The 57,671-nt window shown below is 52.1% G+C and carries 47 protein-coding genes, 1 pseudogene and 1 riboswitch (1 of these 49 cut by a window edge); of the genes and pseudogenes, 45 read left to right on the top strand and 3 right to left on the bottom strand.

The window, feature by feature from the left end; translation table 11 throughout:
• Positions 1-55 precede the first annotated feature (55 nt).
• The 5 genes from EKM84_RS01055 to recO are packed head-to-tail and all read left to right on the top strand — an operon-like array spanning position 56 to position 3,636.
• Positions 56-1,042 carry a PhoH family protein gene (locus tag EKM84_RS01055; protein ID WP_125762768.1) on the top strand — a complete coding sequence of 329 codons (987 nt, stop codon included), beginning with the start codon at positions 56-58 and terminating at the stop codon, positions 1,040-1,042.
• On the top strand, positions 1,042-1,530 hold the full coding sequence (gene ybeY / locus EKM84_RS01050; protein ID WP_125762766.1) for an rRNA maturation RNase YbeY: 489 nt from the start codon (positions 1,042-1,044) through the stop codon (positions 1,528-1,530). The genes EKM84_RS01055 and ybeY overlap by 1 nt, the downstream gene beginning before the upstream one ends.
• Positions 1,508-1,912, top strand: coding sequence for a diacylglycerol kinase family protein (locus tag EKM84_RS01045; RefSeq protein ID WP_125762764.1), 405 nt, complete (start codon positions 1,508-1,510; stop codon positions 1,910-1,912). Before ybeY ends, EKM84_RS01045 begins: the two co-directional genes overlap by 23 nt.
• Before the next feature lie 9 nt (positions 1,913-1,921).
• Entirely contained in the window at positions 1,922-2,827 is a 906-nt protein-coding gene (gene era, locus EKM84_RS01040; RefSeq protein ID WP_125762762.1) for a GTPase Era, read from the top strand.
• A 14-nt stretch (positions 2,828-2,841) separates the two neighbouring features.
• Positions 2,842-3,636: a DNA repair protein RecO gene (recO, locus tag EKM84_RS01035; RefSeq protein ID WP_191988052.1), complete on the top strand. Its 795-nt coding sequence runs from the start codon at positions 2,842-2,844 to the stop codon at positions 3,634-3,636.
• 182 nt (positions 3,637-3,818) lie between these two features.
• On the opposite strand, the gene EKM84_RS14100 is transcribed toward recO, so the two are convergent.
• On the bottom strand, positions 3,819-3,989 hold the full coding sequence (locus EKM84_RS14100) for a hypothetical protein (protein WP_164511266.1): 171 nt from the start codon (positions 3,987-3,989) through the stop codon (positions 3,819-3,821).
• A gap of 162 nt (positions 3,990-4,151) precedes the next feature.
• Positions 4,152-4,568 carry a cytidine deaminase family protein gene (locus EKM84_RS01025; RefSeq protein WP_125762760.1) on the bottom strand — a complete coding sequence of 139 codons (417 nt, stop codon included), beginning with the start codon at positions 4,566-4,568 and terminating at the stop codon, positions 4,152-4,154.
• Between the two features lie 230 nt (positions 4,569-4,798).
• Here EKM84_RS01025 and EKM84_RS01020 point away from each other — a divergent pair, with 230 nt between their 5' ends.
• The 39 genes and pseudogenes from EKM84_RS01020 (at position 4,799) to EKM84_RS00825 (ending at position 56,151) form a co-directional block, all read left to right on the top strand.
• The gene (locus EKM84_RS01020) at positions 4,799-5,584 is read left to right on the top strand and encodes a hypothetical protein (RefSeq protein ID WP_225418106.1); all 786 of its coding nucleotides are present in this window, start codon (positions 4,799-4,801) and stop codon (positions 5,582-5,584) included.
• Complete coding sequence (locus EKM84_RS01015; RefSeq protein ID WP_164511265.1) at positions 5,577-6,239, top strand: hypothetical protein; 663 nt, start codon at positions 5,577-5,579, stop codon at positions 6,237-6,239. Before EKM84_RS01020 ends, EKM84_RS01015 begins: the two co-directional genes overlap by 8 nt.
• 10 nt (positions 6,240-6,249) lie before the next feature.
• Positions 6,250-6,875, top strand: a pseudogene (locus EKM84_RS14475) (ATP-binding cassette domain-containing protein).
• Entirely contained in the window at positions 6,872-7,423 is a 552-nt protein-coding gene (locus tag EKM84_RS01000) for a hypothetical protein (RefSeq protein WP_164511264.1), read from the top strand. The pseudogene EKM84_RS14475 and the gene EKM84_RS01000 overlap by 4 nt, the downstream one beginning before the upstream one ends.
• Positions 7,424-7,768: 345 nt before the next feature.
• On the top strand, positions 7,769-8,194 hold the full coding sequence (locus EKM84_RS00995; protein ID WP_125762748.1) for a MarR family winged helix-turn-helix transcriptional regulator: 426 nt from the start codon (positions 7,769-7,771) through the stop codon (positions 8,192-8,194).
• A 6-nt stretch (positions 8,195-8,200) separates the two neighbouring features.
• Positions 8,201-9,358: an MFS transporter gene (locus EKM84_RS00990; protein WP_125762746.1), complete on the top strand. Its 1,158-nt coding sequence runs from the start codon at positions 8,201-8,203 to the stop codon at positions 9,356-9,358.
• Between the two features lie 104 nt (positions 9,359-9,462).
• Positions 9,463-10,428: an aldo/keto reductase family protein gene (locus EKM84_RS00985; protein WP_125762744.1), complete on the top strand. Its 966-nt coding sequence runs from the start codon at positions 9,463-9,465 to the stop codon at positions 10,426-10,428.
• A gap of 175 nt (positions 10,429-10,603) precedes the next feature.
• Positions 10,604-14,215, top strand: coding sequence for a hypothetical protein (locus EKM84_RS00980; RefSeq protein WP_125762742.1), 3,612 nt, complete (start codon positions 10,604-10,606; stop codon positions 14,213-14,215).
• Positions 14,205-16,316, top strand: a complete 2,112-nt coding sequence (locus EKM84_RS00975; protein ID WP_125762740.1) for a hypothetical protein — start codon at positions 14,205-14,207, stop codon at positions 16,314-16,316. Before EKM84_RS00980 ends, EKM84_RS00975 begins: the two co-directional genes overlap by 11 nt.
• A gap of 313 nt (positions 16,317-16,629) precedes the next feature.
• Positions 16,630-17,559, top strand: coding sequence for a glycine--tRNA ligase subunit alpha (glyQ, locus tag EKM84_RS00970; protein WP_125762738.1), 930 nt, complete (start codon positions 16,630-16,632; stop codon positions 17,557-17,559).
• Positions 17,559-19,634, top strand: coding sequence for a glycine--tRNA ligase subunit beta (glyS, locus tag EKM84_RS00965; protein ID WP_125762736.1), 2,076 nt, complete (start codon positions 17,559-17,561; stop codon positions 19,632-19,634). The genes glyQ and glyS overlap by 1 nt, the downstream gene beginning before the upstream one ends.
• A gap of 399 nt (positions 19,635-20,033) precedes the next feature.
• The gene (locus EKM84_RS00960; protein WP_125762734.1) at positions 20,034-20,627 is read left to right on the top strand and encodes an SdpI family protein; all 594 of its coding nucleotides are present in this window, start codon (positions 20,034-20,036) and stop codon (positions 20,625-20,627) included.
• Positions 20,628-20,839: 212 nt separating this feature from the next.
• Positions 20,840-22,687, top strand: coding sequence for a DNA primase (gene dnaG, locus EKM84_RS00955; protein ID WP_125762732.1), 1,848 nt, complete (start codon positions 20,840-20,842; stop codon positions 22,685-22,687).
• Positions 22,688-22,697: 10 nt separating this feature from the next.
• Positions 22,698-23,828 (top strand): RNA polymerase sigma factor RpoD, encoded by a 1,131-nt coding sequence (rpoD, locus tag EKM84_RS00950; RefSeq protein ID WP_373306110.1) that lies wholly within the window; start codon positions 22,698-22,700, stop codon positions 23,826-23,828.
• A 402-nt stretch (positions 23,829-24,230) separates the two neighbouring features.
• Entirely contained in the window at positions 24,231-24,752 is a 522-nt protein-coding gene (locus EKM84_RS00945; protein WP_125762730.1) for an RrF2 family transcriptional regulator, read from the top strand.
• A gap of 251 nt (positions 24,753-25,003) precedes the next feature.
• Positions 25,004-28,273, top strand: a complete 3,270-nt coding sequence (locus EKM84_RS00940) for an MMPL family transporter (RefSeq protein ID WP_225418114.1) — start codon at positions 25,004-25,006, stop codon at positions 28,271-28,273.
• 171 nt (positions 28,274-28,444) lie between these two features.
• Complete coding sequence (locus tag EKM84_RS00935) at positions 28,445-28,909, top strand: hypothetical protein (protein WP_125762726.1); 465 nt, start codon at positions 28,445-28,447, stop codon at positions 28,907-28,909.
• Between the two features lie 627 nt (positions 28,910-29,536).
• Complete coding sequence (locus tag EKM84_RS00930; protein WP_125762724.1) at positions 29,537-30,244, top strand: tRNA (adenine(22)-N(1))-methyltransferase; 708 nt, start codon at positions 29,537-29,539, stop codon at positions 30,242-30,244.
• Positions 30,231-31,037: a Nif3-like dinuclear metal center hexameric protein gene (locus EKM84_RS00925; protein ID WP_125762722.1), complete on the top strand. Its 807-nt coding sequence runs from the start codon at positions 30,231-30,233 to the stop codon at positions 31,035-31,037. Before EKM84_RS00930 ends, EKM84_RS00925 begins: the two co-directional genes overlap by 14 nt.
• Before the next feature lie 56 nt (positions 31,038-31,093).
• Positions 31,094-32,335 carry a peptidase T gene (gene pepT / locus EKM84_RS00920; RefSeq protein WP_125762720.1) on the top strand — a complete coding sequence of 414 codons (1,242 nt, stop codon included), beginning with the start codon at positions 31,094-31,096 and terminating at the stop codon, positions 32,333-32,335.
• A gap of 201 nt (positions 32,336-32,536) precedes the next feature.
• Positions 32,537-35,149 carry an ATP-dependent chaperone ClpB gene (clpB, locus tag EKM84_RS00915; RefSeq protein ID WP_125762718.1) on the top strand — a complete coding sequence of 871 codons (2,613 nt, stop codon included), beginning with the start codon at positions 32,537-32,539 and terminating at the stop codon, positions 35,147-35,149.
• Positions 35,150-35,295: 146 nt separating this feature from the next.
• On the top strand, positions 35,296-38,679 hold the full coding sequence (dnaE, locus tag EKM84_RS00910) for a DNA polymerase III subunit alpha (RefSeq protein WP_125762716.1): 3,384 nt from the start codon (positions 35,296-35,298) through the stop codon (positions 38,677-38,679).
• A gap of 93 nt (positions 38,680-38,772) precedes the next feature.
• A complete protein-coding gene (locus EKM84_RS00905) occupies positions 38,773-39,489 on the top strand; it encodes a transaldolase (protein WP_125762714.1) in 717 nt (238 codons plus the stop codon).
• A gap of 401 nt (positions 39,490-39,890) precedes the next feature.
• A complete protein-coding gene (gene pyk / locus EKM84_RS00900; RefSeq protein ID WP_125762713.1) occupies positions 39,891-41,648 on the top strand; it encodes a pyruvate kinase in 1,758 nt (585 codons plus the stop codon).
• 228 nt (positions 41,649-41,876) lie between these two features.
• Complete coding sequence (locus tag EKM84_RS00895; RefSeq protein WP_125762711.1) at positions 41,877-42,776, top strand: CvfB family protein; 900 nt, start codon at positions 41,877-41,879, stop codon at positions 42,774-42,776.
• A gap of 295 nt (positions 42,777-43,071) precedes the next feature.
• A complete protein-coding gene (gene xerD, locus EKM84_RS00890) occupies positions 43,072-43,968 on the top strand; it encodes a site-specific tyrosine recombinase XerD (RefSeq protein ID WP_125762709.1) in 897 nt (298 codons plus the stop codon).
• A gap of 37 nt (positions 43,969-44,005) precedes the next feature.
• A complete protein-coding gene (locus EKM84_RS00885; protein ID WP_125762707.1) occupies positions 44,006-44,401 on the top strand; it encodes an N-acetyltransferase in 396 nt (131 codons plus the stop codon).
• Positions 44,355-45,143 (top strand): segregation and condensation protein A, encoded by a 789-nt coding sequence (locus EKM84_RS00880; protein ID WP_125762705.1) that lies wholly within the window; start codon positions 44,355-44,357, stop codon positions 45,141-45,143. Before EKM84_RS00885 ends, EKM84_RS00880 begins: the two co-directional genes overlap by 47 nt.
• Positions 45,121-45,720 carry an SMC-Scp complex subunit ScpB gene (gene scpB, locus EKM84_RS00875; protein WP_125762702.1) on the top strand — a complete coding sequence of 200 codons (600 nt, stop codon included), beginning with the start codon at positions 45,121-45,123 and terminating at the stop codon, positions 45,718-45,720. Before EKM84_RS00880 ends, scpB begins: the two co-directional genes overlap by 23 nt.
• Before the next feature lies 1 nt (position 45,721).
• Positions 45,722-46,444: a pseudouridine synthase gene (locus EKM84_RS00870; RefSeq protein WP_125762701.1), complete on the top strand. Its 723-nt coding sequence runs from the start codon at positions 45,722-45,724 to the stop codon at positions 46,442-46,444.
• Positions 46,445-46,503: 59 nt separating this feature from the next.
• Positions 46,504-46,622: riboswitch (FMN riboswitch) on the top strand.
• A 111-nt stretch (positions 46,623-46,733) separates the two neighbouring features.
• Complete coding sequence (locus tag EKM84_RS00865; protein WP_125762699.1) at positions 46,734-47,327, top strand: ECF transporter S component; 594 nt, start codon at positions 46,734-46,736, stop codon at positions 47,325-47,327.
• Between the two features lie 103 nt (positions 47,328-47,430).
• Positions 47,431-48,471, top strand: a complete 1,041-nt coding sequence (locus EKM84_RS00860) for a helix-turn-helix domain-containing protein (protein WP_125762697.1) — start codon at positions 47,431-47,433, stop codon at positions 48,469-48,471.
• Complete coding sequence (locus EKM84_RS00855) at positions 48,468-49,889, top strand: RecQ family ATP-dependent DNA helicase (RefSeq protein WP_125762695.1); 1,422 nt, start codon at positions 48,468-48,470, stop codon at positions 49,887-49,889. Before EKM84_RS00860 ends, EKM84_RS00855 begins: the two co-directional genes overlap by 4 nt.
• Before the next feature lie 135 nt (positions 49,890-50,024).
• Complete coding sequence (locus EKM84_RS00850; protein WP_125762693.1) at positions 50,025-50,666, top strand: LysM peptidoglycan-binding domain-containing protein; 642 nt, start codon at positions 50,025-50,027, stop codon at positions 50,664-50,666.
• A 33-nt stretch (positions 50,667-50,699) separates the two neighbouring features.
• Positions 50,700-51,377: a (d)CMP kinase gene (gene cmk / locus EKM84_RS00845; protein WP_125762691.1), complete on the top strand. Its 678-nt coding sequence runs from the start codon at positions 50,700-50,702 to the stop codon at positions 51,375-51,377.
• Positions 51,378-51,458: 81 nt separating this feature from the next.
• The gene (rpsA, locus tag EKM84_RS00840) at positions 51,459-52,769 is read left to right on the top strand and encodes a 30S ribosomal protein S1 (protein ID WP_125762689.1); all 1,311 of its coding nucleotides are present in this window, start codon (positions 51,459-51,461) and stop codon (positions 52,767-52,769) included.
• 98 nt (positions 52,770-52,867) lie between these two features.
• Positions 52,868-54,175, top strand: coding sequence for a ribosome biogenesis GTPase Der (gene der / locus EKM84_RS00835; protein WP_125762687.1), 1,308 nt, complete (start codon positions 52,868-52,870; stop codon positions 54,173-54,175).
• Between the two features lie 238 nt (positions 54,176-54,413).
• Entirely contained in the window at positions 54,414-54,689 is a 276-nt protein-coding gene (locus EKM84_RS00830) for an HU family DNA-binding protein (protein ID WP_011667553.1), read from the top strand.
• Positions 54,690-54,891: 202 nt separating this feature from the next.
• The gene (locus EKM84_RS00825) at positions 54,892-56,151 is read left to right on the top strand and encodes a tetratricopeptide repeat protein (RefSeq protein WP_125762685.1); all 1,260 of its coding nucleotides are present in this window, start codon (positions 54,892-54,894) and stop codon (positions 56,149-56,151) included.
• A 126-nt stretch (positions 56,152-56,277) separates the two neighbouring features.
• Here EKM84_RS00825 and EKM84_RS00820 read toward each other — a convergent pair whose 3' ends face one another.
• Positions 56,278-57,168 carry a YitT family protein gene (locus EKM84_RS00820; protein WP_125762682.1) on the bottom strand — a complete coding sequence of 297 codons (891 nt, stop codon included), beginning with the start codon at positions 57,166-57,168 and terminating at the stop codon, positions 56,278-56,280.
• 354 nt (positions 57,169-57,522) lie between these two features.
• On the opposite strand from EKM84_RS00820, the gene EKM84_RS00815 reads away from it, so the two are divergent.
• A protein-coding gene (locus EKM84_RS00815) for a CCA tRNA nucleotidyltransferase (protein WP_125762680.1) crosses the window boundary here: on the top strand, positions 57,523-57,671 show its 5' end (the start). It continues 1,045 nt past the right edge of the window; 149 of the gene's 1,194 nt are visible here — the first part of the coding sequence; its start codon is at positions 57,523-57,525; its stop codon lies off the right edge, out of view.

Raw genomic sequence — 57,671 nt, 5'->3', positions numbered from 1 at the left:
GGAGACCAGGCACAACGCGAAAGACTTAAAATCTAAAGACAAAGGAGCCACCGTATTGACTGAGAACGCAACGATTGAAAAAGAGTATATCTTGGAACGCCCTGAGGACGAAGTCGGCCTGTTGGGGACCCAAGATCAGTTTGTCACCATCCTGGAAGAGGGGCAAAATGTCGTCATCAAGCCCTTCGGCAATTCAATCAAAGTCTCTGGTGCGGCTGAGGCCGTCAACCAAACGCTGGCTATTCTGCGCAACATGAGTGACCTGTTGGCTAAGGGCATTAAGTTAAATAGTGCCGACGTCATCAGTGCCATGAAGATGGCAAATAAGGGGACCTTGACTTATTTCAAGGATTTTTACACTGAAAAATTAATTAACGATGCCAAGGGTCGCGCGGTGCGGGTCAAGAACTTTGGCCAACGCCAGTACATCGACTCCATCAAGCATAATGATATTACCTTCGGCATTGGGCCTGCCGGAACCGGGAAGACTTACCTGGCCGTGGTCATGGCTGTGGCGGCGTTAAAGCATGGGGATGTGGAAAAACTGATCATCACTCGGCCGGCCGTTGAAGCCGGTGAAAGCCTGGGGTTCCTGCCCGGGGATTTGAAGGAAAAGGTTGATCCCTACCTGCGGCCAATCTACGATGCCTTGTACGCCATTCTGGGTGCCGAACACACGACACGCTTGATGGACCGAGGCGTCATTGAAATTGCGCCACTGGCCTACATGCGTGGGCGGACGTTGGAGTCAGCCTTCGTCATTTTGGATGAAGCCCAAAACACGACCAACATGCAGATGAAGATGTTCCTGACGCGGCTGGGCTTCGGATCAAAGATGATCGTCAACGGGGATATCTCCCAGATTGACCTGCCCAATAATGCCAAGTCCGGATTAGTTCAGGCCCAACACATCTTGCAAAACGTGTCCCATATCAATTTTGTGACCTTTAATTCGGATGACGTTGTCCGTCACCCCGTGGTTGCGCGCATCATTAACGCTTACGAAGCCAACGATACTAAACCAAATGGAGCTAAAAAATAATGGATCTAGAGATTTACGATAAAACCCAAGATGGCGTGCCCGCAAAGCACGTCGACATGATCAAAGACGTTCTGGAATATGCCGGGAAGTACCTGAAACTGGCAGAAAATACGGAAATGTCCGTCACTTTAATGAACAACGAAGATATTCACCGCATTAACAAGCAGTACCGTGGGGTTGACCGGGCCACCGACGTCATCAGTTTTGCGATTGAAGACGGCGAGGACGCGGACGATGATTTTCCCTTGGTCATGGATGACGAAATGGCCGCCGAGATTCCCGAAAACATTGGGGATATCTTTGTGTCCATGGATAAGGTTGAAGAACAAGCGGAGTACCTGGGCCATTCCTACGAACGGGAACTTGGTTTTCTCGTGGTCCACGGCTTCCTGCATTTGAACGGCTACGACCACATGGAGCCCGAAGATGAGAAAGTCATGTTCAAGCTCCAGGCCGACATTTTAGATGCCTATGGCCTCAAGCGGTAAGCCTACCCGGCAAACGGGGAAGAATCGCGCCTTTAGCCAGTCGTTAGGCCACGCGTGGGATGGCCTGCGAGCGCTCTTTCACTATGAGCGTAACTTTCGCAAGCACTTGGTCGTGGGGAGCCTGGCGGTAATTGCCGGGCTGATTTTGCGGCTGAGTCTAAACGAGTGGTTGTGGCTCGTCTTGGCCATCTTCTTGGTATTGATTGCGGAAACGCTCAATACCATCGTGGAGGCCGTCGTTGACCTGGTTGTGGGGGAAACCTACCATGACTTGGCGAAACGGGCGAAGGACGTGGCAGCGGGTGGGGTCTTGATGGCCGCCATCTTTGCCGTCATCGTCGGCGCGTTAGTGATGTTGCCAGCGTTATTGCGTTGGTTCTAGGAGGAAATTATGGATAATCCAGATTACAAATCAGGTTTCGTCGCCATTGTTGGGCGGCCAAACGTGGGTAAGTCAACGTTTTTGAACCGCGTGATCGGCCAGAAAATTGCCATCATGTCAAACACGGCCCAAACGACGCGGAACAAGATTCAAGGTATTTACACGACGGATGAGGCGCAAATCGTCTTCATCGATACGCCCGGGGTTCACAAGCCTAAGAGTAAGCTGGGCGACTACATGGTGCAGTCGGCCATGTCCGCGTTAAACGAAGTCGATGCCGTTTTGTTCATGGTCAACGCCGCTGAAAAGCGGGGGGCCGGCGACAACTTTATCATCGATCGCTTAAAGAACGTCAAGGCGCCCGTTTACCTGTTGATCAACAAGATCGACCAAGTTAAGCCGGACGACCTGTTGCCCGTGATGGAACAGTACCAAACGGCGCTGGATTGGAAGGCCGTTTACCCCATCTCAGCTCTCGAAGGAAACAACGTTGATGAACTGTTGACGGGATTAGTCGACCACATGCCAAATGGGCCGCAATACTACCCGGCTGACCAAGTGACCGATCACCCAGAACGGTTCGTCGTTAGCGAATTGATTCGGGAAAAGATTTTCATGTTGACGCGTGAAGAAGTGCCGCACTCAGTTGCCGTGGAAATCGAAAGCATGAAGCAAAAAGACGAGGACCACGTGCACATCGAAGCCACGATTATCGTGGAACGGCCAACCCAAAAGGGAATCATGATCGGTAAGGGCGGTAGCATGCTCAAGAAGATTGGGACCATGGCGCGCCAAGACATCGAACACCTGCTGGGGAGCAAGGTTTACCTCCAGTTGTGGGTCAAGGTGCAACCTAACTGGCGTGACAAGGCGACCCTGTTGAAGAGCTACGGGTACCGCAAGGACGATTTATAAACTAGAAAGTGGGGATGGCTGTGGCACGAAACGTGACTGATTTTCACGGCATCCTCCTTTTTCGCCGGGACTATGCCGAACGGGATTTCCTGATTAAGTTTTTAACGGCGGAGTTTGGCAAGAAAATGTTTCTGGTGCGTGGCGCCAAGAAGAAGGGCTTCAAGATGGTGGCGGACATCCTGCCGTTCACGGTCGGTAGCTATGTCGGTGATATCGCCGACGACGGGCTGTCGTACATTCGCACGGCCAGGGAGACCAACCAGTATCAAAATATTAGTGGGGACATTTTCAAAAATGCCTACGCCACCTATATCATGAGTCTGGTCGATCAGGCCTTTCCGGACAGCCAACCGCTACCGGACTGGTACCACCGCGTTCAGCGCGCACTGACCCTGATCGACGATGGGGTGAACCCGTCAATCGTCACCAACATCATGGAAATTCAATTGATGCCGGCCTTTGGGGTCGCGCCGCAGTTGCAGGGGTGTGCCATTTGTGGGCGCACGGACCTGCCATTTGACTACTCGGAAAGCTACGGGGGCCTGTTGTGTCAGCAGCATTGGCAAATGGACCCGCGGCGCCTGCACCTGGCTCAGCGCACGATTTACTATTTGCGCCAGTTCTCCGTGATTGACTTGGACCGGGTCCATTCGATCAACGTGAAACCGCAGACGGAGCATGCGCTGCGCCAGCTGATGGATGAGATCTATGATAGTCAGATTGGGGTGCATCCTAAGAGCAAGCGGTTCTTGGATCAGATGCAGTCGTGGTCGGCGCGCCTGATGACACCACCGAAGACGGAAAGCTAAAACAACTCCTCCGGCTGGTGAAAACGTTAAATATAAAAGGAAACACAAAAATACCGTTCAGTTTTTCCATTTTGGAAATTCTGAACGGTATTTTGTTGGGGACATGGGACAATCTTTGAAAGGTTTCGCAGTCAGTGAGTGTGTTTCAGGCACTTTCGTTGATGTTACTGTTTGGCACGTTTTTAATAGCGTTGCTGACGTGCATTGACAAGCACAAATAAAAAGCCGCCCCGATGTAACTTTGGCCGGTTACGGGACGTCTTAGTTGTCGTTTTGTCTCTAGCTACCGCCTTTAAAGCGGCTTGCTGTGAGAGGGCCTGGTGTGCAACCACCAGGTCTTTTCGTTTACTCATGCATAATATCATGCTGAGGGTGCTCAATCAACAATTATCCCTTACACTGGGAAGTCACCTGTGCTTGTGCATCGTGATTGTAGCAGGTTGCTGCCAGTGAATTAATGGGTTAGAAGACCGAAAACTTCAACAGAAAATACCAATCAGTTTTTTTTGTATACATTAGCTTGTCTTGATGTCGCCCCACCAACCTGGGAGGAGGTCATCTAGGGTGACGGTCCGTCTGGTCGCATAGTCGGCCATGATCTGGGTGTGGCGGTTGTTGGGTGAAAACTGCAAGAGAGTTTCGCGACAAACACCACAGGGCATGCCGCTGATGCCGGTTGGTGGGGCGTCGCGAAAGGCGATTAAGCGTTGGACTTCTGTTTCACTACTAGTCGTGTACATGTTGAGCAATGCGACTCGTTCAGCGCAGAGGTTAAGGGTGCCGGACAAGCCCTCGATGCAAAATCCTGTGAAAATTTGGCCAGACTTACTTTGCAACGCACAGACCACGTTGTGTGCGTAGATAAACTCATTGACGGCTTCCGGGTGGTAGAGCGGTTTTGCCGCCTGGTAAAGCTGTTCCCAAATGTCCAAAAGCAATCACCTCCCAATAAAATTAAGGTTAATTTTAGCACAAACCAATCGGTAGTGCAGAACAGTTGGCGGGTGGATATTCCATTCGTAAAATCAATATGATAAGTAGTCCCTTAGTGGATAGATATGATTAAGGTAGGCGATTGTCGTTCGACATGCTATTCTGGAGATACGATTTTCAGAAAATGACTGGCAAGATTTTGTGATCACTGGGGGAGAATAATTTGGGGATGATTTGGCACCGCTTGAACCGCCGCTGGCTCATGGTAGCGTTTGGACTGGCAGTTAGTGTGGCAATGGGACAATTCTTACAGAAGTTGCCCCGATTAGTTGGACACAATCCGTTCTTCTTGTCACCCTATACGGAGTGGCTTGGCATTGATAATTTTAGTGCACTTGCGATGGCGTATTATTTGTTACTACCGCTGCTTGCAGTGTTGCCGGTGGGGAGTCTGTTGCAACAGGACCTGCGCAATGGGTTTCACTATCAGTTGCGGATGAAACGGTCGGTAAAAACGATTTTTCGGGGGTATTTCGGTTGGTCGTTTATTTTAGGGGGTCTAGTCGTGAGTGGACCGCTAGTCATGAACTTGCTGGCCTATTTACTAGTTCTACCCAATTTACAGCCGGATAATCTCCTACATAGCAATGTCTTGGTGATTCAGGATAATACGATCAATGTGGGATTGTTCTATGCGCATCCATTCTGGCACGCGATGTTGTCGATTGGCATGGTCTTTGTCTGGGGCGCCTTGCTATCGTGTCTGGTCACGGGCTTAAGCTTTTTTACGACTAAGCCGTTTGTGGCGTTCAGTAGTATGGTGTTTGGACAGATTGGTCTGCTGATGGTGGATAATCTCAACTGGTTGCCCCACAGTTTGGCACCCGCTAATCTTTTGAAGGAATCGGCTAGTGCCAGCGTGACGGGATCAGCGTTAGTGGTCCTGACGTTAGGTTTAGGCGTTGTCACTTTTGGGCTGATGACAGTTGGCTGGCGGCGATACCTTTATGCGTAGACTCTGGCGACAGCAATTTCATCAGTTACGGTTGCGTTGGCGCAGTGGGTGTCTGCTCATTGTATTCATGAGCCTCTTTTTAGCTGACCTGTCACGAGAAACGTTTCAACCAGGGGTAACTGCGCCCACTATTTATGCGTATCTGTTCAGCAGTCAGCTGTTCAGCACAATCTATTTGCCCCTCTGTTTGATGGCGGGGCTCAGCCTTTTCGACTACCGGTTATTGGATTATGGTCGAGTGGGTCGCAAGCGGGTTTGGTTTTGGCAATTGTTGAGCCAAAATCTCATCCTGCAGGGGATGTTATGGGGACTATGGACGGGCGGCCTGTTGTGGCGAGGCTATTTTTTAGGTCATTGGGTAGCCGTAAAAATTATACTGTGGGGATGCTTGCAAATGGGTATGCATCAAGGATTCTTTGTTACCCTCAGTCTGATTTTGTACTGGTCACTACGCAAAAAAGTCGTGGCCGTACTGGGTACCTGGCTGTTGGAAGTGGTCGGCTTAGATTTATTACGGCAACCCGCCTCGCCATTTTTTAAATACATACACCTGGCCCCGTTTGGCAGTCATTGGGTAGCTGCCTTAGTTGTGTGCTTGGGCTGGGGAGTGGCGCTGATCGGGTTACGTTGGCTGATTGATTGGCGCGATAGCTAGGGGGGAGACCATGGCACTCATTCAAATGGAAAATGTAAGCAAACGTTTCAAGCACCAATCAGTCTTACGAGATGTTTCATTGGAGATTGAAGCGGGCACCGTCACGGTATTGACGGGCATTAACGGTTCTGGCAAGACGCTTATCTTAAAAGCCATGCTGGGGTTGATGAAAACGCAAGGGATAATCAGGGTCAAACAAACCCCCATCAAGGTCGGTCAAGCCTATCCAATCACGGCAGGAATTATGATTGAGGCCCCAGTGTACTCCCGGAGTTTTCGGCGTTAGTTAATCTGCAGCTGATTGCTGATCTGATGCCGGGCGTGACAGACGATGCGCTGTTAGACCTATTAACGGAATTTGATTTGCCGACTTCACGTTCTGCTAAGGTACGTCACTTTTCGCTAGGGATGAAGCAGAAATTGGGAATTGCCCAGGCAGTATTAGGGAAAAGTGAACTGATTGTTTTAGATGAACCCACGAATGCGTTGGATGCGGCCAGCATCAAGAAATTAGTTGCCTACATAAAACAATTACAAGCTGGTGGGAGCACGTTGGTGATTGCCTCGCATGACCAGGCCTTCGTTGCCGCCGTAGCGGATCGACAGCTACGCGTTGAAGCGGGGACCGTTAGATGATGAGAAAACGACAGCACTTTATTGGGGGACTGCTGGTAGTTATCGCCTTCGTTTTAGGGGGTGCTTGGCAGTTTCAACGGTTGAATCGTGGTGTGACGACCAAGCCAGTTGTCGAGCAAATTGTGCAGCCACATCAATGGAGCGGAAGCCGGAAAGCTCAGTTCAAAATGCTGGCAGCCACGCAGCGAACAGTCACCGACGGCAAGGAAGTCACGCTGCATTTATTCATGCAATCGATAAAGCCAGCTAACTACGGTTTTCACGCCAATAATTTAAATATGATTGAAAATATGTGGCTAAACATTCCGTATAGTATCAGTAATCAATCGCGCGGCATGCAACATCCCGATGGACGGTATTACACAGAAAGGGAATGGCAACAGCCGACGATAAAAGATGTGACTTTGCGCTTCCTGGTGATTCCTAACAGCTATCGGCAACGCCAACAATCTGCGCGATTTAGCTTCCTGGTCCCAGAACGTTCAGACCAGTTTGTGAAGTACTCTGTGTTATTGAATCTGGGTCATGATGGATCGGTTTTAGCCTAGCGAATGGAAGATTTGACTATCGTTGGATGGAGAGAAGATGGTGCCCTCAGAAATTGGGGACGCCATCTTTTTTTGACCTGTATTTCAATACGGTCAGTTATTAGACCCTGCCACATAGTCGGTCATGGTTTGAGTGTGGCGGCTGTTGGCCGTTAACTTTCAACTCTTAGTCAAGGCAACAGAGAAAATTGGAATGACTCCGCAAGTAGTGAGCATCCGCTTTACCAGAACCACAAGGGATTAGATTTATTCTCAGCCGCTTTCACGGTTAAAATAGTAATCGAAAACAACTACTCACTTTCAAAACAATACAGCTAGCTGTATAATTATCAATGAGGTGATGACATGAATAGTGACCAATTGGTTTCTTGGAAATTAGTCTTACTGGGACGACAGATTCGCCACCAACGAAATCTCTTTGTCCGGAACCTATCGTTAACGAGTGCGCAGGCGGATGCCCTGCGATTCTTCACGGACCATCCCACGGGAACGATTACGGACTTCAAAGAACAGCAACAGGTGACCCACCAGACGGCTCGACTCATGGTCAAGCGCCTAGTCGACCGGCAGTTGTTAGTCTTACAACCGAACCCCGCTGATGGCCGGGCTAAGTTGGTCGCGTTAACACCAGCGGGGCGGGACAAGCTTCAACAGTTAAATGCGCACATCAAGACGACCAGCCAGGCACTATTTACCGGGTTCACGCCCGCCGATCAGCAGCAATTATTGGCGATGCTCGGCCGAATCGGTCAAAATTTGGAAAGGAACTGAGGTCGTGTGAAAACACGCTTATACACGAAAGATGTTAAATTAGTTTTAGCCGCTAGCTTCTTCTTTTTGATGAGTCCGATGCTGGTCAATCCCATTATTGCGGGCTTTTCAAGTAATGTAGGGGCTAACAGTGTGCTTGCCGGAATCGTTGCCGGGATGATGAACCTGACATCACTGCTTCTTCGGCCGTTAGCAGGGAATCTGACCGACCGTTTTTCTAAGTATCGCTTAAGTTCAATCGGCGCCGGCTTTATTTTGATTGCCTGCATTGGGTATGGGGTCTCCACGGCGGTGCCCCTGATCATGCTGTGGCGGGTCGTCAACGGGATTGGCTACACGCTATGTTCCGTTTGCATGGCGACCTGGATGGCAAGTCTGTTACCGGCCGACCGTATCGGCGCGGGGATGGGCATCTACGGGATTGCAAATGCCTTGGGCATGGCAATTGGACCCGCCGTTAGTGTGTTCCTGTACCATCACTTTGGGTACCGCAGTGTTTTCTGGGTGGCAACTGGCTTCATTATCCTGTTGCTCCTGACGATTCAGTTTGTTGGGGATAAGAGTGTGCCCCATCCCGATTACCGTAAAAGTAAGGGCCAGCACGAAAAATTACGGCTGGTTCAACCCAAAGTCGTGCCGGTGGCGGCCATTCTCCTGTTGTTCTCACTACCATACTTTGCCACGCAGACGTACATCGTGAGCTACGTCTTTCACCGGGGCTTTGCCATTCCGGCGGGGGCCTTTTTCCCCGTCTACGCGTTAGTTCTGTTGGCGATGCGGTTAATTCTTCGGGATGCCTTTGACCGAGTGCCGTTTAGAAAATTCTTCTGGATTTGCCTGGGGTGCAACCTGATTGGTATCGTGGGACTGACCGATATGGACAACTGGGCCATGCTGATTGTGGGTGCGGTGGGTTTAGCTGCCGGCTATGGACTGATGTTCTCCATTTGCCAGGCCAAATCACTGACGCTGGTTCCCAAGGCCGACCGGGGACTTGCCAACAGCACGTTCTACATCGGAATCGACCTGGGGATGACGCTGGGGCCGATGCTGGCGGGGGTCATTACGACCTTCCTGCCATGGATCTGGCTCTATCCGGTCATGGCCATCACGTTGCCCGCCATCGTCGGGGTCTATTGGGAAAATCGACGTGGCCTGGCTTAATGGCTAACAAATCAATGGGCCAGTTGTCGTTGTCGTGGTAAACTAACTTCATATTGAATTTTAATTGAATTCTTACTATTTTGACATAAAGGGAGTTCTTACATATGAAGTATCGGCAATTAGGCAAATCAGGCTTACGCGTCAGTGAATTAGCATTGGGCAGCTGGCTCACGGATGTTAGTGATGCCGCCAAACAGGACCTGGCCGCGCAGAGCATCAAACTGGCCTATGAAAGTGGCATTAACTATTTCGACTGTGCGGACGTGTATAGTCGCGGGGCCGCCGAACGTTTCTTGGGCAAGGCCCTCCAACAGTTCCCCCGCAAGGAATTGGTGGTTTCCAGTAAGGTTTACTTTCCATCTGGCAAAGGCGTCAATGACCGTGGCCTGTCACGGAAACATATCACCGAATCCATCGACCAGTCGCTGACCAATCTCCAAACGGATTACTTGGATCTGTACTTCTGCCACCGCTTCGATCCACAGACGCCGCTAGCAGAAACCCTGACGACCTTGAGTGGCTTGGTCGATCAAGGCAAAATCCTCTACTATGGGGTCAGCGAATGGACGCCGGTGCAAATTTTAAAGGCGGAGCTGATCATTCAAGAACGTGGGCTACACCCAATTACCGTGGTGCAACCCGAGTACAACATGTTTGATCGCTACATTGAACATGAGCTGTTGGACCTGTGTGGCGAGCTTGGACTGGGCGTCGTACCATTTTCACCTTTAGCACAGGGACTATTGACTGGGAAATACCGGCAGGGTCAGCCCGCACCGGCCGGATCCCGGGGCACGTTCCAACCAGACCTGCAGGCGCAACTGGTGCCAGAAAATTTGGCAAAAGTGGCAGAACTCGCTAAGATGGCCGCAGAATTGGACACGGATCTGGCAACCTTTGCGTTGGCCTGGGACAAGCGGGATGCCCGTATCTCCAGCCTGATCATCGGGGCCAGCAAACCCGAACAGCTACAGAATAATTTAAAGGCCGTTGACCTGGAGATTCCAACCGAGTATGAAGCTCGTATTGATAAACTATTTGGCTTTAAGAAGTTTTTCCGCGAAATTTAATGAATCATGAAGCACATTCGACCGCTCGACTTGAGCTGGTGGATGTGCTTTTTTAATTGCTAAAGCGTATGTCTGTAAAGACTTCGAAAAGCTTTTGTATCAAGGTTGTAAAGCACATTGACAGGCATTTTACACACTGCTAACTTGGAAAATACATAAGTGAAGGAGTGAGTAAATGACTGGATTAGATTTTTCCGCGATCTTTGGTAAAGCTCAGCGGCTGACCACGGCGGACGACCCTGGTTGTTTGGTGACCGTGCCAGCACCAACTGGTAGTGGGAAGACATACGGAATTATTCACTATATTAGTCAAACGGTTGTCAACACAACTGACAGGCGTTTCTTTTTCGTCACTGTTAAAAAGAACAATTTGCATATCGCAGATTTTCGGGCAGCCGTTGCGCATGAATTTGAGCAGAAAAATGGTCCGTTTAAGACTTCAGCAGCTCGTGAAGCCTATCTCAACCGGACAATCGCTGTATTACACGCCTTAGAGGAAATAACGGGTGAGGTCATTACCAGTCAATTCCCAGCAGAACTATCAGCAAGTGAAAAAGTTAAACAAGCCTTGGGTAACTTGCAAACCTATCATGAACGCTATAATCAGCAGCCAGAGAAACAGTCCCTGGCCGGCCGTAATGATTTTCAAAATTTAAAATTGGCGTACACAACATTTAAACGAGAAGTTATCAAAATATTGCGACGAACGTTAATGCTCAGCGACCCACTGACGAAGGCGGATAAGGTGACGCTTGAAGAATATGTCAATGCGGATGAGACGGACTTAGCACACTATTTGAATCAGTACTTTCCCGAAATCAATCTTAAAAAATACCAGTTGGTGCTGCTCACATGGGCAAAGTTTGTGCGGACCTTTCCGTCTTTTTATAGTCAGAGGTCCATCCCAGTCACTGCCACTAGTTGCCTCGGCAACGCCACGGTTATTTTAGATGAAGTTGATGAGATGAAATCTCAACTGGTCGATAAAATTATTGATGACGCAACGAAGGTCCCACTGGATTTTCTGTCATTGTTTCGGGAAATCCGAAGCGGCGTCAATAATCTACAAAAGAAACGACCAGAAGACGTAATGTCTGTGCTGCGGCAGCGGGGAAAATTTGGTCAACTAAAGAAACGAGTCAATCACCTAGCCGCACAGTATGAACTAACGGAAGACTATAAAACAATTGATGCGATGACGACGACTAATTTTATCTTTAATCTGGACAGTCTCACGATTAGTAGTAGTCACGGGTGGTGGAGTCACCGTGACCTTCCAGGCAGGCGGGTTGTTTTATCCGGACAACGTGTTGTGACGAATGATTTAAAATTTTATCAAATGATTCAAAGGATGAGTCAGTTTTTCAGTAGCTTTATTCACCTGTTGGTCGAATGGGCTGGGAAGTATTGTCAGCAAGTTAACGCGCAACGATTGGTGATTGAAAATCAATTGGAACTAGAAGATGCAATTGCCACAATTTGTGATTGCCTGTGGTTATCCGTTGACTCCAAGAAATTAGTCCTCGGCATGTATCATCAGGCGCCTTTGAAATACCGTAAAACGGTGAAGCCCACAACTGATGGTCAGTGTGGCCGCTACCTGCAACGAAACGGCCTGCAACTGATTGCCTTAACGGATAGTGATGCCCATTTGAATCGAACAAAGATTAGTGCGGCGTTAGTCCAAGAAACCCCAGAGAAGTTTCTCATTCATCTGGCTAAACGTGGGGTAGTGGTCGGCATGTCCGCGACGGTTAAGGTTGATACGGTGATTAACAACTTCGATTTCAACTTTATTCGTGAGCAGTTAGGCGACCGACTCATAGATGGGTTGGCGGATTTACCTATAAGTGTTCAGAAGCAATTTGACACTAGTCAGCGCTGTCGGGCAAATGGGGCTAAAGTGATTGTCAAGGAAACGGCTAAGGTACAGGTCTCTGCTGAGAGCGGCGAGTGCATGCGCCAATTAATTCATGAACTGTGCCCTGAGGTTGCCTTGGGTCCCGAGCAGCTGGGACAGTTAAGGACACTTGAGATGCTGGTCAAACAAAAGATGCGAGAAATTTATAGCACTTATCCGAGTAAGGGTGAACGGCAACTGGTTTCGTTTGTTCAGCAACGCTATTTGGATTTGTTCATGAGTTTTATCTGCTTTCTGGGATTTTCAGATAAGACGACCTTCCTGGGATTACAAAGCGTATTGCCCAAGGTAAAAGGGGAGGAAAATGAAATTCAGATGTCACTGAATTTTGTGACGCAGGTCTTTAAATTACTGTCACAGTTACTGTGTACAGATGAGCCGCATCAACCACAATTACGACCAATTGCCAAAAAGTTCACGACAGATGAGCAATTGGTTGACGACCAAATTACGGCCGCACTTAAGCTGCCATCCAAAGAAGAAACACGGGTGTACTTACTGAGCTCGTACGCCACCTTGGGGGTTGGTCAAAACCTTCAACACAACATCGGAACACTTGAGGCAGGTAAGACAGTTGACATATCTCCGGCTGATGCCAATTCGAATGATCCACGACGACAGATGGTGGATTTAGCCGGAATCTATTTGGGACGGGTCACGAATATTTTCACCCTGGTTCCGCAAGTGGCAACCGAAAAAAGTAAGGCGCAGTGGATTCGTGCCTGCTATGAATTGCTGAGTTTGGCAGACAATAGTGAGGTCTCGCTCCTGGATATTAGTAAATATGCTAAGAAGCAAAGCTTAGGAATTCCGGCCAAACAATTTCGAAACACAATTAGTTATGTTGGCGCCCATACGCAGGTTATTTTGCAAGCACTCGGTCGAATGGACCGGTCATTTAATAAGCTGCCAGAAACACTCGTAATTTTAGGAGCGGATGTCCGGAATTACTTTAACGTATCCATGCTGGCTGACTATCAGTTGGGACCTGAAGCCCAGGCCATTCGCAACCTGCAACGAGAAGCGGCCGATTCGGTTCAGACGAGCGAGAAAATTCAGTTTGAACGCTGGTCTAACCGAACTCTGGAAACGCAGCATGCGGTTAATGAAATGGCGGGCCAACTTCAGAAGGATACCAAGACTGCTAACCGGTATCAAGATTTTAGGGAGCACTTATTATGCCAGCCCACACCCACTTTTGATCAGTACCATCAGTGGGAGAAGAAACCAGAGGGTGCCTATTTAGACAGCGAGGTAAGTCAATATCAGGTTGCCCGATCCGGTGAGAACTTTACGTTTGGAACGGATAGTCGTGGGACGGAAGAAGTTTCTGCTGAGACGGCGGGACTGCCTACCCTGCTGAAATATCCGGGGATGCAGGCATATTTCGATTCTCAGGGGTGGGCAACCACTTGGGAGAAGACTGGGTTTATTGTCAATCCGGTTCAGTTTGATAATTACTTGGGGATACTTGGCGAGGTTGCCGGCAAATTTATTCTTGAGGACCGCTGGTCGGTTAAACTCAGGACGCTCTCTGCAGATAATCATGAGCTCTTTGATTTTCAAACGGCGGACCACGTTTATCTTGATTTTAAGAATTGGCGGCATCCTCACAATCAATCGGCCATAGCAGAACGCAGGCATGTGCAAGATAAACTGAATCGTCTGACTGATGCGCAAGAGCTACACAGTAGGCGGGTCCTCATCGTAAATTTGATTGAAACGACTGGGACACAAAAATTTGTGCCGAAAATAACGCGTAATGGACAAATTATGGAGGTACCGCAGTTGTTAGATGCACAGGGGAAATTTGCTTTGACGCCTGAACAGGAAAAAATGATGGGGGACTTTTTAAATGGTAGATAACGTACCGGTAGCTTTGACAAATTTAGTGGACTATGAATTCAATGAAGTCGGCTTTAATCAGCGATTGCGGTTAATTTTAGTTGAAACGGACCATCCCGGTAAACTACCAAGTTGGTTCGATGCTTGCCCAGTTTTAGCGATTCATAAGTTGGCGAAGCAATACGATGCTCAGGCAGGTAAGGCAATTGGTCCCAGTCGGTATTTAGCATTGATGGCCAAAAGCCAGCCAATTCCGCAAGAGATCACCGGCGTTCACCCAAAAATTGTGACACTGCAGCAGGCTATCCAGCAGAAAATTACCCCGGACACAATTGTTATGCTCATGCTCAAAGCAGTCAAGCAATGTCAGTTTGATGATCAACTCGTACTCAGAAATCAGCGAGCCACTGACCGTTTGTTATTAGTGCATAGACAAACAGAAAAAACGTTGGTTGCGGTCGAGGTCGACTTAAAAGATCATATTTTACAATTGCGCACGCGGACCTTTAAACCAGTGGTGGCACCACAAAAAATGGGTTTTTTAGCCAGTGACGGGTGCCTGAGGTGGTCAGCTATGGCACCCGGACAACTGTGGGACCAGCATCATGTTCATGGCCGGAAAAACACGATTGATTTCTTTACGCTGCGGACACTGGCTGATTTCGCACAAACCAAGGTGGGCCTTCAGAATGCCCTTCTGAAAGATCTCAAGCAGGCGTACGGGGATTGTTTCTGCCAGTTGCCGCATTTTCACGCCAGTGAGGTGATGGCTTATTCGCCAAAAACAAGGGTGCCAGCAATCAAGCAGGTGATGGCGTTACTAAAAGGTCAGAGTCTGCATTTTGTCGGTGATGCTGGCGAACCCCACGTTTGGGCGTTAGTCGCGCATTTGGCGGACAGAGTCCAGACCAGCCCCCAACTTGTACAGGCGGGAGTGACAGTCTCGGTCGGTGAGCGAGCTGTGGCAGGATTAAATCTGCAAGTCGTGCTGGACGAGCAGGACCCACGTTATCAAGTTGGTCGTAATGATCAAGTAATTCAACATTTAACCTTTGAGAAGTTTGGGGACTTTGATGCGGACAAACAGCAGTATCAGTGGCAGGGTGACCAGCAAGCTGACCTGATGGCGAATAATCAATTCTTGATGACGGTAGTCCAGCTGCTAGTTAAACGGGATATTTCGGCCGGAAAGCTACGGTTGCCTACAGCTGTGAAGGCAGACACCGCTGGTCACTTTAAGTATTTGTTTTTCAATAGACTGAGCAAACGGGCGGAACCGCTAAACCTTGTTGTGACGCGCTTAACCATTACACCTGATCAACGAGTGATTTTTGAAGAGACACATATTCAAGGCGAAATCAACGATTCTACCGCAACTGAGCTCCAGCAAACAGTTAAAAGAATTTTGGCTGCAACTGGGGAAAATCCCTATTTGTTACAGGGGGCTATTCAAAGCCAATCTGGTCTCTTTGCCATCTATGGGACGGATTTGATCACGGTCCCAGATGCAGAAAAAATTACTTCTCAGTTGCATTCGGCCAGCGAAGAAAATTTAGTTAGTCGACAGAATCTGTTGACGGTTGCCCAGGGGTTGGTTATCGACCAGAAGCACGTGTCGCAGCAGCAACAGCTGATTGCCGAACTCACACAGCTACGGAAGACCGAGTTGACGATTCGAGAGTTGCGAATGACCCTTAAATTGAGCTGGAAGCTGAACGCCATGAAAGCGTTCAACGCCGCGTTTCATCAGGCTCAGGGTCAATGGTTAAAGTTGCCGATTCGGCAAAAGGCGTTCGAAGCATACTGGACAGGAACTTGTGGGATGGGCTTGCTTGAATTAAATGGCGATACCTATTACTTTATCGGGCGCAATAATCCGCTAGAAGCCCAGCAGAAGCGGGCGATTCCCTTGAAAAAAATTGTGGCGATTGGAAGTTTGCAACCGAAGGCAGACGTGTGTGAAATTTTCCATGAGCTAGAATCACTCATGCAGGTCGGCTTTGTCCGATTGAATCAATACACCGTCATTCCGTTTCCCTTTAAATATTTACGAGAATACACTGATCTTCGGCGGCATCGGACAAACCAAATAAAGGGGGCCTCCGCTGCCAACACGGATTAATACCGTTTCCCCTAAATCCATTGACAACCCCACCCCAGACGACTATCATAAAACTCAGTTAAATAAGTCGATTATGATGAATGAAAAACGCAGTGGTTGTTCTCAGCGAGTCCGGGGTAGTGTTAGCCGGATAACGGGTGCTGTGGGTTGGCACATTCGGAGTCGTTTCCAAGTAAGCTGCTAGTCAGTCTGTGACTAGAAGTAGGGTGGAACCGCGAAAATTTTTTCGTCCCTACGTGAATTTGCCTCGGTGAATTCTCGTGGGGATTTTTTTGCGCTTATTTGTTTGAAATTTAAGGAGGAAACAGCACCCATGACAGAAAAACTGTCCATGCAAGCAATCATTTTAAAGTTACAACAGTACTGGTCCGCACAGGGCTGCATGCTGATGCAAGCTTACGATACTGAAAAAGGGGCCGGGACCATGAGTCCTTACACCTTCTTACGGGCGATCGGACCAGAACCTTGGAACGCCGCTTACGTTGAACCTTCTCGCCGACCAGCCGATGGTCGTTACGGGGAAAACCCCAACCGGTTATATCAACATCACCAGTTCCAAGTGATCATGAAGCCTTCACCTGATAACATTCAGGAACTTTACCTGAACAGTTTGAAGGAACTCGGCATCAACCCGCTCGAACATGATATCCGGTTCGTTGAAGATAACTGGGAAAACCCATCCATGGGTTGTGCCGGTGTTGGTTGGGAAGTTTGGTTGGACGGGATGGAAATCACCCAGTTCACCTACTTCCAAGTTGTTGGGGGGATGGAAGTTGATCCCGTCACTTCCGAAGTGACCTATGGGTTGGAACGGTTAGCTTCCTACGTGCAAGACGTCAACTCCGTCTTCGACCTGGAATGGGCCGATGGCGTGAAGTACGGGGACATCTTCAAGGAGCCCGAATACGAACACTCCAAGTACAGTTTTGAAGAAAGCAACCAAGACATGTTGCTCCGCCACTTCGACGAATACGAAGACGAAGCCAAGAAGCAAATTGCCAATGGTCTGGTGCACCCAGCTTACGATTACATCCTGAAGTGCAGCCATACCTTTAACCTGCTCGATGCCCGGGGCGCCGTTTCCGTTACTGAACGGGCCGGCTACCTGTCTCGCATCCGGAACATGGCCCGGGCCGTGGCGCGTGCCTTCGTTGCTGAACGGAAGAAGCGTGGGTTCCCATTGGTCAAGGATGAAGCCTTACGTGCAAAACTATTAGCAGACGATGAGGAGGCCAAAAAATAATGGCACACACATTTTTACTTGAAATTGGACTAGAAGAAATGCCAGCCCACGTGGTGACGCCAGCTATCAAGCAACTGGTCAAGCGCACGGCTGACTATTTAAAGGAACAACGAGTGGACTACACGGACATCAAGCCGTTCTCCACGCCCCGGCGCTTAGCCATCCAAATCAGTGGCTTAGCCGACAAGCAAGAAGATATCAGCGAATCCGTCAAGGGACCCGCTAAGAAGATCGCTCAGGATGCCGATGGTAACTGGACGAAGGCCGCTATCGGGTTTACCCGTGGCCAAGGTCTGACCCCGGACGACATCACCTTCAAGGAAATCAAGGGGACCGAATACGTTTACGTCGACAAGTTTATTGCCGGTGAACCCGTTGCCGCCGTCTTGGCTGGCTTGAAGGACGTCATCACGGCCATGACCTTCCCAACCATGATGAAGTGGAGCACCCATCACTTCGAATACGTTCGGCCAATTCGTTGGATCGTGGCGCTGTTAGATGCCGACGTGATTCCGTTTAGCATCCTGGACGTCACGACCGGTCGCAACACCCGCGGTCACCGTTTCTTAGGGACCGACGTGGACGTTGCCACGGCTGCCGACTACGAAGCCGACTTAACCGCCCAGTTCGTCATTGCCGATGCCGACAAGCGCAAGGCCTTGATCAAGCAACAGATTGAAAAGATTGCGGCCGACCACAGCTGGACGGTCAACATTGACGCTGGCCTGTTGGAAGAGGTCAACAACCTGGTTGAATGGCCAACTGCCTTTGAAGGGAGCTTCGACGAGAAATACCTGACCATCCCCGAAGAAGTTCTGATCACCTCCATGCGTGACCATCAACGCTTCTTCTACGCGCGCGATGCCAGCGGCAAGCTCTTGCCTAACTTCATCTCCGTTCGTAACGGGAACGACCACGACCTCCAAAACGTGGTTGCCGGGAACGAAAAGGTTCTGACGGCCCGTTTGGAAGACGCCATGTTCTTCTACACGGAAGATCAAAAGAAGACCATTGCCGATTACGTGGAACGGCTCAAGTCCGTTAGCTTCCACGATAAGATTAGTACGATGGCCGAAAAGATGGACCGCGTTAAGGCAATCGTGAGCGTCTTGGCGAAGCATTTCGACTTAAACGATGCCCAAGCCAAGGCCGCCTTACGCGCCAGCGAAATCTACAAGTTTGACCTGGTGACCGGGATGGTCGGTGAATTCGCCGAACTCCAAGGGGTCATGGGTGAAAAGTATGCCTTACTGCAAGGTGAAGACCCAGCCGTTGCCCAAGCCGTTCGCGAACACTACGAACCTATCTCAGCCGATGGGGCCTTACCAGAATCCGTTCCGGGTGCGGTCTTGGCCTTGGCCGACAAGTTCGATAGCATCTTGACCTTCTTCGCTGCTGGCATGATTCCTAGCGGTTCCAACGACCCTTACGCTTTGCGGCGTCAGGCAACCGGGATCGTGCGGATCGCGCGTGACCAGAAGTGGTCCTTGCCAGTCGCTGAATTAGCCAGTGACTTTATCACCGCCGAAGACACGGCTAACGTGGCTCCTAAGCTGGACCAAGCTAGTCAAATCGACGCCATGGTGACCTTCATTAAGGACCGGATCCGTAAGATCTTGCGTTCTGCTAAGCAGCGTCATGACATCATCGATGCCGTGACCGCCGGCTCCAGCAGTGACGTCTTGCAGATCTTCACGGCCGCTGACATTTTGGCCAGCCACGCCGCTGACGACAACTTCAAGGCCGTCATCGAATCTCTGACGCGGGTGATTCGTTTGGCCCAAAAGGCCCCAGCCGAATTGGCCGACGCCACGGTCGACGCCAAGCTGTTTGAAAATGACAGTGAAGGTGCGCTGGACCAGGGTGTTGCCGAAGTTGCTGCCGCCGCTGGCAAGGGCTTAGATGCTCTGTACGCTAGCCTGGCCGGCATCCAACCAACCATTGCCGCTTACTTTGAAGCCACGATGGTCATGGACAAGAACGATGCCGTTCGGAACAACCGGTTAACTGAACTGAGCCACTTGGCAACCTTAGCGTTGACCTTGGGTGACTTGGACCAATTGGTCGTTAAATAAATAACGAAGTGCGTTTGCGAAACGTTCGTCATTCCCAACAAATGGGATGTGGCGGGCGTTTTTTGTTTACCCTTAACTGGGCTTGCCACCGTTTGTTCGGTTCCAGTTGTTACTGGTGAATTTGGCCGGCCATATCGACGCAGTGGCCCTACACTGTAAGCAATTTAACGGCTAGGAGGTGAGGCCGGTGCTTCTACCAGGAGTTAATCGTCGCTACCGGTGGGGCTGGCGGGTGGTTAACGCGGGCCTGTACGGCGTGTACCGGGCGCACGAGCAATGGCCCGGACGTTGGCTTGCTGGGCCCGGCGCGTAGGGAGTCAGTTTGCTTGCATCACGGCGTTGTCAGTTTTAAACTAGTGCTCCTGCAACTTTCAGCGAGCACGGAAATGGGATGGGAACATGCTATTACCAAGATTTACGCACGGGGAGTTAACCCGGTTTGTGTGGGCCAACTTAGGGGCTTTAGCCATCTTGTGGGTGTTGCAAATGGCCAAGATCCACTGGGTGGCGCTCTCGTTGCGGACATTGTTTATCATTAGTATCATTGCCGTGTTAATGGACTACGGCCCCTTGGTCGTGAAGCAGGCCAGCAATGCCAGGACCGTCGATCACATTCGCCTGGACCTGAACGTGACCTTCAGCGCGTACGGTCTGCTGTATCTTCTGACGCCCCGGGCATTCAGTCCCCGGAATCCGGCGGAGAGTCTGGCGTTGCTGGGCTTTTTATTTTCCGTTGGGGCACTGGTCCTAGCCTACGTGCCACGGAACCATTACGTGGGGATTCGGTTTCCCCAAACGTATGCCTCACCGGTCGTCTGGCGCAAGACCAACTTGCTGGGCGCGCGTCTGGGCTTCGTGTGTGGGGTGATCTTTTTCCTAGCTGCTGGCCTATTCGGTGCGGACGTTGGCACTGCGGCTTTACTGCTGGGCGTGATTGGCCTGGTTATCGGCACCTGGACCTATGCCAACCGGTTGTTCCAGCGTGGTAAATAGGGGAGTCGGCCACCGGCGGCTTTTTCACAAGCGGCCAGGGTTTTCCCGTCAAACGTGAGTCACAAGTGTTGACACCAGCTGTAATAGGAGTAGTATGTATAGTGTATTTTTACGCACGTAGGGCCAATTAAAGAGTCGCACTTGTCGGATTGCCGGGGTGCGACTTTTCAAGGCTACGGGCGCAACGGGATTCACGGTAAGGGAGTGATGGTGTGGCGAAGATACCCGAAGACGTGATTGAAACGGTGCGAACGGCGACCAACATTGCTGATGTGGTCGGCCAGTACGTCCAGCTCAAGAAGTCCGGGAAGAATCTGTTTGGTCTCTGTCCCTTTCATGAGGAACGGACGCCCTCGTTTTCCGTGTCGGAAGACAAACAGATCTTTCACTGTTTTAGTTGTGGTCGCGGGGGCAACGTATTCAAGTTTCTGATGGAACTAGAACATGTCAGCTTTCCCGAGGCCGTCGTCAAGGTCGCTGACTTTAGTCACGTCGACCTCGACAGCGAGTACCGCCAGGACGCGGCGGGGCCCAAGATGGACTCCAAGACCAGTCAACTCATCGATCTACAGGAACAAGCGGCCAAACTTTACCACCACATCTTGGTGAACACCGAGGCGGGGGAACCAGCGCTGAATTACCTGCATGACCGGGGCTTGACGGATGAGACCATTGAGACCTATCAACTGGGGTTTGCCCCCAGCCAACGCCTCTTAAAGCCCTTCTTTGACCAGCACGAGAGCGACTACCAACTGCTGCGCCAATCGGGTCTCTTCATTGAAGATGCCGAAGGGGAGTTACGGGACCGCTTTACGGAGCGGGCGATGTTTCCCCTGCGGAATGCCAGTGGGCACGTGGTGGCTTTCTCGGGCCGTCTGATCAAGAAGGCCGATGACCAGCCGAAATACTTAAACAGCCCGGAAACGCCGCTGTTTAACAAGAGTCGACTACTATTCAACTTTGATTTGGCACGCCCAGCCATTCGGCAAGCGGGGGAAGTCACCCTGTTTGAAGGTTACATGGATGTCATTTCCGCTACCCAAGCGGGGGTGAACAACGGCATCGCCTCCATGGGGACTAGCCTGACCACCGAGCAGATTTACGCGATCGAACGGACCACGGATAAGCTCAACGTGTGTTACGATGGGGATGAACCCGGTCAACGGGCCATCTCCCGGGCGTTGACACTACTGGGACAGCACAGTCACCTGAATTTAAGCGTCATTCAGTTACCGGAGGGGCAAGACCCCGACGAGTACCGCCGGGCGCACGGTGACGAGGCCTTTCGGCAAATGCTGACGACGGCCAAGGAGCCGCCCCTGCAGTTCAATCTGCGGTTCCTACGGCGTAACCGGGCACTGGATACCGACAGCGAACAGTTGGACTATGTGAATCAGATCATGCCGCTGTTGGCCCAGGTCCAAGAACCCGTTGAGTTGGATATGTATTTAAACCAAGTCGCCAACGAGTTTCACATCGACAAGGCCGCCTTGCAGGCGCAGCTCAAGCAAACGCAGCGGGATTCCGCGGCCAAGCAAGAACGCGAGCGTCCGCGGCAGGCGACCCAAGCGCAAGTCGCGCCGCCCGAGTCGCCAGTGACCGTGCATCAACAGCAACGGCCACTGACGCGGCTCGAACGGGCCGAACGCCTGTTACTGGTCCGCTTGCTCCATGACCGCAATGTCTGGGCAAAGGTTAGCAACATTGACGGCTTCAGCTTTGTGCACGATGATTATCAAGTGATCTACACCTTGGCCCAAGGTTATTTCCAAACGCATCAAACCTACCGTACTGCCCAGTTCACGGACTTCTTAAAGGAAGACCGGCTGCAGCAGATTGTCATCGATTTAGAAACGGCAACTTACGCGGCGGTCACCCCGCGTGAGATTGATGACTATTTAGCAATCATTATGGATGAGGCTCCGGTCGAGGAACAACTTCGCCAGAAGAAGAATCAACTAGCGCAGGCCTCGCGACTCGGAGATGCCGAACAACAACGGCAATTAGTCATTGAGATTGTTCAACTGGAGCAACAGCGCCAAGCGAACAAGCAACTTTAGTCTAGGGGGTATTTTAATGGCAAAAAAGACCACGGATCAACCAATGTTTGACCAGAAAGCATACAACAAGACGGTGCGCGCCTTAATCAAGGATAACAAAAAGCTCGGGCACATCACGTACGATGACCTGACGGATAAGGTGGCCACACCGTACACGCTGGATGCTAAGCAGATGGATAAGTTACTTGAAACCATTTCCGATGCCGGAATCAGCGTGGTTGATGCTAAGGGTGAGCCAGATGCACGGGCCGTTAAAGCCCAAAAGGCCGTTTCCAAGAAAGAATTAAAGGAAGCCTCCACGACCACTGGGGTCAAGATCAACGACCCTGTCCGGATGTATTTGAAAGAAATCGGCCGGGTCAACCTGTTAACGGCCGACGAAGAAGTCGCCTTAGCCTTGCGGATTGAAAACGGTGAAGAAGAAGCCAAGCAAGAATTAGCCGAAGCCAACTTACGGCTGGTAGTGTCCATTGCGAAGCGGTACGTGGGTCGGGGGATGCAATTCCTGGACCTGATTCAAGAAGGAAACATGGGTCTGATGAAGGCCGTCGAGAAGTTCGACTACCGGAAAGGGTTCAAGTTCTCAACCTACGCCACTTGGTGGATTCGGCAAGCCATTACACGGGCCATTGCTGACCAAGCGCGGACCATTCGGATCCCCGTTCACATGGTTGAAACCATTAACAAGTTAATCCGGATTCAACGGCAACTCCTCCAAGACTTAGGGCGGGAACCCACGCCTGAAGAAATTGGGGCCGAAATGGACATGCCAACGGAAAAGGTTCGTGAGATCTTGAAGATCGCGCAAGAACCCGTTTCCTTGGAAACCCCAATTGGTGAAGAGGACGACTCTCACCTGGGTGACTTCATTGAAGACCAAGATGCCACGAGTCCTGCCGACCACGCCGCCTACGAACTCTTAAAGGAACAGTTGGAAAGTGTCTTGGACACCCTGACTGACCGGGAAGAGAACGTCTTGCGGTTACGGTTTGGTTTGGACGATGGTCGGACGCGGACTTTGGAAGAAGTCGGCAAGGTCTTCGGGGTTACCCGTGAACGGATTCGTCAAATCGAAGCCAAGGCGCTGCGCAAGTTACGCCACCCATCACGGAGCAAGCAATTAAAAGACTTTTTGGAATAAAGATAGGCAAATCCTCACGACAACGAGACCGTTGTTGTGGGGATTTTTTTGCTTTGGTAGGGCAGGCTGACCGACTTTGCTCATTAACTTCTGGCATAATCGGGGGTGTTGCGGATTGTGGCACGAGGAATGGCGGTGACCGTTGAGACAGCCCTGTTTTCTTAAAATAGACGAGATTGACGCCTTGAATTAGAGCGGCAAAGGACGAGATAGACGGTAAGAAAAGCCGGTGGTCCAACGTTTAGCAACCGTAGTTATTGTGAAATCGTTTACACAAAGGAATAATCGTCACAGATGTCATTTATTGGGTCAAAAGTCTTGAAAATCTGATTAAAGGGGATATAATGTATCTCGTTTAAGATTTCTAAATTCACAAACTTTTTGCTAGAAAGGAGGTGCGTTGTGAAAGCCAAACCAAGTTTGGAACAGGCCCTCTGTATTGTCGCGTTATTGGGCGTGCAGGACCGCAAGATTCCCCTGCATAGTCGATTGGTAGCGGAACGACTGGGCATTTCGACCAGTTATTTGAAAAAAATCGTGCAAAAGCTCGCCAGCGCCGACATCGTGAAGACGACGGCTGGGCGTGATGGCGGCATCGTGTTGACCCGCGACCCGCATGCGATTACGTTGTTAGACGTGTTCAATGCGATTGAGGGGGCGTCATCCTTCGTGAAGAACAGTGGCCTGGTCAAGAAGGTGTTTGACTTCGATCAGAAGGACGCCTTCATGCAGACCTATGGGTTAAAGGACCTCAAGGATTCGCAGCCGGTGGCCAATGTCCTGGCCGTCTTCGGCAATGCCGAGCAGCGTTTCCGCCAGCAACTGGCCACGTTAAGTATCGGGGATGTCCTGCCAACTTCAGAGAATCAACCGCTGAAATTGGACTGGACGACCTGGATCGTTAATCAGCGTCCGACCGATTAACGGCTAGATGTAATAGCAAGGTTAAATGAATGGGCACAATGAGTGTCGATTGAATCGTATCAAGCAGCAGGCTAATTACCGTGTGAACCTGTTCCGACCAATTATAGTTGTGAGAGGTCGGTTCGACCGACAAAAAATTAGTCATCAGTATTAGTGACCAGAGGCGAATCAAGCTGGTCAGTGGGAACGACAATTAACAAGTTAGTTTAAATAATTATTTTTATTTTTTAGGAGGTTTTCCCGTGCGCTGGATGAATAAGCACTACATCTGGAACGTTATCGGCTGGCTGGTCATCGTGATCTTAGCCGTCGTCACGATTCCAAACATGAGCAAATTGGTGGCTGACAAGGGGCAAATTACCGTGCCCAGCAGCTACCAAAGTACGCGTGCCACCAACATGCAAAAACAGTGGGGGCGTTCGCAACGTGGTACCACTGCCGTCGTGGTGGTCTTTAGCAATGGCGATTCTGCCTTAACCAGTTCGCAGAACACCCAGATTGATCAGACCATTCAACGAATCAAGAACCACGAAGATCAGTATCAAATTCGCTCGATGACCGCGGCTAGCGATAGCTCGACGGCGGCGTCTCAACTGATTTCCAAGGATAAGAGTACGCAACTCTTGCAGCTGAACGTACACAAGAGTTCTCGGCATTCCGTTACGTCGATTCGCTCACAGATCACCAAGCTGGCCAAGACCAGTGGCGTGAAGACCTACGTGACCGGGGCGGATGTCTTGAACCAAGACTTCTCCGATGCCACGCAGGCCGGGGTTCAGAAGACCGAAATCATTGCTGCCATCTTTATCTTCCTGGTGCTCTGGTTGGTCTTCCGGTCACCCGTGACGCCACTCTTCTCCCTCTTGACGGTCGGCGTTTCTGTAATCACGTCGATCTCAGTGGTCGCCAACCTGGTTGACCGCTTCAACTTCCCGTTCTCGAACTTCACGGAAGTCTTCATCGTTATCGTGTTATTTGGGATTGGGACCGACTACAACATCCTGCTATATAACGAGTTTCGAGAGCGACTCGCGAGTGGGAAGGATAAATTCACCGCGACCAAGGAAGCCATTAAGGTTGGTGGTCGTACGGTGCTCTATTCCGGCTTGTCTGTTTTAATCGGGATGAGTGTGCTGGGCTTTGCCAACTTCTCGCTGTACAAGTCCGCCGTCGGGATTGCCGTCGGGGTCGTGGTCTTACTGGCCGTGCTCCTGACGCTGAACCCATTTTTCATGGCCGTGTGTGGCAAGCACCTCTTCTGGCCCATCAAGAAGTTCCAGGGTGAGGGCGATAGCCGCCTCTGGCACGGGATGGCCAAGCACGCCATGATTCGGCCCGTCATCACCTTGATTGTGACCGGAATCGTCTTCATTCCGTTAGCCCTCTCGTCTCACGGGACACTGGACTACGATAACTTGGTTGAAATCGGGGATAACGTTCCCGCCAAGCAAGGGTTCAAGGTCGTTCAGAATCACTTCTCCAAGGGGACGGCCGAACCCACTACGATTTACATTCAAAGTGACCACGAGTTAGATAATGAAAAATCCCTGTTACTGGTTGACCGCCTGACGAAGCAGCTTCAGGCCTCGACTGGCGTCAAAACCGTGGCTTCCGTCACCCAACCCGGTGGGAAGGCCATCAAAGCCCTGTACGTCCGGAACCAAATGAGTTCGGTCACGAGCGGCTTGGTCAAGGCCCAAAAGGGTGTCAACAAGGTTAACAAGGGCTTGAAGTCGGCCAACAGCCAACTCAGCAAGCAAAATGTTTCCGGGGCCGTGAAGGATGCCAACAAGCTGGCGTCCGGTGCCCAAGAAGTTAGCACCGGGACCTCCCAACTGCAGTCAGCGATTTCACAGGTCTCGACCGGCGTCAACTCGCTGAACAGTCAGGTCTCCTCCGCATCCGGTGGTCAACAGGCCGCCCAGTTAGCCCAATTGGAGGCCGCCTTGCCACAGTTGAACGCGGCCATTCAACAACTGAACACCCAAGTGTCAGCTAGTTCCACCAGTACCAGTGGCGTGACGAGTTCCTTGTCCACCATCGGCACGAAGACGCAAGACATTGCCACGCAACTCCAGAACATCAAGAGCTCCGTTGGTAATTTGCCAAGTGTCAGCGCCAGTTCCGTCGCCGCAGCCTTCAGTGCGCAGGGCGTGCCGTTATCTGCCGCTCAGAAGCAGGTCTTAGCCGGCGTCTTACAGAAACAAACCGCTGCACAAACGCAATTGAAGTCTGCCCTGAGTAGCTCACTGACCCAAATCGGCAGTGACGCCTCAGCCATTGGCTCGGCCGACCAGAGTGTCGCCGGTCAATTACAATCGCTGCAGGGGTCCACGGCCACGCTGCAAAGTGCTGTGGCGACCTTGGCGCAAAAGTCGAACGTGGTCTTACCGGGTGCCGCGACCGCCTTACAGTCGGCCAGTGCGCAGAGCACCCAGTTAGCTAGCGCCACGAGTCAATTGTCCAGTGCGATGTTTACCATCAATGGCAAGATGCCAAGCTTGGTTTCCGGGGCCAGTCAAGTGGCTGCTGGTAACCAAACCATGGCGGAGAAGTTAGCCGTGATGAGTAAGCAACTGACCGCCTTACGTAAGGGCCTGACCTCCGCCAGCGCCGGGTTGACGCAAGTCTCCAGTGGGGTCGGTACGGCCAACGTTTACCTGAAGGGCCTGCAAAAGTCCGCCGCGGCCGAAACGTTCTACATCCCCACCAAGCAATTGCACGGGAGTACGTTTAAGGAGTCGCTGGACACCTACATGGCGCCGAACAAGAAGATCACCAAGCTGACGGTCGTGTTGGATGACGACCCAAGTTCCGCCGCTGCCATGGCCCGCTTACCACAATTGGAAAAGGTCGTGACCGGTTCACTGAAGGGGACGAGCCTGAGTGGCGCCAAGGTTGCCTTTGGCGGGAACACCTCCCAGACCAACGATATTAACGAAATGGCTTCCAGTGACTTTACGCGGACGGTCATCATCATGTTAGCCGGCATCTTTGTTGCGCTGATGGTGGTTACCCGTTCACTGGTTCAACCAATCGTGATCGAAGGAATCTTACTGCTTGCCTACTCTGGGTCCTTAACCATTGTTCACTGGTTAGTGGATCCCGTGCTGGGGACCAACATGTTGACGTGGAACACGCCATTCTTCACGTTTGTCATGCTGATTTCCTTAGGGGTCGACTACTCGATCTTCCTGATGCGTAAGTACCGGGAATACCTGCACGAACCGGGCGCAACCAGCGACAAGATGCTGCGTGCCGCCACGGTGATCGGGACGGTCGTCATCTCCGCCGGGGTCATCCTGAGTGGGACGTTTGCCGCCTTGATTCCTTCCGGGGTCATGACGCTGATTCAAATCGCCTTGGCCGTGATTATCGGGATCATCCTGTTGGTCATCCTGTTACCAATCGTGATGCCAGCCGTGATGAAGATCACCTACCCGTACCCTTACTCGAAAATGAGTGAGGCACCGGTCAATGACGAAGACCACACGCAACCAACGCGTCGGCATCAGAAGTAAATTTAAGCTTTAACGAAATAAATTTGAAGGCGTTCGTCGTCCCTGAAATGGGGATGGCGGACGCCTTTTTGGTAGTATGGATGGGGGGATGAGCCTTTTACTGAGGCTATCGCGATTGCTTGGCGTTAATGATAAAATGGTTGTGTCTCAATATTGTTGAGGAGGGTCATCATGAATATCAAAAAAATCGCACTTGGTTCTTTTGCTATCGTTGGACTATCATGTTCACTTTTTTCTATGAACACGAACGCACAAGCTGCCACTTGGCACGAGGGCGTTCCGTCTTTTCTGAAGCATAGCTTTTATAGAACCAAACTTGGACCAAAATACTTTAATTATGGCGGGAAAAAGGTCAAGAATTCCAATCTTCGTCGATATGAGGGGATTAGGACATACAAGTCAACGATTCACTTCGAAGGCGCACAATACAACCTGAATCTTTCAAAGTGTCGATACACTAAGAAGGGAAACCATTACCTTGTTAGAGGAAAATTCAGCAAGTCAGCAAAATCATATCCCGCAATTAAAATTAAAAAGAACAGTAAAAGAGTGCTCTACGTTAGTGCTGGTTCAATGTACAAGGGTCATACCAATCCATCCTTTTCTAAATTGGAAAGAATGACAAAAATTAAGTAGCGATAAATCATGGTCCCCTGTCAGTAATTGGTAGCTCCTTTTGTAAAATTGTCTGATCTTTGAGATTAGGCGATTTTTTTGAGCGATACCTTTCCATGTCTGTGCCACGCCACTGCTATTTAGCGCTTGAGGTGATCATTGTTAGCTAGAAAAGTAGCATACAAATAGGCAGGTTGATGGGGATGAACCACTGAAAATTGCTGGGCACTAAGCTAACTGTTAGTTAAAAATACCATGTGAGTGACCAGAGGTGGGTCAAGCCGACCAGCTGTGTCGATGGTCTTGACTGAGCGGTCTTCTCAGTCTAGAGCATGGGACGACCTTTGAGACCGCCCTTTGGCTCAAAGGCGAGGTGGAAGCCCGCCTCTTAGGCTGGAACCGGCCCCACAGCAGGGCGGCTTGAACCCACCGCCGGGAACGGTAAGTCACGTTGATTTTTAACTGGCAACAGGCTGGAACCGGCCCCATAGCAGGCGTAGCCCCTGGCAGCCGCAGGTGACAATTGAAACGCCAACCCAGCAATTCCGGCTATTCAATTGCCGGCTGGTAGCTTATACTTAAGAAGGAATTCACGGGTGCCGCCACCCAGTCCCACGGCGGCCCCGTCACAGAAAGGAAGATTACCCCATGGATGCAGACCATCTTTCACAACGCCTGGCCACAGTTGCCAGCTATGTCCCACAGGGCGCGCGCCTCGCCGATATCGGCACCGACCACGCCTATTTACCAGTCAACCTGGCCAAACGGGGCGTCATTACCAGCGGAGTTGCTGGTGAAGTTGTGCCTGGCCCGTTTAAGAACGCTGAACACGAAATTCACAAGGAAAACCTGAGCGACCAAATTACGGCCCGCCTGGCCAATGGGCTTCAGGCCATCGAGCCCACCGACCACATCGACACGGTGGCGATTGCCGGGATGGGTGGCACGCTGATCACCCAAATCTTGACACAGGACTTCGACCGTTTGGCCGGGGTGCAGCGCCTGATCTTACAGCCCAACGTGGGCGAGGCTAACGTCCGCCAATTCTTGATGACCCACGGCTTTCAACTGGTCACCGAGAACCTGGTCAGTGAGGACGGCCACGACTACGAGATTCTAGTTGCCGACCGGCAGGAAAACCCGACCCAGTATGGTGAAGAAGACCTGCACTTTGGGCCATATTTGTTAGCCGACCACAGTCCCGTCTTCGTGGCGAAATGGCAACGCGAGCTCGCCCGGACTGAAGCCGTCTTGCAACAGGTCGAGTCCGCTAACGCGGTGCCCGCGGAAAAGGTGGCCGCACTTAAAGCTAAAATCAGTGAAATCAAGGAGGTCTTGCAACGTGTTGGTGCGTGAGTTAGTCGAACGATTTGAACAATTTGCTCCCAAGACATGGGCGGAACCGGGTGATCCGGTCGGTCTGCAACTCGGTAGTCTGGATGCCCCGGTCCACAAGGTATTGGTCACACTGGATGTGCGGCCCGAGGTGGTCGATGAGGCGATTCGCCAGGGTGCAGACTTTATCTTTGCCCATCACCCCATGATGTTTCATCCGGCCAAGAACCTGGACCTGAGCGTGCCCCAAAACCAGATGTACGCCACGCTGCTAAAGCACGACATCACGGTGTACGGTGCCCATACCAATTTGGACAGCGCCCCCGGTGGCATGAATGACTGGTTGGCAGCGGCCCTGAAGCTACAGGACACCACCGGCCTGGTGCCCAGCAATGGCAGTACCGCTACGCCGGACATCATGATGGGCCGTATCGGTGACCTGGCTCAGACCATGACGGTCGTCGAGTTCACCCAGTACTGCAAGGAAGTCTTTCACGTCGGTGGCCTGCGGGTCATTAGCCGCACACCGGATGCCCCGGTCAAACGGGTCGCCGTTTTAGGCGGTTCCGGTGGGCCGTTCTATCAGGCGGCGTTGGCCAAGGGCGCCGATGCCTACGTGACCGGCGACATTTCGTACCATCCCGGCCATGACATGCTGGCAGCGGGGCTGAACGTCATTGACCCCGGGCACCATATCGAAAGCATCTGTAAGCCCCACCTGACCCAACTTTTCCAAGAGTGGGCGCAGGAGAATGACTGGCCGATCACGGTCCAGGCCTCTATGTTAAATACTGACCCGTTTACTTTTCTTTAGGCCAGAAAACGCGTACACTGAAATGGTAAGTTAACTTAATTGAGGAGTGATTTATTTTGGCAAAGTATGAAAATTTGATTCCCCGGTTTCTGAAATACGTGAAGATCAACACCCGCTCCACACCCAACGCGACGACCGTTCCGTCCAACGAACGGTTGACCAAATTCGCTGAAGGCTTGGTTGCGGACTTGAAGGCCATTGGCTTAAGCAATGTGCACATCAACGCGCAATCCAGTTACGTTTACGCCACCTTACCCGCGAACACGGACAAGCAGGTGAAAAAACTTGGGTTCATTTCCCACTTTGACACGGCGGACTTCAACAGTGTTGACATCAACCCCCAGTTCGTTGAAAACTACGATGGCCACTCCGTCATCAAGTTGGACGACGCGGGCAAGTACACGTTGGACCCAGCCGTCTTCCCTAATTTAAAAAACTACCAGGGCGACACGCTGATCACGACTGACGGCAGTACCTTGTTGGGTGCCGACGACAAGTCCGGGGTTGCTGAAATCATGGCATCCGCCGAATACCTGTTGGCGCACCCAGAAATCAAGCACGGCGAAATTGAAATTGGCTTGGGACCCGATGAAGAAATTGGGACCGGGGCCGACCACTTTGACGTCAAGGACTTCGGTGCCGACATCGCCTACACGGTCGATGGGGGTCCCTTAGGCCAATTGGAATACGAAACCTTTAACGCCGCTGATGCCCAGGTCGAAATCACGGGGACCAACGTGCACCCGGCCGAAGCTAAAGGGGTCATGGTCAACGCCTCACAAGTTGCCATGGACTTTCACGCAATGCTGCCAGAACACGACCGGCCAGAAAACACGGAGGGTCGCGAAGGCTTCTTCCACCTCTACAGCATGGAGGGGACCGTTGATTCTGCCCACCTGAGCTACATCATCCGGGACCACGACCGTCAGATCTTTGAAGACCGCAAGAAGCTGTTCCAAGGGGTCGCTGACCAATTGAACAAGGCTTACGGTTCCGACCGCGTGGCTGTGACCATCAAGGACCAATACTACAACATGCGCGAAGTCATCGAGAAGGACATGACCGTCGTTGACCTGGCTAAGCAAGCCTTAGAAGAATTGGACATCAAGCCACTGATCTTCCCTGTTCGTGGGGGGACTGATGGGTCCAAGATCTCCTTCATGGGTCTGCCAACGCCTAACCTGTTTGCCGGTGGGGAAAACATGCACGGCCGGTTCGAATACGTTTCCGAACAGACCATGGAAAAAGCAACCGACGTGATCATCAAGATTGCCCAACTCGCCGAAGCACAGGCATAAATTAATTGGTCAAAATAGGTCAAATTATTTTGATTTGACGCTAAAATCAGTTAGAATATGAGTGAAAAATGGAGGTTGACCTAAGGGTTGCCTCTTTTTTCGACCCGTGAAAAGCAGTTAGACACGGGGAAAATAGAAAGTTTAAGTTAATAACGACCAATAAAATCTAATTAATGATTAAATCCATGAGGAGGACATGCAATGAATCCAGAAAAAATGACGCAAGCCTTAACCGATGCCTTAACGGAGGCGCAACGGATCGCCATGACCCGCAAGCACCAACAGGTTACCGTGGCCCATCTCTTTAAGTTTTTAACGCAACCCGGTGAGCTGGGACGTGAGATCTTAGCGTCGGCTGGGGTCGATATCACGGCCTTGGATCAAGAATTGGACCGCGAACTAGACAGTATCAGTACGGTTTCCGGGAGTGGCGTGCAGTACGGCCAGGAATTTTCTCGCAACCTGACCGACCTTTTGCAACGCGCGGATACCGTGAAGGATAGCTATCACGACGACTTCATGGCCGTGGACGTGGTCGTGATTGCGCTGATGCAACTCGGTGGGGAAAGCCTGACGGACTACCTGAAGAGCCAGGGCATCACGCAACAGATGGTCAAGAATGCCGTTGATAAGATGCGTAGCGGCGAACGTGTGACGTCTAAGAACCAAGAAGACCAGTACAAGGCCTTAGAGAAGTACGGGACCGACCTCGTCAAGGCCATGCGCAGTGGCAAGATCGACCCGATCATTGGCCGGGATGAAGAAATCCTATCGGTGATTCGGATCCTGTCGCGTAAGACCAAGAACAACCCCGTTCTGATTGGGGAAGCCGGGGTCGGGAAGACGGCCATCGTGGAAGGCTTGGCCCAACGAATTGTCCGCGGGGATGTCCCCGATAATTTAAAGGACAAGACGATTTTCTCCCTGGACATGGGGGCCCTGATTGCCGGAGCCAAGTACCGGGGCGAATTTGAGGAACGCCTGAAGGCCGTCTTGAAGGAAGTCACCAAGAGCGAAGGTCAGATCATCATGTTCATCGATGAAATCCACAACATCGTGGGTGCGGGGAAGGCCGAGGGCAGCATGGACGCCGGCAACCTGTTGAAGCCGATGCTGGCCCGCGGTGAACTCCACCTGATTGGGGCCACCACGCTGGATGAATACCGCCAGTATTTGGAACAGGACAAGGCGTTAGCCCGGCGGTTCCAACGCGTGCTGGTCAACGAACCCAGCGTCGAGGACACCGTCACGATTCTGCGGGGCATCCGCGAACGCTTTGAAATTCACCACGGCGTCAAGATTCACGACAACGCGTTGATCGCGGCGGCCAAGTTATCCGACCGCTACCTGACTGACCGGTTCCTGCCCGACAAGGCCATTGACCTGGTCGACGAGGCCTCGGCTTCCATTCGGGTGGAAATGAATTCGGCCCCAACGGAATTAGACCAGGCCCGCCGGCAAATGATGCGGATGCAGGTCGAACAGACTGCGTTGAAGCAGGAAACCGACGAGGCCTCGCAACAGCGTTTGGCGGAACTGACGAAAGAGTTGGCCGACACGAAGGAAAAGGTCGACCAGTTAAGTGCCCGCTGGAACCAGGAAAAGACGGCCATCCAAAGCGTGGGTGACAAGAAGACTGCGCTCGACACGGCCAAACGCGATTTAGCCAACGCCGAGTCCGCCTACGACCTGAACAAGGCCGCCGAACTCCAACACGGGACGATTCCGCGTTTGGAAAAGGAACTGGCCGACCTGGAAAAGCAGGACCAGAGCCAAGACTGGCTGGTCTCCGAATCCGTCACGGAAAATGAGATTGCCGCGGTCGTGAGTCGAATGACCGGCATCCCCGTGACCAAGCTGGTCCAAGGTGAACGGGAGAAGCTGTTGAAACTGGCCGACCGGTTACACGACCGGGTCGTGGGTCAGGACCAAGCCGTTACTGCCGTCGCCGATGCCGTCTTGCGTTCCCGGGCCGGACTACAGGATCCAACCAAGCCGCTGGGCTCCTTCCTCTTCTTGGGCCCAACCGGGGTCGGGAAGACGGAACTGGCCAAGGCCTTAGCCGAGAACCTCTTTGATAGTGAAGACCACATGGTGCGCATCGACATGTCCGAGTACATGGAAAAGGAATCCGTGTCCCGGTTAGTCGGGGCGGCCCCCGGGTATGTCGGCTACGAAGAAGGGGGCCAACTGACCGAGGCCGTGCGGCGGAACCCGTACACCATCGTGTTGTTTGACGAAGTGGAAAAGGCCCATCCGGACGTCTTTAACCTGTTGCTGCAGGTCTTAGACGACGGGCGCTTGACGGATAGTCAGGGGCGGACCGTGGACTTTAAGAACACCATTTTGATCATGACCTCTAACCTGGGGTCGGACCTGCTGTTACAGGGGACCGATGATCAGGGACACATCAGTGGGGATGCCCAGAAGCAGGTGGCCCAGTTGCTACAAGCCCACTTCCGGCCGGAATTCTTGAACCGCATCGACGAGACCATCATGTTCACGCCACTGTCACTGGCCGACGTGCAACAGATTGTCGTTAAATTGGTCGCCCATCTGGCTACTCGGCTGCACGAACAGCAGTTGGACCTGACCATCACACCGGCGGCTCAGGCCTGGATTGCTCAGAAGGGGTACCTGCCAGCCTATGGGGCGCGGCCACTGCAACGGTTCATCACCACGCACGTGGAAACGCCATTGGCACGAAAACTGATTGCCGGTGAGATTCCGACGAACAGCCTGATCACCATCGACGTGGCCGATGACCAGTTGACCTTCACCCACGAGATTCAGACGGAAACCATTGGTAAATAAGCGTTTTAAGGGACTCGACCGCGATTGGCCGGGTCCCTTTTTGGTTGGATTTCACCATTCACGAACATTTGTTCGTTACCCGCGATTTACCGCATTTTTTCTGGTATAATAGCGATAACGAAACGATAGAGAAGGGAGACCCGGGGATGTTTGTACCGTTACAAGTCTTAAGCACCTACAGTTTATTACAGAGCACGAACCGTATCGACGCGCTGGTTCAAACGGCCAAGGACCGGGGTTACTCGGCCTTAGCCCTCACCGACCATAACGTCATGTACGGGGTCGTGGCCTTTTACAACGCCTGCCAACAAGCGGGAATCAAACCGCTGTTGGGTCTCACGTTAAGCGCCCAGGGTATCAGTGACGCCCCCCAGGCACACGACTGGGTCCTGATTGCCCAGGACTTTACCGGTTATCAGCAGTTGATGCAGCTCTCCACGGCCTACCAGGTTGCAGAAGGCCCGGTCGACCTGACCCAACAGGCGACTAACCTGAGTCATTTAGACCTGATTGCGCCCCTAGATAGCGAGATCCATCAGCTCCTCGCCGCGGGTGACGTGACGGCCGCCGAACGCGTCGTGCACCAGCTACAGGGCTTAGATCCGCACTTGTCTCTAGGGATTAGCCCAGAGATTCCAACGGCGACCCGCGAGGCCCTGAGCAACTTGGCCCAAGCGACGCAGGTGCCACTGGTGGCGTTAGCGCCGGTCGAGTACCTGGACCGCGACGACCATTTTGCCGTGACCGTCTTACGGGCCATTGGGGCCGGGGCAACGTTAACGGACCCGACCGCTGAGCAAGAGACGCTAGGGACTCACTGGTTACGCCCAGCCGCCGAGGAGACCGCGCGCTTTGCAGCCGCCGGTCTAGGGGATGCGGTGGCTGCGACGGGGGAACTCGCCGCCCAAACGGCCGTGACCCTGAAGTTCCAGCAGCCGCAATTGCCCCAATTTCCCACGCCTGATCAACAGGCCTCCCAGGATTACCTGCGTGAGATCTGCCAAACGGGGCTTAAACGCCGTCTAGCTCAGAATGCCATCACGGATAGCCAGCCTTACCAGGAGCGCTTAGAACGCGAATTAGGGGTCATTCACCGGATGGGCTTTGACGACTACTTCCTGATTGTCTGGGACGTGATGAATTACGCCCATCAGGCCCACATTCAGACCGGACCGGGGCGGGGATCGGCGGCCGGCTCGCTCGTGGCCTACGTCCTGGCCATCACCGAGGTCGACCCCTTGGCCTATGACCTGCTATTCGAACGATTCTTAAACGAGGAACGGGCCCAGATGCCCGATATCGACCTGGATATTCCGGATAACCGCCGCGAACAGGTCTTACAGTACGTCCATGATAAATACGGCCACACCCGCGTTGCCCAGATCATTACCTTTGGGACGCTAGCGACCAAGGCCGCGTTACGAGACGTGGGCCGGGTGCTGGGGATGCCGCCGTATGCCATGAGTGACTGGAGTGCGGCCATTCCCCCGAAGCTACACATCACGCTAAAGGAAGCCTATGACCAGTCGCAGAAGCTGCGCAACCTGGTGGCCGACAGCGAGAAGAACCGCCTGTTATTCGAGACGGCCCAAAAGCTCGAGGGCCTGCCCCGCCACTACTCGACCCATGCGGCCGGAATCGTGTTGAGCCAGGGGCCGTTGACGGATTTGGTGCCACTACAGCCGGGAAGTGAAGACCTGCTGATGACCCAGTACCCCAAGGATACGGTCGAGGCGGTCGGTCTGTTAAAAATGGACTTCCTAGGCCTGCGGAACCTGAGCATTCTCGCCAATACGTTGGCCCTGATCAAGAAGCAAACCGGGCAGGCGCTCGACCTGAATCAAATCGATTTAAACGATACCGCAACGTTAGCGTTGTTTGCCCAGGGCGAGACCAACGGCGTCTTTCAATTTGAATCATCCGGGATCAAACGGGTCCTGCGCCAACTCAAACCCGATAGTTTCGAACTGGTCGCCGCGGTCAACGCCCTGTACCGGCCGGGTCCCATGGAAAACATCGATACCTTCATTCGCCGAAAGGATGGCAAGGAACGGGTGACCTATGCGGCGCCAGTCCTAAAGCCCATCCTGGGACCGACCTATGGCGTGCTAGTCTATCAGGAACAGGTCATGCAGGTCGCGTCCGCCATGGGGGGCTTTACGCTCGGGGAAGCCGATTTGCTGCGGCGAGCCATGAGTAAGAAGAAAAAGCAGACCATGGACGCCATGCAGAAGAAATTCGTGAGTGGCGCGCAACAGTTGGGCTATGCCCCAGCGGTGGCCGAACAGGTCTTTGCCTACATGGACCGCTTCGCCAACTACGGGTTCAACCGTTCCCATGCGGTGGCCTATAGCAAATTAGCCTTTCAGCTGGCCTACTTGAAGGCCCACTATCCCGGACCGTTCTACGCGGCCTTGATGAACTCGGTGATCAACGTGCCGGTCAAGACCAAGGCTTATTTGACCGAAGCCAAGCGCCACGGGGTGACCGTGCTCCCGCCGGACATCAACGACTCGACAGCTTACTTCAACTTACAGGGGGATGCAGTCATCTTCGGGTTGAGTAGCATCAAGGGGGTCCGCCGCGACTTCTTACGGGAGGTCTTGGCCGACCGCCACGAGAACGGGCCCTTCAAGGACCTCCACCAATTCCTACAACGCATCGATGCCAAGTACCGCAAGACGGACCTGCTAAACGCCTTGGTCTACGCCGGGGCCTTCGACCATTTCGGCCATAACCGCGCAGAGCTCCTCGCCGCCCTGCCAGAATTCATCAGCACCGTGGAACTCTCTGGCGATAACGTCGAATTGTTTGCCGCGTTGGCGCCAAAGATCAAAACGGTGCCGGACCTCGACTTGATGACCAAGCTCACCAATGAGGAAGCCGTCTTGGGGGCGTATCTCTCGGGACACCCGGTCGCTCAGTACCAGGCGTTGGCCCAGCAACTCCACGCGACGACCATCAGTGACCTGACCGTGGATGCGCGCGTCGTCACGATTCTCTATGTGACCAAGATCCGGACGATTCGCACCAAACGAGGGGAGCCAATGGCCTTCGTGACCGGGAGCGACGAGACGGCCGACGTGAGCGTCACCATTTTTCCCAATCAGTTCCGCCAGGTCAGCACCTGGTTGAAGACCGATCAGGTGATTGTCGTGCGGGGAAAGGTCGAACAGCAACGGGGCCTGCAGATCGTAGCGGATCAGGTGACGTTAGCCGAGGAGATGCCGGTTCGTGAGCAGTCGGCACCACAGGCTAGCTCGTCGCCGCAACCCAAGCAACCAACGTTACCGACGGGGGCCCGCTGGTTCATTCGCGTGGACCTGAATCACGATGACCGGTCGGTGGCTAGACAGCTGGCCCAGTTCTTGACCAGTCACGCCGGTCAGGTGCCCGTCATCGTGTACCAACCGCAGACGGATACCAAACGCGTCCTGCCCCAGAGCCAGTGGTTACCGGAGGATGCCCAGTTAAAAGCCGCCTTGGAACAACTGATGGGTGCGGGCAACGTTGTTTTACAAAACGGATAGACCAATTTTAATAAAAATACCTCTAGACTATTTGTGTAGGCTTTAGTATGATTATACCAATGCTTAACAAATAGAGAACTGGAGGTTTTTTTAATGGATTTAAACGTGAAGATTTACGCTGATGGGGCCAAACTGGCCGATATGCAGGCCGTGGCGGCCCAGGGACTGGTCACGGGGTTCACCACGAACCCCAGCTTGATGAAGGCAGCCGGGATCACCGACTATTTGGCCTTTGCCCAGAAGGCCGTGGCCACGTTCCCCGACCAATCGATCAGCTTCGAGGTCTTTGGCAACACCCCCGACCGGATGCTCGCCGAGGCCAAGGTCTTAGCCGGCTTAGGCCAACACGTCGCTGTGAAGGTACCCATCATCCGGGCCAACGGTGAGGACAATGCCGCGGTCATTCGTGAACTGTCTAACGCTGGGGTCCAGGTCAACGTGACGGCCATCACAACGCTCACCCAGGTCAAGTTAGCCGTCGACGCCTTGAACGCTGAGGTCGGGGGCATCGTCTCCGTCTTTGCCGGGCGCGTGGCCGACACGGGCGTCGATCCGTTGCCGTTGATGCGCCAAGCCGCTGGACTCTGCCACACGAAGGAACACGTCGAGCTGTTATGGGCCAGCACCCGTGAAGTCTTTAACGTTGTGCAGGCCGAACAGACCGGCTGTGACATCATCACCGTACCACCGAAGATCTTGGCCAAGCTCGCTAAATTTGGGACGCCGGCCGTGCAGGTCTCCGTGGACACGGTCAAGACGTTTGATGCGGACATCGCCAGCCTCGGATTTACCATTCCTGTGACGGAATAGGTGGACTCGTCGGGAATCGGGACGCAACTTAAGAAATCCTTACGTTTTGTTGGGTTAGGGGGATGTCGGGACGGTGGGGGATGCCCCGTTCGGTGGCCAACCCGATTGGTCTAGTTGCTTGAGTGACCTGATAATAAAGCACTATTTATCCATTCAATAACCTGTTGATTATAAAATCAGCAGGTTTTAAGCTTTCCTGAGGCCCGTCGGCCCGGGGAAAGCGCTTACTTTGAAAAAATATGAACAATCGGCGAAAAATCGGTAAACAAAGGCGACATTAATTTTCAAAAGTGATAGAATAATTTTGGAATCAAATTTGTGCCGAAACTTTTTGTGAGTCTTAATTTGACTAAAGTTATTAAAAATTGTTTCGTGCCAATTCTAAAGGAGAGATTTTTCTAATGAAGAAAACCAAGATCGTAAGTACCCTTGGTCCTGCAAGTACTGACGTTGATACGATTGTTAAGTTGATCGAATCCGGCGCCAACATCTTCCGGTTCAACTTCTCACACGGTGACCACGAGGAACACCTCGGCCGTTTGGAGAACGTTCACAAGGCTGAAAAGATTACTGGTAAGACGGTTGGTATCATGTTGGATACGAAGGGTGCCGAAATCCGGACCACTGTTGAACAGGGCGGTAAGCTCAACTTCAAGACTGGTGACGTATTCCGGATTTCCATGGACGACTCACTCGAAGGAACCAAGGAAAAGATTGCGGTTACTTACCCTGGCTTATACGATGACGTTCACGAAGGCGGCCACGTCTTATTCGATGATGGTTTATTAGACACTGTCGTTGATAAGAAGGACGAAGCAACTAAGGAATTAGTTGTCACTGTTCAAAACGATGGTGTTCTGGGTTCCCGTAAGGGTGTTAACGCTCCTGGCGTTTCCATCAACTTACCAGGGATCACCGAAAAGGATTCCGATGACATTCGTTTTGGTTTGGACCACGAAATCAACTTCATCGCTGCTTCATTCGTTCGGAAGCCACAAGATGTCATGGACATCCGTGAACTCCTCGAAGAAAAGCACATGGAACACGTTCAAATCTTCCCTAAGATCGAATCCCAAGAAGGTATCAACAACTTTGATGACATCATCAAGGTTTCCGATGGTTTAATGGTTGCTCGTGGTGACATGGGTGTCGAAATTCCAACGGAAAACGTGCCTTTGGTACAAAAGGCTTTGATCAAGAAGTGCAACATCTTAGGCAAGCCAGTTATCACCGCTACCCAAATGTTGGACTCCATGCAAGAAAACCCACGTCCTACTCGTGCCGAAGCATCTGACGTTGCCAACGCTGTCTTTGACGGTACTGACGCAACCATGCTTTCTGGTGAAAGTGCTAACGGTGAATACCCAGTACAAGCCGTTGCTACCATGAACCGGATCGACATCAAGGCTGAAAATGCTTTGAAGGACTTTGGTCGTGACAACTTAGACTTCGATAACGGCGACGTTACTGAATCTATCGGTGCTTCCGTTGCTCGCGTTGCTAACCAACTTGGTGTTAAGACCATCGTTGCTGCAACTGAAAGTGGCTACACCGCTAAGATGATTTCTAAGTACCGGCCAGATGCTGATATCTTAGCCGTTACCTTTGACGACCGGACCCGTCGTGGTTTGATGGTCAACTGGGGTGTTTACCCAATCGTTACCGAAAAGCCTTCAAACACTGATGAAATGTTTGACCTGGCTGCAGCCAAGGCCGTTGAAACGGGCTTAGCTAAGGAAGGCGACTTAATCCTGATCACCGCTGGTGTGCCAGTCGGCGAACGCGGGACGACTAACTTGATGAAGATCCAATTGATCGGCTCAAAGTTAGTGCAAGGCCAAGGTGTCGGTGACGACACAGTTATCGGCAAGGCAATCATTGCCAACACCGCTGCTGAAGCCAACGCCAAAGTCGTTGAAGGTGGTATCTTAATTGCTAAGAACACCGACAAAGACTACTTGCCGGCTATCGAAAAGTCTAGCGCCGTTATCGTTGAAAACGGTGGGTTGACTTCTCATGCTGCTGTTGTTGGGATTTCTATGGGGATTCCTGTTATCGTTGGCGCTACTGGTGCCAGCGACAAGATCTCCGATGGCGAATTGATCACCGTTGACTCACGTCGCGGTATCGTTTACCACGGTGCTTCCAACGCGCTTTAATTTGAGATAAACCTGTTATGAAAAAGGACCCTCTGTCGGGGGTCCTTTTTTGCTGTCCAAAAAGTTTGGTCGCGTCGGGTTGAAGAAAGTTCTGGCAGTCGCAAGGACGCGCACACAACTTAAATAATTTTGTCAGATTAATCCTCGCTAGTTCGGGCGTTTCCGTGTAAAATAAAGGTTAGACACTTTTGACCGGTAGACTGGGAAACCAGTAGAATTGAGGAGATTATGGAAGAACTATTAGGCCGCATCATCGCGGGAAAAGTTACTGATGAAAACGAAAAGGATTACTACGTGCAAGTTTCCGGGACGACTTTTCGGCTAGACAAAGCAGAAATTAAAAAGCCCTTGAAGTTGGGCTCAATTTTTAAAGGATTCGCCTATGAAAATGAAGACCACGACATGCAGATTACCCGGGACGCCCCGGATGCCCAAGTTGACCACTATGGTCTGGGCACGGTCGTTCGGAGCCAACGGACGTTAGGGGTGTTCGTGAACATTGGGCTGCCCAACAAGGATATCGTGGTTTCCCTGGATGATCTACCAGACATCATGGAATTGTGGCCCCAGCAAGGAGACAAGCTGCTGATTGCCTTGCGCGAAGACGCCAAGCAACGGCTCTGGGGTGTGCTGGCTGATGGGGATATTTACCAGGCCATTGCCCAACCCGCTAAGAAAAAGATGCAAAATAGCAACGTGACCGCCCGTTCTTACCAACTGAAATTGGTCGGGACCCGGGTCATCACGGATAATTTTGAACTGGGCTTCATTCACCCGTCAGAACGGGAAACGGAACCCCGCCTGGGTGAGGAGTTACACGCTCGGGTCATCGGTGTGCACGACGATGGCACCCTGAACCTGTCCCTGCGTCCCCGGACCTACGAGGCCATCGACGACGATTCAGCCATGCTATTAGCCGCACTCCAACACTCGGACGACGGCAAGCTGGACTTCAGCGACAAGTCAGATCCCGCTGCCATCAAGGCCTACTTCGGTATCAGCAAGGGTCAGTTCAAGCGGGCCATCGGTCACTTGTTAAAGGACCGGCAAATCACCCAGCACGACGGCGCCCTCTGGTTAAACCAAAGCGCAGCCACCACGGAAAAGACGGACGAACCAGCGGACTAGTCGGTTGGTTTTCGAATTGTTTAGTTGCATTCAAACTTAGTACTGTCAGAATCTATTGGCAGGAGTAAGTGTGCATTAACTGAACATGAGCCGCAGGGCGGGTGAAAATGGGTTCAGCCGTGGGAATTCTCTTAGTGGCTTTGCCGCTTAGAGAATTGGTATCTTTGAGACGCTTGGCGGCTCAAAGTAAGCTCGGAGACCGCTCTTTGGCTCCGGGCGTCCGCCCACAGCGTTCCGGTTCATTTTTTCTGCCCGGTAAGGCGGCTGGTAAGAACCCAGTTAAGGAGGTGGGGGAATGACGGTGTTAGAGAACCAAACGGCCGACTTTGCCCATTACCTGACGGTGGAACAGGGCTTGGCGGCGAATTCCGTGGCCAGCTACACCCAGGAACTGCGGAACTTTAGTCAATATTTAACGACAAACAACGTTGCCGACTTTAAACAAGTTGACCGCCTACAGATTATGGCTTACCTCAGTGCCCAAACGGCTACCGGCAAGTCCCGTAACTCCGTGATTCACGCGGTGTCGGCCCTGCGGAAGTTTTACCGCTACCTGGTGCAGACCCATCAGCTAACAGACAATCCGATGGCCAACGTGGCCGCTCCCAAGCACGCCCAGCATTTGCCGGCCGTACTGACGGTGGCTGAGGTCGATCGTTTGTTAGCGACCCCCGATACCAGTAATAAGTATGGGTTGCGGGACCGGGCCATCTTAGAGGTCATGTACGCCACGGGTTTGCGGGTGAGCGAGCTGGTCCATTTGAAGCTAGTCGACTTACACCTGGAGATGGGGCTGATCCAAACCCTGGGGAAGGGTGACAAGGAACGCATCATTCCCATTGGGGACGTGGCGGCGGACTGGATCAACCGGTATTTACAAGATAGCCGGCCGGTCCTACTGAAACAGCGGACCAGTCCCTACCTGTTCTTGAATGGGCACGGCGGCGGGCTATCGCGGCAAGCCATTTGGCAAAAAATCAAGCATTACGTGGGCTTGGCAGATATCCAAAAGGACGTGACGCCCCATACGTTGCGGCATTCCTTTGCCACGCACATTTTAGAAAACGGGGCGGATCTGCGGGTCGTTCAGGAACTCCTGGGCCACGCGGATATCACCACGACACAAATTTATACGCATATTTCAAAGAAACGCCTACTAAATGTCTATGACCAGTACCATCCGCGCGCATAGTGTGGTAGAGTAGGTGGACGTTGAACGGAGGGGGACCATGCTACTTAAATATCGTAGCGATTATCAAAAAATTGCGATGGGCCTGCTCAGTCTATTACCCAACTTCAAGGACTGGGACCGGCTGCAACGCGAGCTAGCCTGGTATCAGGGCGGCGACGACCGGTGCCTGTACTTGTGGAAGGACGAAAACGATGACTTTGCCGGGGCGTTAGGCACCGAGAGTCAGGGCGACTTCTTAGTTGTTCGGTTGATCACACTGATGCCAGATAAGCAACTGACGCGCAACACCTGGCAAATGTTAGACCAACTCGCGACGGCAGTTCCAACCAAACGCTTGATGGGGACCTTAACCACCGCTAAGATTATTGCAAAATGGGAGTATCACCATGGACAAAGCCACAACGAACGGCCAGCCACTGATTCAGGTCAGTGACTTCGAGGGCCCATTAGACCTACTGTTACATCTAATTAAAACCAATGAAATGGATATTTATGATATCCGCATCAGTACCATTACCAGTCAATATTTGACCTACCTGCACCAAATGCAGACGTTACGGTTAGATATTGCGGGTGAATACTTTGTCATGGCGGCGAATCTGATGGCCATCAAGGCGAAGCTGCTGTTGCCCAAGCCCCAGACGGTTGAACTCCTCGATGAAGACGACGGGGGCGACCCTCGTGAAGAGTTGGTCAACCAATTGCTGGAATACCAGCGCTACAAGCAAGCGGCCCAGGAACTGAAGCAACGGGCCGTCGACCGGCAACAACACTTTACCCGACCAGCGATGGCCGTGCCCGACTCAGTCGCCTTGACCGTGGCACCCGGCATTCAGCCGAGTGACCTGCAAAATGCCCTGAGTCGCTTGATTCACCGGGCGATGGTTGCCAAGCCCGTGACGCAAAGCATTCACCAAGAACATTTCACCATCAAGGCCCAAATGACCACGGTGTTGGGACGCTTGCGGCAAGCCAAGGGGCCAGTGGCCTTTGATTATTTGCTGGCGAAACAACCGGTCATGGAAGAAATCGTGACCACCTTTTTGGCTGTGTTGGAGCTGGCTCGTCAGCGTCAGGTCCGCCTACAACAGGCCGGCCGCCTGGCACCGTTACAAGTGAACTTTTTACAAATGGAAGGAAGGTACGCCACCGATGTCACCCCTAGCTCAGATTGAAAGCCTGCTATTCGTCAGCGGTGACGAGGGCATTACGGTTGCGGATCTAGCAGCCGCGACGGGACTGATGCGGCCGGCCATTCTCGCCAGTCTGGAGAAGCTGGCCCAGAAATATGCTGCCGATGCCGATTCGGCCTTGGAACTCATGGTCAACGACACCACCTACCGGCTGGTCACCAAGGAAGCGACCGCGGACGTCATCAAACACTATTTTGAAAATCCGCTGAGCACCAGTTTGTCGCCGGCCTCCTTGGAAGTGCTGGCCATCATTGCGTATCGCCAGCCGATTACGCGAATCGAAGTCGATGAGATTCGTGGGGTCCAGAGTGCCTCGACGGTGCAGAAGCTGGTCTTGCGCCGGCTGATTGAAGATGCCGGGCGACTAGACGAGCCCGGTCGACCCAAGCTGTACCGGACTAGTGCCTACTTCCTGGACTATTTCGGCTTAGAAAAGTTGGCGGATCTACCGCCGCTACCAGCCGCAGCCACGCCTAGTACCAGTGAAGAAGTGGACGGCGGCGACCTGTTCTTGCAGGCGTTTAACGAACAGCTCAACCAATCAGGAGATGAAACCTAACATGGAACGTTTACAAAAAGTTTTGGCCCACGACGGGGTTGCTTCACGACGTCAATCAGAAAAATTAATCATGAGTGGCCGCGTGCGGGTCAACGGGTCCGTGGTCACGGAACTGGGCACCAAGGTCGGCGCACACGATAAAATCGTGGTCGACGGGGTCCCCGTGACGACCGAAGCTCCCGTCTATATTCTGATGTACAAGCCGCGGAGTGTCATTTCCACAGCCAACGATGACAAGGGCCGTAAGACCGTCGTCGACCTGGTTGAAGGCATCAGCCAACGAATCTACCCGGTCGGCCGGTTGGATTACGATACGGCAGGGCTCTTGCTGCTGACCAACGACGGTGAGCTGGCGAATCGCTTGACCCACCCGAAGTACGAGGTCGAAAAGACCTACATCGCCAAGGTCACGGGTATTCCTACGAACGATGAGATGAAGAGCTTGCGCCAAGGCATGACGGTCGAGGGCGAGACCTACGCGCCGGCCAAGGGCAAGATCATTAGCGTGGATGATAAAAAGAAGACAGCCATTGTCTCCCTGACGATTCACGAAGGTAAGAACCATCAAGTCAAAAAGATGTTGGCGGCCGTGGGCTTACCCGTCGAAAAATTAAAGCGGGAGCAGTACGGTTTCTTAACGTTGAAGGGGTTAAATGCTGGTGAGTCGCGGCATTTAAAGCCCGAAGAAGTTAAAGAGCTCCGACGATTAACCGGATTAATTTAACGTAAGCGGTTGACAGCTTTAGAAAATCTTAGTATATTGAATTTGTAATTAAAATTTAGGTTCATCTTCAGGGCAGGGTGGAATTCCCGACCGGCGGTTAAAGTCCGCGACCCGCGCAAGCGGTGAATTCGGTGTAACTCCGAGACCGACAGTATAGTCTGGTATGCAGAAGATGAGACATTGCTTTTTGCGCAAACTCATTTACGTAAAACCCAAGGTCTTGCCCTTCTGTGGCAGGACCTTTTTCTGTGGTTTTGTCACGAGATGGCCGCAAGGAGGAACAGGTATCATGGAAAATAGTCACAATGGGTTGAATGTTCGTTCGATGGTCGAGATGGCACTGTTTGCCGGTGTTGCTTACGTGTTGATGTTTGTGTCGGTACCAATCATTCCGATTGTGCCGTATATGAAGCTCGACCTAAGTGATCTGGTCGTCCTGCTGGGCATGAGTTTATTTGGTCCCGCGGGTGCGGTGATGATTGCGGCCGTGAAAGAATTACTCTACTTCGTGTCGACCGGACTGGACATCGTCAACTTCATCGGGGTGCTCACGGCATTCATTGCGGATATCGCCTACATCTTGCCAATCAGCTACGTGCTGAAGCATAAGCAGGGCGACGCACAACCCGGTTTGAAGCGGCAAATCGTGGCCGTGATCGTCGGAACGCTGACGCTGACGGTGGTCCTATCCTTAGCTAACTGGTGGGTCATTACGCCGCTTTACTTGAAGGTGTGGGGCATGTCACTGGGCCTGCCCGTGAACAAACTGATTTTGCTGGGCGTTATTCCGTTTAATCTATTGAAGGGAATTATCCTGGGCATTCTGTTCATTCTATTGAGCCGCCGAATGGCACCGTGGTTGGCCAAGCATACGCTCTCATAACCACATCACTAACAAATTTTTCGAAACGAAGGACCGGCCACGTGCCGGTCCTTTTTCTATGGTAAACTGAACAAAGACTTTAAGATTGAGAGGAGGGTCTACTGTGGAGGCGAGTGATTTAGGCCAGTTATTGAGTGCCAAACAGGACCGGCGAATTCGTGTGATTGAAAATCTCTTGCGCGGCAAAAAAACGGTGTCGACCCTCTACTGGGGTCAGCGTTATCACCTGTTGCCGCTGTTGAACCTGGCCAAACAGTTGGACCGCGGTGGCCTCGACAATGCAGTGCAGGACTTACAGCAGCGTGACTGGTTGACGGTCGATGCCGAGCAAAAGACCTTACGACTCACGGATCAGGGCGCCCAGGCGCTGACCAAAATACCCGCTTACCGGCCCGTAACGGTCGATCATTGGGTAAATTTAGATATGCTGGCGGCACGCCAACGCTTGTTGCTAGCGGTTCAGGTGACCTCGCAGTACGCCCATAGCACGGCGCAGTACTATCCGTTGGCGACCGACCAGGAGACCCGGCGACACGTGCGGCAGTGGTTTCACGGGGCCAAGGGACCAGACTTGGCACCAACACTGGCCCAGGCCTTGGTGGCCAGCCTCCAGCAACTGCCGGCCAGCACGGCTGACATCATGACCGACCAGTTTACGGGCTTTGACCAGCCGGGCCTGACCCTGGAGCAGCTGGCATTGGCCCACCAAACGACGCTCTGGCAAGTGCGGTTGCGGCAGTTTGACGGGGTCACCCAGATTGCCAGAGACGCCCGTCACCCGGAGCACCCGCTGCATGATTTGTTGACACCACTCTGGCGGGTTCCCGTCTCAGTGAGTGCCCAGGCAACGCTGGCCGCCGTGGCAGCGGGAGGCGACCTCCAGCAAGTGGCCAATCGTCGTAAGATCAAGCTCAGCACGGTCCGCGAACATTTGTTAGAGGCGGCAATTATGTTGCCCCTGACCGATTTTCCGTACGATAGCGTGCTCCCACAGTCAGTGCGCACGGAATTTCAGGCCGCCGTTCAGGGCAATCTGGATGACTGGCAGTATTCGGCGTTGCCCCAAGCGATGCAGGACCGCTATGATTTCTTTTATTTTCGACTCTATGCCATTTGGCGAATCAAACAGGAGGTGACAGCATGACGGAAACGTTGACGGCTAGCCTACAACGGGTCTTCGGCTTCGACCACTTTCGGTCGGGGCAGGCCGCGGCCCTCGAAAGCCTGGAGGCGGGGCAGGACACCCTGGCAATCTTGCCAACGGGGGCCGGAAAAACCCTGATCTATCAGCTTTACGGGTACCGGCATCCGGGGTGCGTGTTGATTGTCTCGCCACTCCTGTCGCTCATGAACGACCAGGTCGATCGGATGCGGATGAATGGGTTCAAACGGGCCGCAGCCATTAATTCGTTGACCCCATTTGGGGAACGGTTACACATCTTAAATCACTTAAATGCGTTAGAATTTTTATTTTTATCCCCAGAAATGCTGTCGCAACCCCAGATGCTTGACCGGCTACATCAGGTTAATATCAGCCTCTTGGTCATCGATGAGGCGCACTGTATCGTTCAGTGGGGACCGGACTTTCGGCCAGAATATCTACTACTGGGCGCGATTCGGGAGAAGCTTAATCGGCCGCTAACGTTGATGCTGACCGCCACGGCGGGCCAGCAGACTCGTCAAGAGATTGCTAAGCAGCTGCGGAGCACGCCTCGGGTGGTAACCGAATCAGTTAATCGGCCGAACATTTTCTTGGACGTGGAGAACGTCGCCGACGAGGCAACCAAACAGGCCCGGTTACTGGATTTAGTGACCCATTTACCGCGGCCTGGCGTCATTTACTTTTCCAGCAAGCAGCAGGCCAGCGATACCGCGTTGTGGCTCCAACAGACGGCCGGGGTGCAGGCTGCGGCCTACCATGCGGGCCTAGATGCCGAGGATCGGTTCAAGATTCAACAGCAGTTCATGGCCGACCAACTGGACGTTATCTGCGCCACCAGTGCATTTGGCATGGGTATCGACAAGGATAACGTCCGGTTTGTGATTCACTATCACCTGCCAGCCGACCTGGAGAGTTACGCCCAGGAAATCGGGCGGGCCGGGCGCGACGGCCAGTCCAGTGTGGCTGTTTTGCTATACGCGCCGGGTGATGAGCAGTTGCCCTTAGCCCTGGGTCAGTCCAACCGCCCGGAACCGGATACCATTCACCGCTATTATGCGCACCCCACCAGCTTTGCGGCCGACGATCCCCAGATTCACCTGTTGGCGTTCTATCGCAATCATGGAATCAGTCAGGCCGCCGTGGAACGGTTATTTGCCGGTCGAGAGCGGGAGCGAAACCATGCGCTGTCACAGATGGTAGCGTATGCGAAGTCGACCACCTGCCTGCGCGAGAAGTGGCTGCAGGCCTTTGACGAAGAGCCCCCCGCGCATGACGAAGCCTGTTGTGCCCCCGGCAACGTGCCCCTGGATTTAGCGGCCCATGGCTTGACGCGTCAGGCCAACCCCATCACGCCAACGGCCACAGTGGGGTGGCAGGAACGGTTGGTGCGCTTATTTTAAGATTAAAAAACTGTAAACATCGTTAAGAGAGTTCTAAAGAATGCCGCGACACCGACATTTTCGGCAATTATAGCTATCGAAATGGTACGGTACGTGGTACAATTACGGGTGAAAGTTTTTCAGGGAGGTTAGATGATGAGTCAGAAGCGTGACGATCAAACGTCGAAGGAACAGGAGTCCCACCCGTGGGATCAATCGTTTGCCGATGATCGGGACGACCAGGGGAACCTGTCACGAACGAAGATGCGGCGGCAAAATCACAGCAACACCATGGTAACGGTTATTTTGGTGGCAATTATCGTGGTTATTGCTGCGGCCTCATTGGTTTACGGCTTGGCGCGTCAAAGCGCTGTCAATCGGCCACAAAATACGGAAAAGGTGGCGGCAAGTTCCTCCAGCTCATCCAGTAAGGCCAAGAGCTCCAGTCACAAGAAGAAAGCTTCTACTAAGAAGTCTTCTTCAGCGACCACAACGAGCTCACCTAAGAAATCAACAACTTCAACCACAACTGCTAGTTCGGCTAAGACGACTAGCAGTTCTTCGGCTACCACCAGTTCGGCCACTGAATCAAGTACGGCTACCAGCAACAGTCATAGTAGCAGTGCCGCAACCAGTAGTAGCACGGCGGCTGGTTCTAAGTATGCCACGGTTGAATCAGGACAAGGGGTTTACCGGGTTGCAACGAACGCGGGAATCTCCGTCCAAAAATTATTGGAATTAAACGGCCTGTCTTCCGGCTCTTCCCTCTATCCGGGACAGAAGTTACGGGTTCGCTAAGTTTTAAAACTATTTGATAGGAGTTTGGTTGTCATGGAGAAACAAGGTTTACAAGTGGCTATCGATGGGCCGGCTTCCGCAGGGAAGAGTACGGTCGCTAAGATCGTTGCCCAACGGTTCCACTACATCTACTGTGATACGGGTGCCATGTACCGGGCTATTACTTGGAAGGTGTTGCAAGCAGGCGTCGGGCTGACCGACGAGGCTGCGGTCAAGCAGTTATTGGATCAAATCACGATTCGGTTTGAACCGGGGACCCCCGTTCAAAAAGTTTTCGTTGACGAGACGGAAGTGACGTTGGCGATTCGCCAACCGGACGTCACCAATTCTGTGTCGGCTGTATCTGCTTTGCCAGCTGTCCGAACCGAATTGACGGAACGGCAACGGCAAATTGCTGAAGCTGGTGGCATTGTGATGGACGGTCGGGATATTGGGTCAACGGTTTTGCCCAAGGCTGAGGTCAAGATTTTCTTGGTCGCCAGCGTGGACGAACGGGCGCAACGGCGGTTGAAGGACAATGCGGCCAAGGGAATCAACACACCACTGGCAACTTTGAAGCATGAAATCGAAGAACGGGACCGAAAAGATTCCACGCGGAAGGTTTCACCATTGACCCAGGCAGCCGACGCAATCCGCTTGGATACTACGTCTATGAGCATCGAACAGGTCGCTGATAGGATCGCAGAAATCATCCAAGAAAAAGAATCCTAGAGAAATAGGCATTTTACTAGCTTTTATAAGCACAATCAGCTAAAATAGTATATAGAGTTGTCGCAAGGAGGAAAATTTCGCATGAGTGAAAATGGCACGAGTCAAAACAATGAAAACAATGATTTATTAGATGCTTTAAACAGCATCGACACCGTTAAGGTCGGTGACGTTGTTAAGGGTGAAGTCTTAGCAATCGATGATGACCAACAAGCAATCGTCGGGATTGCTGATACTGGCGTTGAAGGGGTCGTTCCCAAGAAGGAACTGTCTACTAAGCCAGTAGATGACATTAAATCTGTAATTAAAGTCGGGGACGTTATGGACCTCGTCGTAATTTCTCGGATCGGTACCGACAAGGAAGGCGGCAGTTACTTACTGTCACAACGTCGTTTGGAAGCCCGTAAGGTTTGGGACGACATCCAAAAGGAATTCGAAGCTGGTCATACGTTGACTGCCCCTGTTACCCAAGTGGTTAAGGGTGGGTTAGTCGTTGACGCCGGTGTGCGTGGTTTCGTACCTGCATCCATGGCTTCAGACCACTTCGTTGAAGATTTGGCACAATTCAAGGGACAAACGCTTGAATTCAAGATCGTTGAAATCGAACCAAGCGAAAACCGCTTGATCTTATCTCACCGCGCAATCGTTGAAAAGCAACGGGCTGCACAAAAAGAAGAAATCATGGCTAAGTTAACTGCCGGCGACATTGTCGAAGGTAAAGTTGCTCGTCTGACAAACTTCGGTGCCTTCGTTGACCTTGGTGGCGTTGATGGGTTGGTCCACGTTTCAGAAATCGCCTTCGAACGGGTTGAAAAGCCTAGCGATGTCTTGAAGGTTGGCCAAGATGTTAAGGTTAAGGTCTTATCTGTTGATCCAGATCGTGACCGGATTTCCCTTTCCATCAAGCAAACCTTACCAGAACCTTGGGACGGTATCGAAGAAAAGGCCCCTCAAGGCAGTGTCTTGGACGGGACTGTTAAGCGCCTGACTAGCTTTGGTGCCTTCGTTGAAGTCTTCCCAGGTGTTGAAGGTTTGGTTCACATTTCCCAGATTTCTCACCAACACATCGCAACGCCTGCTGACGTTCTGAAGGTTGGTCAAGAAATCAAGGTTAAGGTCTTAGATGTTCGTCCAGACGATCACCGTTTGGCATTATCCATCAAGGCCTTGGAAGAAAAGCCACAATCTGCTGACGATTCTTCTGAAAACCACAGCAGCAACAACAGTAACAACAACCGGAACCGGAACAACAACGGCGGCAACCGTCGTCGTAACAACCGGAACTCTGCTGAAACTTCAACGGCTAACGCCCCAGAAGAAAGCACCGGTTTCTCTTTAGGTGACCTCATTGGGGACAGCTTGAAGAAAGATATGGAAGATAACGAAAACAACTAATACGTTTTGGTTGAAGAGGGTTTAGGACGGAACTTTGTTGGTTTCGTTCTGAACCCTTTTCATGTCACAAAACGTGATCATTAAAGGAGGGATTTATCGTGGCATTTCCAATCGTTGCCATTGTTGGCCGCCCCAACGTCGGGAAGTCAACCCTGTTCAACCGGATCGCTGGCGAACGGATCTCCATCGTTGAGGATACGCCCGGGGTTACCCGTGACCGGATCTACACCCACGCCGAATGGCTGGGAACCGAGTTTCGGATGATTGATACCGGGGGGATTGACCTCGGTGATGAACCATTTTTAACGCAAATTACGCAACAGGCTGAAATCGCCATCGAAGAGGCCGACGTCATTGTCTTTATCGTGAGTGCTCCTGAGGGCGTGACCGATGCTGATGAAAAGGTCGCTAAGATCCTGTACCGGGCCGACAAGCCCGTTATTCTGGCAGTGAACAAGGCCGATAACCCTGAAACCCGGGAGACGGTCTATGACTTCTACTCCCTAGGCTTCGGCGATCCATACCCTGTTTCTGGGGTTCATGGGTTAGGTCTTGGGGATCTGCTGGACGCCGTCGTCAAGGAATTCCCTGACGATGAGGGTGCGCCTAAGGACGACTCGATTCGTTTCAGTCTGATTGGTCGGCCGAACGTCGGCAAGTCTTCGTTAGTCAACGCGATGCTCGGTGAAGACCGGGTCATTGTGTCTAATATCGCAGGGACCACGCGTGATGCGGTCGATACCAAGTTCGTGGCGGACGATACCAAGTTTACGATGGTCGATACGGCCGGGATTCGTAAGCGGGGTAAGGTCTACGAAAACACGGAACGGTACAGTGTCATGCGGGCCATGCGGGCGATTGATGATTCAGACGTCGTGCTGGTCGTCTTAAACGCCGAAGAAGGTATTCGCGAACAAGATAAGCGGGTTGCTGGTTACGCCCATGAAGCAGGTCGGGGAATCATTATCCTGGTCAACAAATGGGATACCCTGAAGAAGGATAATCACACGTTGACGGACTTCCAAAACTTGATTCGTCAGGAGTTCCAATACCTGAGCTATGCGCCAATCGTCTTCGTTTCCGCTAAGACTGGTCAACGGCTGGATCAACTCCCAGCCATGATCAAGCGAGTCTCTGAAAACCACAACAAGCGGGTTCAATCCGCCACGTTGAACGACGTGATCATGGATGCTATTGCCCTGAACCCAACGCCTTCCGACAACGGGAAGCGGCTTCGGGTTTACTACGGGACGCAGGTTGCGGTCGCGCCACCAACCTTCGTGGTCTTTGTCAATGACCCGAAGATGATGCACTTCTCCTACGAGCGGTTCTTAGAGAATCAGATCCGGGAACACTTCGATTTCGAAGGGACCCCGATCCATTTGATTGAGCGCGCACGGAAGTAGAACAACGGGCATAAGACCAGCTTTTTCGCCGGATTTTAACGATTTCTTAGTAAAAATCGTCTTTCTTGAAGTTTTATTGAGGAAAAATGGCGTTATCCCTTGTCATATAAGGCTTCCTGTGCTATCTTTGATAAAGAAATGATGCGGTTGACCGTATTTGTTTCATCATTTTTGGACCACTCAAAAATGATCACTAGATGACATTCATCTAATCTTCTATTCAGGAGGTGAATTCAAAATGGCAAACAAAGCACAATTGGTTAGCGATGTTGCAACTGCAACTGGCTTAACTAAAAAGGACGCAACGGCTGCAGTTGACGCAGTCTTCGATTCTGTCCAAGCAACTTTAGCTAAAGGCGAAAAGGTTCAATTGATCGGCTTTGGTAACTTTGAAGTTCGTGAACGTGCAGCTCGTAAGGGCCGTAACCCACAAACTGGACAAGAAATCCAAATTCCTGCAAGCAAAGTACCTGCATTCAAGCCAGGTAAAGCTTTAAAGGATGCTGTTAAATAATTTATTATTTAACGACTAAAAGAGCCAGTGCGGCGTATGCCGGGCTGGTTTTTTGCTGTGCTTAACTAGTTTAGAATTTTCCGAAGAACCTGAATAGTCGGACTAGGCAATCATTTGCCACCACATTTGCCGGTAACGGTGGTAAGATGGTAAGTGCTGATTTAGTTAGATAGAAACCGACAAACAACGATGGAGGCGGGTTATGAGTTACGCAGAAACGGCGCTGGACCAACTGGAAAAGGGCCAACTTGAAGATTTTAAAAAGCAGTATGCCTTGTCACTGCGCCACGATGACGATGAGACGCTTTTTAGCCTGGGGGAAGAGCTGTATTCCCTGGGGTTTCTCAACCAGTCTCGACGCATTTATGAAAAATTATTAAAAAAGTATCCGGACGAAGACGAACTACGGACCAACTTAGCCGACATTGCGATTGATGAAGACAAAAATGACGAGGCCCTGGATTACTTGAACCAGGTCAAGCCGGATTCACCAGCCTATATCGAATCTCTGATGGTGGCGGCCGATCTGTATCAGACCCAGGAGCTCTTCGAAGTCAGTGAACAGAAGTTACTGACGGCCAAGAAATTAGCCCCTGACGAGCCCGTCATCACGTTTGCCTTGGCGGAGCTCTACTTCACCATGCGTGAGTTTAGAAAGGCCATTCCGCTGTATTTAGACCTGATTACGGCCGGTACCACGGAACTGTCGCGGGTCAACATCGTCGAACGGCTCGGGGTCGCCTATGCCAACGCTGGACGCTTTGAGCAAGCCATCGGGTATCTCAAACAGATTCACCCGGGGAACATGACGCCGGACGTGAAGTTTGAGACGGCCTTTACCTATCTGCAACTGAAGGAGCGGCCAACTGCCATTCGGCTCTTTAACGAGCTGAAGGACAGCGATGCGCACTACACCTCCCTGTACCCGTACCTGGGACAGGCGTTGGAGGAGGAGAATCGTTTGCCCGAAGCACTCACGGCCCTGCAAGAGGGACTGGGTGTCGACCAGTACAACGAAAAGCTCTGGTTACAGGCGGCTCACGTGGCCACTAAGCTCGATGATGAGAAGATGGCGGAGAAGTACCTGACCCACGGCCATCAGCTCGACAGCGACGATTTAAGCGCCGTCATCCAGCTAAGTAACCTTTACGTGAAGCAGGAGCGGTGGCAGGAGAATGCCGACCTGGTTCAACCGTATGTGAAGAGCGAAGATGCCGATCCACAGTTGTACTGGAACCTGGCCATCACGGCCGAACACCAGGAAGACTTTGCTGCCGCGCGGAAATACTACGATGCGGCCCAACCATTCTTTATGGATCAAGCCGACTTCCTGAAGCCCGCCATCTACTTCTATCGCGAAGAAGGGGCCACGGAACAGGTCATCAAGCTATTGCACGCCTATTTACAGGTCGTTCCAGACGATGCGGAAATGGCACTGATGCTGGAGGGCTACGAAGACTAAATTTTTGAAAAAGAGGGTCTCTGCGGGGACGTTCTTTTTGTTTGGGTTAGAACACAATAATTACTTTAACCTATTTAAACAAAATAAAAAGCAACCGCAAAACCCGCGGTTGCTAAAACCCAGTCACTAACGTTTAAATTTGCCCAGGAGACCTTTTTTCGGAACCTCGAACGAGAAGCCTTCACCTAAAGCCTCATTCACGTTGACCACGGACACGAACGCCCGCGAATCATGCCGCGAGATGATTTGCCGCAGCTGATACAGCTCGCCAGGGGCCACGACCACGTAAATCATTTTACGATCCTGGTGGGAGTAGCCACCCTCGGCGTTGATCAGGCTGACGCCGCGTTCCATTTGGTCCATGATATCGTTCGTAATTTCTTGGTGCTTGGCGGAAACAATGATGACCCCGCGCGCCGCGTAGGCCCCCTCCAGTGTGAAGTTGACGATCCGCGAGAACACGTAGGAGTAAATCAACGTGTAGGCCATGTGCTGGATGTCGATGTAGACCAGTGAAATCAGTAGGACGACCACGTCTAAGTAAAGAAGCGTCCGCCCCATGGGCACGCCCCGGAAGCGTTCAAAGATTCGCGCGACAATATCGGTCCCACCGGTCGTGCCGCCGTAACGGTAGAGCAGACCAGAGCCGAGGCCGCCGACCAGACCAGCACCCAAGGCAGATAGTAAGAGGTCGCCGTGCAGGTCGATCACCAGGGGCACCCGTTGCCAGATCCATAAGAAGAGGGACAACATCAGGGTCCCGTAAATCGTATAGACCAGCGATTGCCGACCCAAGAAGCGCCACCCAATCACGATGAGGGGCACGTTGATCAGAATCGTTGAATAGGCGGGGTCAATGTGGAAGAGCGCCCGCAAAATCAGCGTGATCCCCGAGATGCCCCCATCCGCGAGGTGATTCGCAATGTTAAAGAAGACTAAACCAAATGCAAACATGGCGCAACCGATGCCAATCATGAGCAGGTCAAACAGGCGAATCGATTCGTCCTTTTGTGTCATACCATCCACTCCCAACGCACGTTCACCACGGGGTGCTGGCAACGTGTTTTCTAATCCGTTTGGGCCTGCGTTAGCGCTATGAGATTGCTGAATTTAGGTGCAAACTTTCCCTGACTTCAACTAGCCAGTTGATTAACCTAACAAGCCCCAAACGGTTTTATTGCTAAACCCATCATAGCACACCCGTGATTCGCACATGAAGCTCTTTCGAGCCAATCAGTGCCAGCCCTTGATTGTAGTCATACAATTTTCGGGTCCGGGCCCAGCACTTTGCATTCAATTTCCGGGGCGAATCTGTTAGACTGGCATAGTGAGTAAAAACAGAAATCAACTGGCAAAAAAGGGTGAACATAAATGAAATTAGAACACTTACCAAACGAATTTGAATTGGCCCGGCCAGTCTTACAGACCATTGAGCAGGCCGGCTATGAAGCCTACTTTGTGGGCGGCAGTGTGCGGGACACCATTCTGGGCAAGGCCATCCATGACGTGGATATCGCGAC

Source organism: Levilactobacillus mulengensis (assembly GCF_003946045.1).
GTDB lineage: Bacteria > Bacillota > Bacilli > Lactobacillales > Lactobacillaceae > Levilactobacillus > Levilactobacillus mulengensis.
The sequence above is the reverse complement of the archived record's forward strand: the minus strand, read 5'-3'. Positions and strand labels throughout refer to the sequence as shown.

Bases quoted from the DNA above. Each gene is read 5' to 3' on its own strand.
- rpsA (WP_125762689.1), top strand. From the start codon at position 51,459: ATGAGTGAAAATGGCACGAGTCAAAACAATGAAAACAATGATTTATTA.
- xerD (WP_125762709.1), top strand. From the start codon at position 43,072: ATGACGGTGTTAGAGAACCAAACGGCCGACTTTGCCCATTACCTGACG.
- EKM84_RS00935 (WP_125762726.1), top strand. From the start codon at position 28,445: ATGAATATCAAAAAAATCGCACTTGGTTCTTTTGCTATCGTTGGACTA.
- EKM84_RS00870 (WP_125762701.1), top strand. From the start codon at position 45,722: ATGGAACGTTTACAAAAAGTTTTGGCCCACGACGGGGTTGCTTCACGA.
- glyS (WP_125762736.1), top strand. From the start codon at position 17,559: ATGGCACACACATTTTTACTTGAAATTGGACTAGAAGAAATGCCAGCC.
- EKM84_RS01000 (WP_164511264.1), top strand. From the start codon at position 6,872: ATGATGAGAAAACGACAGCACTTTATTGGGGGACTGCTGGTAGTTATC.
- EKM84_RS00905 (WP_125762714.1), top strand. From the start codon at position 38,773: ATGGATTTAAACGTGAAGATTTACGCTGATGGGGCCAAACTGGCCGAT.
- era (WP_125762762.1), top strand. From the start codon at position 1,922: ATGGATAATCCAGATTACAAATCAGGTTTCGTCGCCATTGTTGGGCGG.
- pyk (WP_125762713.1), top strand. From the start codon at position 39,891: ATGAAGAAAACCAAGATCGTAAGTACCCTTGGTCCTGCAAGTACTGAC.
- EKM84_RS01015 (WP_164511265.1), top strand. From the start codon at position 5,577: ATGCGTAGACTCTGGCGACAGCAATTTCATCAGTTACGGTTGCGTTGG.
- EKM84_RS00930 (WP_125762724.1), top strand. From the start codon at position 29,537: ATGGATGCAGACCATCTTTCACAACGCCTGGCCACAGTTGCCAGCTAT.
- EKM84_RS00975 (WP_125762740.1), top strand. From the start codon at position 14,205: ATGGTAGATAACGTACCGGTAGCTTTGACAAATTTAGTGGACTATGAA.
- clpB (WP_125762718.1), top strand. From the start codon at position 32,537: ATGAATCCAGAAAAAATGACGCAAGCCTTAACCGATGCCTTAACGGAG.
- scpB (WP_125762702.1), top strand. From the start codon at position 45,121: ATGTCACCCCTAGCTCAGATTGAAAGCCTGCTATTCGTCAGCGGTGAC.
- EKM84_RS00995 (WP_125762748.1), top strand. From the start codon at position 7,769: ATGAATAGTGACCAATTGGTTTCTTGGAAATTAGTCTTACTGGGACGA.
- recO (WP_191988052.1), top strand. From the start codon at position 2,842: ATGGCTGTGGCACGAAACGTGACTGATTTTCACGGCATCCTCCTTTTT.
- glyQ (WP_125762738.1), top strand. From the start codon at position 16,630: ATGACAGAAAAACTGTCCATGCAAGCAATCATTTTAAAGTTACAACAG.
- EKM84_RS00940 (WP_225418114.1), top strand. From the start codon at position 25,004: ATGAATAAGCACTACATCTGGAACGTTATCGGCTGGCTGGTCATCGTG.
- ybeY (WP_125762766.1), top strand. From the start codon at position 1,042: ATGGATCTAGAGATTTACGATAAAACCCAAGATGGCGTGCCCGCAAAG.
- EKM84_RS00820 (WP_125762682.1), bottom strand. From the start codon at position 57,168: ATGACACAAAAGGACGAATCGATTCGCCTGTTTGACCTGCTCATGATT.
- dnaE (WP_125762716.1), top strand. From the start codon at position 35,296: ATGTTTGTACCGTTACAAGTCTTAAGCACCTACAGTTTATTACAGAGC.
- EKM84_RS00865 (WP_125762699.1), top strand. From the start codon at position 46,734: ATGGAAAATAGTCACAATGGGTTGAATGTTCGTTCGATGGTCGAGATG.
- EKM84_RS01020 (WP_225418106.1), top strand. From the start codon at position 4,799: ATGATTTGGCACCGCTTGAACCGCCGCTGGCTCATGGTAGCGTTTGGA.
- cmk (WP_125762691.1), top strand. From the start codon at position 50,700: ATGGAGAAACAAGGTTTACAAGTGGCTATCGATGGGCCGGCTTCCGCA.
- EKM84_RS00855 (WP_125762695.1), top strand. From the start codon at position 48,468: ATGACGGAAACGTTGACGGCTAGCCTACAACGGGTCTTCGGCTTCGAC.
- EKM84_RS00985 (WP_125762744.1), top strand. From the start codon at position 9,463: ATGAAGTATCGGCAATTAGGCAAATCAGGCTTACGCGTCAGTGAATTA.
- EKM84_RS00880 (WP_125762705.1), top strand. From the start codon at position 44,355: ATGGACAAAGCCACAACGAACGGCCAGCCACTGATTCAGGTCAGTGAC.
- EKM84_RS00980 (WP_125762742.1), top strand. From the start codon at position 10,604: ATGACTGGATTAGATTTTTCCGCGATCTTTGGTAAAGCTCAGCGGCTG.
- EKM84_RS00825 (WP_125762685.1), top strand. From the start codon at position 54,892: ATGAGTTACGCAGAAACGGCGCTGGACCAACTGGAAAAGGGCCAACTT.
- EKM84_RS00895 (WP_125762711.1), top strand. From the start codon at position 41,877: ATGGAAGAACTATTAGGCCGCATCATCGCGGGAAAAGTTACTGATGAA.
- EKM84_RS00885 (WP_125762707.1), top strand. From the start codon at position 44,006: ATGCTACTTAAATATCGTAGCGATTATCAAAAAATTGCGATGGGCCTG.
- EKM84_RS14100 (WP_164511266.1), bottom strand. From the start codon at position 3,989: ATGAGTAAACGAAAAGACCTGGTGGTTGCACACCAGGCCCTCTCACAG.
- EKM84_RS00830 (WP_011667553.1), top strand. From the start codon at position 54,414: ATGGCAAACAAAGCACAATTGGTTAGCGATGTTGCAACTGCAACTGGC.
- EKM84_RS00850 (WP_125762693.1), top strand. From the start codon at position 50,025: ATGAGTCAGAAGCGTGACGATCAAACGTCGAAGGAACAGGAGTCCCAC.
- EKM84_RS01045 (WP_125762764.1), top strand. From the start codon at position 1,508: ATGCCTATGGCCTCAAGCGGTAAGCCTACCCGGCAAACGGGGAAGAAT.
- EKM84_RS00960 (WP_125762734.1), top strand. From the start codon at position 20,034: ATGCTATTACCAAGATTTACGCACGGGGAGTTAACCCGGTTTGTGTGG.